The 57,671-nt window shown below is 50.5% G+C and carries 37 protein-coding genes, 1 tRNA gene and 1 pseudogene (2 of these 39 cut by a window edge); 18 read left to right on the forward strand and 21 right to left on the reverse strand.

Translation table 11 applies throughout. The features are described from left to right. Nucleotides 1-3,786, forward strand: partial view of an AAA family ATPase gene (locus NDI45_RS15800; protein ID WP_348247893.1) — the 3' portion only. The gene continues 1,620 nt to the left of window position 1, outside the view; the window shows 3,786 of its 5,406 coding nt (coding positions 1,621-5,406); its start codon lies off the left edge, out of view; it ends in the stop codon at nt 3,784-3,786. Nucleotides 3,787-4,436: 650 nt separating this feature from the next. On the opposite strand, the gene NDI45_RS15805 is transcribed toward NDI45_RS15800, so the two are convergent. Both NDI45_RS15805 and NDI45_RS15810 read right to left on the reverse strand, forming a co-directional pair. Continuing rightward, the gene (locus NDI45_RS15805) at nt 4,437-5,765 is read right to left on the reverse strand and encodes a response regulator (protein WP_348247894.1); all 1,329 of its coding nucleotides are present in this window, start codon (nt 5,763-5,765) and stop codon (nt 4,437-4,439) included. Between the two features lie 31 nt (nt 5,766-5,796). Further along, complete coding sequence (locus tag NDI45_RS15810) at nt 5,797-10,185, reverse strand: PAS domain S-box protein (RefSeq protein ID WP_348247895.1); 4,389 nt, start codon at nt 10,183-10,185, stop codon at nt 5,797-5,799. A 699-nt stretch (nt 10,186-10,884) separates the two neighbouring features. On the opposite strand from NDI45_RS15810, the gene NDI45_RS15815 reads away from it, so the two are divergent. Next, a complete protein-coding gene (locus tag NDI45_RS15815) occupies nt 10,885-11,268 on the forward strand; it encodes a hypothetical protein (protein WP_348247896.1) in 384 nt (127 codons plus the stop codon). Nucleotides 11,269-11,920: 652 nt separating this feature from the next. Here the strand turns inward: NDI45_RS15815 and NDI45_RS15820 are convergent. The 6 genes from NDI45_RS15820 to NDI45_RS15845 all read right to left on the reverse strand — a co-directional run bounded on the left by NDI45_RS15820 (nt 11,921) and on the right by NDI45_RS15845 (nt 22,861). After that, the gene (locus tag NDI45_RS15820; RefSeq protein ID WP_190794491.1) at nt 11,921-12,430 is read right to left on the reverse strand and encodes a hypothetical protein; all 510 of its coding nucleotides are present in this window, start codon (nt 12,428-12,430) and stop codon (nt 11,921-11,923) included. Nucleotides 12,431-12,448: 18 nt separating this feature from the next. Continuing rightward, nucleotides 12,449-16,129 carry a hybrid sensor histidine kinase/response regulator gene (locus NDI45_RS15825; RefSeq protein ID WP_348247897.1) on the reverse strand — a complete coding sequence of 1,227 codons (3,681 nt, stop codon included), beginning with the start codon at nt 16,127-16,129 and terminating at the stop codon, nt 12,449-12,451. 153 nt (nt 16,130-16,282) lie between these two features. After that, on the reverse strand, nt 16,283-20,131 hold the full coding sequence (locus NDI45_RS15830) for a GAF domain-containing protein (RefSeq protein WP_348247898.1): 3,849 nt from the start codon (nt 20,129-20,131) through the stop codon (nt 16,283-16,285). A gap of 104 nt (nt 20,132-20,235) precedes the next feature. After that, nucleotides 20,236-21,246: a chemotaxis protein CheW gene (locus NDI45_RS15835; RefSeq protein WP_190794494.1), complete on the reverse strand. Its 1,011-nt coding sequence runs from the start codon at nt 21,244-21,246 to the stop codon at nt 20,236-20,238. Nucleotides 21,247-21,249: 3 nt separating this feature from the next. Continuing rightward, on the reverse strand, nt 21,250-21,615 hold the full coding sequence (locus NDI45_RS15840; protein ID WP_190794495.1) for a response regulator: 366 nt from the start codon (nt 21,613-21,615) through the stop codon (nt 21,250-21,252). A gap of 28 nt (nt 21,616-21,643) precedes the next feature. Beyond that, the gene (locus tag NDI45_RS15845) at nt 21,644-22,861 is read right to left on the reverse strand and encodes a response regulator (protein WP_190794496.1); all 1,218 of its coding nucleotides are present in this window, start codon (nt 22,859-22,861) and stop codon (nt 21,644-21,646) included. A 517-nt stretch (nt 22,862-23,378) separates the two neighbouring features. On the opposite strand from NDI45_RS15845, the pseudogene gvpA reads away from it, so the two are divergent. After that, nucleotides 23,379-23,597 (forward strand): annotated as a pseudogene (gvpA, locus tag NDI45_RS15850) (gas vesicle structural protein GvpA). A gap of 98 nt (nt 23,598-23,695) precedes the next feature. Here the strand turns inward: gvpA and NDI45_RS15855 are convergent. Beyond that, complete coding sequence (locus tag NDI45_RS15855; protein ID WP_348247899.1) at nt 23,696-24,568, reverse strand: alpha/beta fold hydrolase; 873 nt, start codon at nt 24,566-24,568, stop codon at nt 23,696-23,698. 208 nt (nt 24,569-24,776) lie between these two features. Further along, nucleotides 24,777-25,193, reverse strand: a complete 417-nt coding sequence (locus NDI45_RS15860; RefSeq protein ID WP_348247900.1) for a thioesterase family protein — start codon at nt 25,191-25,193, stop codon at nt 24,777-24,779. A gap of 60 nt (nt 25,194-25,253) precedes the next feature. Between NDI45_RS15860 and NDI45_RS15865 the strand changes: the two genes are divergently transcribed. The 4 genes from NDI45_RS15865 (at nt 25,254) to NDI45_RS15880 (ending at nt 28,829) form a co-directional block, all read left to right on the forward strand. Continuing rightward, nucleotides 25,254-25,439, forward strand: coding sequence for a hypothetical protein (locus NDI45_RS15865; RefSeq protein ID WP_348247901.1), 186 nt, complete (start codon nt 25,254-25,256; stop codon nt 25,437-25,439). Between the two features lie 61 nt (nt 25,440-25,500). Beyond that, nucleotides 25,501-25,932, forward strand: coding sequence for an NUDIX domain-containing protein (locus NDI45_RS15870; RefSeq protein ID WP_190794499.1), 432 nt, complete (start codon nt 25,501-25,503; stop codon nt 25,930-25,932). 76 nt (nt 25,933-26,008) lie between these two features. Continuing rightward, nucleotides 26,009-26,923, forward strand: a complete 915-nt coding sequence (murQ, locus tag NDI45_RS15875) for an N-acetylmuramic acid 6-phosphate etherase (protein ID WP_190794500.1) — start codon at nt 26,009-26,011, stop codon at nt 26,921-26,923. A 166-nt stretch (nt 26,924-27,089) separates the two neighbouring features. Further along, nucleotides 27,090-28,829, forward strand: a complete 1,740-nt coding sequence (locus tag NDI45_RS15880; RefSeq protein WP_190794501.1) for an ABC transporter ATP-binding protein — start codon at nt 27,090-27,092, stop codon at nt 28,827-28,829. Nucleotides 28,830-28,977: 148 nt separating this feature from the next. On the opposite strand, the gene NDI45_RS15885 is transcribed toward NDI45_RS15880, so the two are convergent. The 6 genes from NDI45_RS15885 to NDI45_RS15910 form a co-directional block, all read right to left on the reverse strand. Next, a complete protein-coding gene (locus NDI45_RS15885; protein WP_348247902.1) occupies nt 28,978-29,844 on the reverse strand; it encodes a fructosamine kinase family protein in 867 nt (288 codons plus the stop codon). A 41-nt stretch (nt 29,845-29,885) separates the two neighbouring features. Further along, complete coding sequence (locus tag NDI45_RS15890) at nt 29,886-31,199, reverse strand: pitrilysin family protein (protein ID WP_190794503.1); 1,314 nt, start codon at nt 31,197-31,199, stop codon at nt 29,886-29,888. 45 nt (nt 31,200-31,244) lie between these two features. Beyond that, nucleotides 31,245-32,318 carry a hypothetical protein gene (locus tag NDI45_RS15895; protein WP_348247903.1) on the reverse strand — a complete coding sequence of 358 codons (1,074 nt, stop codon included), beginning with the start codon at nt 32,316-32,318 and terminating at the stop codon, nt 31,245-31,247. Between the two features lie 77 nt (nt 32,319-32,395). After that, a complete protein-coding gene (locus NDI45_RS15900; protein WP_347277932.1) occupies nt 32,396-33,007 on the reverse strand; it encodes a ParA family protein in 612 nt (203 codons plus the stop codon). Nucleotides 33,008-33,350: 343 nt separating this feature from the next. After that, nucleotides 33,351-34,277, reverse strand: coding sequence for an alpha/beta hydrolase (locus tag NDI45_RS15905; RefSeq protein WP_348247904.1), 927 nt, complete (start codon nt 34,275-34,277; stop codon nt 33,351-33,353). Between the two features lie 150 nt (nt 34,278-34,427). Then, on the reverse strand, nt 34,428-34,670 hold the full coding sequence (locus tag NDI45_RS15910; protein ID WP_190794506.1) for a DDE transposase family protein: 243 nt from the start codon (nt 34,668-34,670) through the stop codon (nt 34,428-34,430). A gap of 99 nt (nt 34,671-34,769) precedes the next feature. Here NDI45_RS15910 and lepB point away from each other — a divergent pair, with 99 nt between their 5' ends. From lepB to NDI45_RS15935, 5 genes are all read left to right on the forward strand, one after another. Further along, nucleotides 34,770-35,438 (forward strand): signal peptidase I, encoded by a 669-nt coding sequence (gene lepB / locus NDI45_RS15915; RefSeq protein ID WP_190794507.1) that lies wholly within the window; start codon nt 34,770-34,772, stop codon nt 35,436-35,438. A gap of 491 nt (nt 35,439-35,929) precedes the next feature. Then, nucleotides 35,930-38,464, forward strand: coding sequence for a tetratricopeptide repeat protein (locus NDI45_RS15920; RefSeq protein WP_348247905.1), 2,535 nt, complete (start codon nt 35,930-35,932; stop codon nt 38,462-38,464). 305 nt (nt 38,465-38,769) lie between these two features. Continuing rightward, nucleotides 38,770-40,626 (forward strand): YbaK/EbsC family protein, encoded by a 1,857-nt coding sequence (locus NDI45_RS15925; RefSeq protein WP_190790956.1) that lies wholly within the window; start codon nt 38,770-38,772, stop codon nt 40,624-40,626. A 382-nt stretch (nt 40,627-41,008) separates the two neighbouring features. Further along, a complete protein-coding gene (locus NDI45_RS15930; protein WP_348247906.1) occupies nt 41,009-42,064 on the forward strand; it encodes a glycosyltransferase family 2 protein in 1,056 nt (351 codons plus the stop codon). Between the two features lie 176 nt (nt 42,065-42,240). Then, nucleotides 42,241-45,276, forward strand: a complete 3,036-nt coding sequence (locus NDI45_RS15935; protein WP_348247907.1) for a PAS domain S-box protein — start codon at nt 42,241-42,243, stop codon at nt 45,274-45,276. A 15-nt stretch (nt 45,277-45,291) separates the two neighbouring features. Here the strand turns inward: NDI45_RS15935 and NDI45_RS15940 are convergent, their stop codons facing one another. Beyond that, entirely contained in the window at nt 45,292-46,569 is a 1,278-nt protein-coding gene (locus NDI45_RS15940) for an FIST C-terminal domain-containing protein (protein ID WP_190792736.1), read from the reverse strand. Between the two features lie 435 nt (nt 46,570-47,004). Between NDI45_RS15940 and NDI45_RS15945 the strand changes: the two genes are divergently transcribed. The 4 genes from NDI45_RS15945 to NDI45_RS15960 all read left to right on the forward strand — a co-directional run bounded on the left by NDI45_RS15945 (nt 47,005) and on the right by NDI45_RS15960 (nt 49,392). Continuing rightward, complete coding sequence (locus NDI45_RS15945) at nt 47,005-47,232, forward strand: Calvin cycle protein CP12 (RefSeq protein WP_190792737.1); 228 nt, start codon at nt 47,005-47,007, stop codon at nt 47,230-47,232. A gap of 93 nt (nt 47,233-47,325) precedes the next feature. Further along, nucleotides 47,326-47,847 (forward strand): tRNA (adenosine(37)-N6)-threonylcarbamoyltransferase complex ATPase subunit type 1 TsaE, encoded by a 522-nt coding sequence (gene tsaE / locus NDI45_RS15950; RefSeq protein WP_190792738.1) that lies wholly within the window; start codon nt 47,326-47,328, stop codon nt 47,845-47,847. A 450-nt stretch (nt 47,848-48,297) separates the two neighbouring features. Continuing rightward, a complete protein-coding gene (locus NDI45_RS15955) occupies nt 48,298-49,053 on the forward strand; it encodes an alpha/beta hydrolase (RefSeq protein ID WP_190792739.1) in 756 nt (251 codons plus the stop codon). A 120-nt stretch (nt 49,054-49,173) separates the two neighbouring features. Continuing rightward, entirely contained in the window at nt 49,174-49,392 is a 219-nt protein-coding gene (locus tag NDI45_RS15960) for a hypothetical protein (RefSeq protein ID WP_190792740.1), read from the forward strand. Between the two features lie 14 nt (nt 49,393-49,406). Here NDI45_RS15960 and NDI45_RS15965 read toward each other — a convergent pair. The 3 genes from NDI45_RS15965 to alr form a co-directional block, all read right to left on the reverse strand. Further along, nucleotides 49,407-49,498 (reverse strand) — tRNA-Ser (locus NDI45_RS15965). A 98-nt stretch (nt 49,499-49,596) separates the two neighbouring features. Beyond that, nucleotides 49,597-50,754: a patatin-like phospholipase family protein gene (locus NDI45_RS15970; protein WP_199296642.1), complete on the reverse strand. Its 1,158-nt coding sequence runs from the start codon at nt 50,752-50,754 to the stop codon at nt 49,597-49,599. A 154-nt stretch (nt 50,755-50,908) separates the two neighbouring features. Next, nucleotides 50,909-52,108 (reverse strand): alanine racemase, encoded by a 1,200-nt coding sequence (alr, locus tag NDI45_RS15975; protein WP_190792742.1) that lies wholly within the window; start codon nt 52,106-52,108, stop codon nt 50,909-50,911. 154 nt (nt 52,109-52,262) lie between these two features. Here alr and NDI45_RS15980 point away from each other — a divergent pair, with 154 nt between their 5' ends. Together NDI45_RS15980 and NDI45_RS15985 are read left to right on the forward strand one after the other, a co-directional pair. Beyond that, entirely contained in the window at nt 52,263-52,760 is a 498-nt protein-coding gene (locus NDI45_RS15980) for an HNH endonuclease (protein WP_190792743.1), read from the forward strand. A 370-nt stretch (nt 52,761-53,130) separates the two neighbouring features. After that, on the forward strand, nt 53,131-54,531 hold the full coding sequence (locus NDI45_RS15985) for a bifunctional oligoribonuclease/PAP phosphatase NrnA (RefSeq protein WP_348247908.1): 1,401 nt from the start codon (nt 53,131-53,133) through the stop codon (nt 54,529-54,531). Nucleotides 54,532-54,538: 7 nt separating this feature from the next. Here NDI45_RS15985 and NDI45_RS15990 read toward each other — a convergent pair whose 3' ends face one another. Further along, nucleotides 54,539-57,671, reverse strand: partial view of a hypothetical protein gene (locus NDI45_RS15990; protein ID WP_348247909.1) — the 3' portion only. It continues 314 nt past the right edge of the window; only the last 3,133 of its 3,447 coding nucleotides appear in the window; its start codon lies off the right edge, out of view; the stop codon is at nt 54,539-54,541.

Below are 57,671 nucleotides of genomic sequence, written 5' to 3' on the forward strand. Positions count from 1 at the left end.
GTCAATCAATTGATTGCCGATACGCTGAGCTGTGAGCTAGCAATTGCTGAACCGCTAACAGAATTAGTGGATCAAAAAACGCAAGGAAATCCCTTTTTCACGACCCAGTTTCTCAAGGCGTTACATGCCGAAAAGCTGATTACCTTTGACTTAGAGGCTCGGCATTGGCAGTGTGATATTGCTCAGGTGAGAGCGGCTGCCTTGACGGATGATGTGGTTGAGTTTATGGCGCTTCAGCTACAGAAGCTGCCTCCTGAAACGCAGGAAGTCTTAAAGCTAGCCGCCTGTATTGGTGCCCAGTTTGATCTCAATACATTGGCGATCGTCCTGGAAAAATCCCAGACAGACACTGCAACCGATCTGTGGAAAGCTTTGCAGGAAGGGTTCATTCTTCCCACAACTGAAATCTACAAGTTCTTCACTGCGACCGAACAGGTTTCATTGACTGCATCCGTAAACGAATCTGTTGCCAACCCTCATTACCGATTTCTGCACGATCGCGTGCAACAAGCCGCTTATTCCCTGATTCCTGAATCGCAAAAGCAACAGACTCATTTGAAGGTTGGGCAATTGTTGCTGAATTCGCTCGATGCAGCAGGAATGGAAGAAAAGATTTTTGATATTGTGAATCACTTTAACCTTGCCGTTGATCTGATTGACGATCGAGCCGAACAAGAGCAGCTTGCCCAGTTGAATTTGACAGCCGGACGCAAGGCAAAGGCATCGACTGCCTATGAACCTGCGCTCAAATATTTACGCCAGGGAATCAAGCTACTCGCTCAGGATAGTTGGGCTGTACAGTATTCACTGACGCTGGATTTGTATGTGCAGACGGTTGAATTAGAGTATCTCAATACTAACTTTCCAGAAGCACAAGCCCTGTCTGACGTTGTTTTAGAACATGCTCAAACGCTACTGGATAAAACCCGAGTGTATGAGCTAAAAGTGCAGTTTTACAACGCTCAAAACCAGATGGTGAAGGGAGTTGAACTGGGTTTGGAGGTGGTTAAACAGTTGGGCGTTTCCCTTTACCAACTGCCTGAAAACCCAGACGGATGGACGAAGTTGCCGAGCTTCGCAGATTTAGATCAGATGCCGACGATGAGCGATCCTCACAAATTGGCAGCCTTGCGGTTGTTGATGGTGATCAATCCTGCGGCATTTGTCACTTCGTTTACGACCTATGCTCAGGTGATTCTGACGATGGTCAATTTGTGCCTTGAGCATGGCAACTCTGGGGTGGCGGCGATCGCCTATGGTCACTATGGCTTAATTCTCTGCGGCATGGGCGATATTGATGCAGGCTATCACTCTGGGCAACTTGCCTTGAAACTCCTGGAAAAATTTAGAGCGAATGAATTTAAGAGCAACGTTTACTGTCTGTTTAATGGCTTTACTCGACATTGGAAAGAACATGCCAAATACTGCTTGCTCCCCTTATTAGAAGGAATCCAGAGTGGGCTAGAAACAGGTGATATTGAATTCGCAGGCTACAACACATTTTTGTATTGCGACAAAGCGTTTAGCATTGGCCAATATCTGGAAACGATTGAACAAAAGCAGCGATTACATATCGATCTAATGGTGAAATTCAAACAAGAATTTACCATTTATCACAATAAGGTTTGGCATCAGTTAATTTTGAATTTTCAGGGATTGTCTCCAGAGCCAATTCGGTTAATTGGCGAGAGCTTCGATGAAACCGAAATGTTGGCGCATCTCAAAGCAACAAACAACGGTATGTCCCTATTTACCGCTTATGTTGCCAAAACAATGCTGGCTTACCATTTCGGAGACTATGCTCAGTCCTTACAGCATGCAATCACTGCGGTAGACTACGCGGGCGGTGGTACAGGAACCCTGGCTTTGGCAACTCACAACCTGTATCACTCCCTGGCGCTCCTGGCGTTGTATCCTGATGCTCCATTGTTGGAGCAGGAACAATATTTAGAGAAGGTAGCAGCCCATCAACAGGTGATGCAGAAATGGGCCGAATATGCGCCGATGAATCACTTACACAAATACTATCTGGTTGAAGCCGAGCGTCATCGGGTGTTAGGCAACTATGCAGAAGCGATCGCCCATTACGATCGGGCTATCAGCCTTGCGAATGAAAACGAATACGTGAACGAAGAAGCATTGGCAAACGAACTTGCCGCGAAGTTCTATTTGGCATGGGGCAAAGAAAAAGTTGCCCAGTCCTACATCATCGATGCTTATTATGCCTATGGTCGTTGGGGTGCTAAAGCGAAAGTCGATGATTTAGAACAGCAATACCCCAAATTACTAACCCTGATTCTGCAACAACGGCAGCAAAGCTTCACTTCGACTGAGACGATTGTATTACATACCGTTAGCACCTCTACCTCTGACAGCACCAGTCTCTCAGCAGCACTTGACTTGGGAAGTATCCTCAAAGCCTCTCAAGCTCTCTCTAGTGAAATTGAGTTAGAGAAGCTCCTTTCTGCCCTACTCCAGGTTGTGATGGAAAATGCCGGAGCCGACAGAAGTGTATTACTACTCCCTAAAAACGATCAGTGGGTGATCGAGGCGATCGCTCAAATCGGACAGCCTTCCATCATCCTAAAATCCCTGCCGCTTGACACCAACCAGGCAATTCCAACTTCTGTTATTAATCGGGTTAGGCATACCTTGCAGTCCCTGGTCATCAACCAGGCTGTTACCCATCCCACCTTTGCGGGAGACCCTTATTTCCTGAAACAGTTTCCCCAGAGCGTTTTATGTACTCCGATTCTTAATCAAAGCAGATTAATCGGGATTTTATATCTAGAAAACCATCTAACGGCGGGGGCGTTCACAGGCGATCGCATTGAAGTACTCAATCTCCTTTGTGCCCAAGCCGCTATCTCCCTGGAAAACGCTCGGCTTTACCAGCAAGCCCAACAGGCGTTGACCGATCTGCAACAAGCCCAACTGCAAATTGTGCAAGGTGAGAAGATGTCTGCTTTAGGGAATCTCGTGACAGGGGTGGCTCACGAAATCAATAACCCTGTAGGCTTCCTGAGCGGCAATATTAAGCCCGCTTTGGGATACATTCAAGATCTCTTTGGGTTGATCGATCTCTATCAACAAAAGTTTCCTAATCCAGATCTAGACATTCAGAATAAGATTGAAGCGATCGACCTAAACTACATTCGTAAAGACTTACCCGCCGCCATTGGTTCTATGCGGGAAGGCGTGAAGCGGGTTCAAGACATCAGTACCAGCCTCAGAACCTTTTCTCGTGCTGACAGCGATCGCCCCATTGCCTTTAACATTCACGATGGCTTAGACAGCACCATTCTGATTCTTAAACATCGCCTTAAAGCTAACGAAACTCGCCCTGAAATTGAAGTGATCAAAGAATACGGTCAGTTGCCTTTGGTTCAGTGCTTTGCCGGACAACTGAATCAGGTATTTATGAATCTCCTCAGTAACGCGATCGATGCAATCGAAGATTCCAATCAAGGGCGCAGCTTTACCGAGATCGAAGCCGATCGCAATCAAATTGCCATTCGCACGTCTATAACTGAAGATGGTCAGCAGGCTGTGATTCGGATTCAAGATAATGGTATAGGCATGTCTGATGAAGTCAAACAGAAGATGTTTGACCATTTGTTCACCACCAAGGCAGTGGGGAAAGGAACTGGATTAGGAATGGCGATCGCGCGTTCGATCGTCGTTGAGAAACATGCTGGCACCCTAGAAGTCAACTCAACACTGGGCCAAGGAGCAGAGTTAGTCATTACGCTTCCGGTCCAAGCAGCCGTTGCAACGCACGTATAACCCTACTCACCAGAGTACTCAATCGTGAACAGTTGAATGGGCAGCGTAAGCAACATATTTTGCAATACAGCGTTGTTCAATCCCGTAAGGTACGGGGGGTGTGGGGGCTTTCTCGCCGTACAGGGTTCTGCCCCTGCACCCCATTTTTTGTAATTCAATCGCCTGAACAAAGCTGTATTAGATAAGCTGAAAACCGAGAATTCGTTGAGTTCAACCAGGATATTTGAGCGCGACGTTTCAACGCTTCTGAACCTGACGAGTACAGACCCAGTTCAAGATGGACCTGAGCCAACGGCTATTTTGGGGACAGTGATTGCACTGGGGTTTGGGTCAGTTTTACGTCGGGGTAGCCGGAAGTAGCCGTCGATCGCTTAATGCAGCTACCTGCACCGGACGAATCAGCGATCGCCTAGGTTTTTCCGAAAGAGACTGACCGCCGCTGACTTTCGTCTGGAAAAACGCATTCGGCTCCAGGAGTTATGACCCTCGATACAAACGCGGCTTATCCAGTCGCGGGAAGCTTTCCTTAGCCGAAGCCATCGAGACGTTGAAAGCCGATGTGATAATTGTCCAGGATACTGAATTACGGCAAAGCAAATACTTGAATAACATCATTGAGCAGGAGCATCAGAGCATCAAGCCGCAAGAGGTCAAGCCGCAAGAGAGATTTGTTGTTGCATTGGAATTTCAATGACAAATTCTGTACCCTGTCCTGGTGCTGACTGGCAGTAGAGTTTTCCCCCGTGCTTCTCTACTACAATCTCATAGCTAATTGACAATCCTAATCCAGTCCCTTTACCTACTGGTTTTGTTGTAAAGAAGGGGTCAAATAACTTTGCTTTTACGTCTTCATCAATACCGAAACCATTATCAGCAATCCGAATCGCAATCCAGTTATTGCCGATAACCTCAGTACTAATTTGAATTCTACCGGGTTGTCTAACGCTATCTTCAAAGGTTCGGTGCTGGTTGTATTCCTCTAACGCATCAATCGCATTGGACAGAATGTTCATGAATACTTGATTCAGTTGACCAGCGTAACATTCAATGGGTGGAAGTTGACTATAATCTTTAACAATTTCGATCGCAGCGTGTTCTGGTGCCGACTTCAATCGATGATGCAAAATTGTCAGGGTACTATCAATTCCCTCATGGATGTCTACGACCTTAACGTCAGTTTCGTCGACGCGGGAGAAGATTCGCATCGATTTGACAATTTCATGAATGCGTTGTGCGCCAAGAGTGATTGAATTGAAAAGCTTTTGCAGATCATTCTGGATGAACTCGAGGTCGATCGCTTCCTTTTCTGCCTGAATGCAAGGAGTAGGATTGGGATATTCTGTTTGGTACAGATTCAGAAGTCCCATAACATCCTCAATATAGTCTTTGGCATGGGTGAGGTTGCCATAAATAAAATTCACTGGGTTGTTGATTTCATGGGCAATCCCAGCAGCCAGTTGCCCTAGACCTGACATTTTCTCGCTCTGAATCAGTTGAAGCTGCATCTGTTGCAATTCAGAGTAGGCTTTGCCCACTTCTACAATTTTTTGCTCTAACAGGGCATTTTTCTCTTCCAGTTTCTCAGTCAGGTCATTTAGCTTTAAGTGCAGCTTGATGCGAGCTAACACTTCTTCTTGCTGAAAGGGTTTTGTGATGTAGTCTACGGCTCCAAGTTGAAATCCTTCAACTTTATTTGCGGTGTCAGAGAGGGCTGTCATGAAGATGACGGGAATATCTTTGGTCTTTGGATTTGCCTTAAGTTGGCGGCAGGTTTCAAACCCATCAATTTCCGGCATCATCACATCAAGCAAGATCAGGCTGGGTAAAGCATATTTGACCCGTTCCAGAGCAATTTTGCCTGATTGCGCTACCCAAACTTCTAATCCTGCTTGATCCAGCGTATCAGACAGAACACCCAAGTTCGCAGGAACATCATCAACAATGAGAACGGTGGCATTTTGATCAAAGGTGGAGTTCATAATTTTTACTGCTGGGCTGATTAAAAGGTTCTTACCGGTAGGATTGAATAAGTGCCAGGATTTCCTGGTCTTGAAATCCTTTTGCCAGTTGATGTAGTTTTTTGGCAAAGGGACTGTATTTTTGATCCATCTGTTCAAGCAGTGCTGCCTGCTTCAAAATTCCTTTAAAGCTGCCTTTCATGGTTAATTCATACAGCGTTTCTAATTCTGCTGCGGGGGGGGCAATGAGTTCTGCCTTGTCCATCACTGGGCTAATCGAAGACTGCTGCTCTTCGTAGAGCCATTCCAGTTGCAAATGTTTTTGCAATTTCTGGAGTAATTCTGCTGCCAGTACAGGTTTGGGTAGAAAATCATCGCCACCCGCTTCGATGCTGCGGTACTGATCTGTCTCAAACACGCTGGCGGACGAAACAATAATGATCTTGTCTTTAAGCGTTTCTGATCCTCGAATCTGTTTAATCAACTCAAAGCCATCCATGTGAGGCATCATTAGATCCGTGATCATTAAGTCTGGCTGAAATTCTACCGCTCTCTGCCAGCCCTCCTGCCCAGTGGCAGCTTCAACGACGTCAAAGCCGATCGGACTAAGCAACTTAGAAATGACAGAGCGGTTTTCCCATTTGTCATCGACGACTAAAATTCTGGGCTGGCAGTTCTTAATGCCAATAATTTGCCCATGGCGATCGGCTTGAGCCGTTTTGACCCACTCTGCTGCTTCAGGCAAGTTGACATCGAACCAGAAAATACTGCCAACGCCAATCTCACTTTGAACCTGGATTGTGCTTCCCATCAATTCCACAATCTCCTGGCTAATTGCCAGTCCCAAACCCGTTCCCTCTGATTGTCGTTTGGCATCACTCACCTGCTCAAACGGTTGAAAGATTGCCTGGAGTTTGTCCTGCGGAATACCAATGCCCGTATCGCGGACTTCAAAGCGAATTTTTCCCTCACTGGCAAAGCTGATTGTGAGGGTGACACTGCCTGCATCGGTAAATTTAATGGCATTACTCAACAGGTTGATCAAGACTTGCCGCAGGCGTTTTTCATCAGCCCGGATACCGAGCGGCAGTTCAGGAGCCGATTCATACCGAAATTGAATCCCCTTCAGTTCAGCGCGAATGCGGCACATCTCAGCCACCCCTTGCAGAAATGCCGGGAGGTGAAAATCGGTGGGCAACAATTCCGTCTTCCGCGCTTCAATTTTTGACAGATCCAGAATGTCATTGATTAAGGTCAGCAAATGCGAGCCGCACTGGTGAATCACCTCAACCCGCGATCGATCTTCTTCATTCAGACTTTTGGCACGTTGAAGAATTTGGGCATAGCCGATGACCCCATTAAGCGGAGTCCGCAGCTCGTGGCTCATGTTCGCCAGGAATTCACTTTTTGCCCGATTCGCCGCCTCCGCTGCTTCTTTAGTTTGTTCAAGTGCGATCTCCGCTTGTTTGCGCTCTGTAATGTCAGTTGAAATACCGCAAATCGCATAGGGAGAACCGTCGGGAGCTAGAAGTGGAAATTTGAGAGATAGATAGGTATGCAGCCCGTCATCATGTGGGGCAACTTCCTCCCATTGCATTGCGGTTCCTGCTTCCAACACCTTCTGGTCGTTGGCATCAAAAATATCTGCTAGTTCTGAATCAAACAGATCGCAATTTCGCTTGCCAACGATCTCAGCTTTACTGCGATGAAACAGGGATTCAAATTGACGATTGACGGTAATGAATTGTCCTTGAGGATCTTTCATGTAGAAGACCGCAGGCGAATTATCGAGAATCGCTTGAAGGCGTTCTTCACTTTGGCGTAGAGCAATTTCTGCTTCTTTGCGTTGAGTGATGTCACTATTGATTTCTAATTGGGCAAAGGGTTGCCCAGCAGCATCGCGTTGCAGCGTCCAACGGCTTGCCACAATAATGGGCTGTCCGTCACGAGTGACATGATGTAGTTCGCCTTCCCAGCTTCCCTGCTCTAAAAACTCTGCTAGAACTTCTTCTAACGGCTTTGGAAAAGTGGTTTGTAAGAACGTATGAATATACTCACCAATGATTTCTGCTTTCGTCCAACCGTAGAGGTTCTCCGCGCCCTGATTCCAGTACACGATTCGATCGCTCATATCCCGAATGATGATACTGTCGCTGGCTAGATCCAGCATGTCTAGCGTCTGGCGGAGCTTCTGCTCTGCTTGCTTCCGTTCGGTAATAATCTCGGTAAACATGATGACGCCACCCACGTCTCCTTCTCTATACCAGGGGTGGATCGCCCACCGCACCCAGTCTAATGAGCCATCAGTCCGGGGGAATGGGTCTTCTTCGCGCCGTTCTACTACACCACTTAAACAACGTTGATGAATTTGCCTCCACTCATCGGTAATTTCAGGAAAGATTTCATAGTGAGAGCGTCCGACAATGTCTTCAGCTTGCAGGTTATAGTCTTGCAGCCATTGCTGACTGGCAATCAGGTAGCGCATTTCCTGATCAAACATAACGACTGCAATCGGCGTGTGTTCGATAAATTGCCGTAACTGTTCTTCCCGCTCCTTGAGCGCAGCTTCTGCTTGTTTGCGATCGTGGATATCAGTGCAGGTACCCACCCATTCACGGATGTTGCCATCTTGATTCAGAACCGGAACGCCCCGGATCAAAAAATAGCGGTAGTTTCCATCCGCTGCCCGGATGCGATATTCGGTTTCATACAAACTCTTTGTCTGTACGGACTGCATCCAAACCTGAGCCGTTCGTTCTCGGTCATCCGGATGAATGGCATCTAACCAACCAAAGCCAGCAAACTCAGCTTCAGTCTGTCCGGTAAAAGCTCTCCAGGCGGGATTAGGTGCAATGCGCCCTTCTACATCTGCCATCCAAACAATTTGGGAAGTTGCGCTTATCAGAGAGCGATATCGTTCTTCACTTTGTTTAAGGGCATTCTCTGCTTGTTTGCGATCGCTGACATCACGGCAAACCACTACACCGCCTTTTAACTGACCAGACTCATCTCTCAACGGTCTGGCATTAGCAAGTACCCACCGACCATGGGGTGCCTGGGCATGGCGAACAAAGAATTCAACATCTTTCGGCTCCTCACCCCGGATTGCCCGTACTAGAGGCAGTTCATCTGCCGGAAAGGGCGTTGCCCGATCGGGCAGGAACACACCATATTGCTGCGACCATTCATCCTTGCTGGTGGCAGTTGCTCCATTGCCAAACATTTGCTCGGCCGCTGGGTTGAAGACCAGAAACTGTCCTTGCTCGTTGGCAACAACAATCCCGTCACTCATTGAATCGAGGATGAGCTGCAGCAGGTTGGTTTGCTCTTGCAGTGCCGCTTCGGTTTGTTTGCGATCGTAAATATCAGTACAGGTTCCGATCCACTCATGAATACTGCCATTTTTTGCGGGCACCGGAACTCCGCGTACCCAGAAATATCGATAATGCCCTTCCACTGATCGAAGACGATATTCAGCTTCATATAAGCTCTTTGCTTCAACAGCCTGTGACCATCGTTGAGCAGCCTGTTCTCGATCATGGGGATGAACCGCGTTCAACCAGCCAAAGTTCCGGTACTCTTCAAAGGTTTGTCCGGTATACGCTCTCCAACTGGGAGAATCTTCTAATACCCGCCCATCTGAAGCAGTTGTCCAAACAATTTGAGACGTTGCAGTGGTGAGAGAGCAAAATCGTGCTTCACTCTTGCGCTGTTCTTCTGCCTGCTGCCGTCGAATATCTATTTCGCCTAATGCTCTCGCATTCACCCAGATCACAACCGCAAACACGATGATGGTCAGCACGGCAGAGAGTGATAAACCCACTTCACTGCTATACAGTTGAGCACGATAGCCCACTAGAATGATTCCACTCAAGAGGGGGGGGATTCCAATGGCAGTAAGAAGCAACCGCCTTGCCATGATACCGCCCGCATGCTGACTGGTAATCATGCTCATAATTCCTTGATCTGGATGCAGGCAAAAGATGCCAGCGCATAGAAGGATGAACGCGATCGCCGTATGAACTGCCATCTTGGTGTATGAGCCAAAGCCATAAAACTCTTGGATGCCATAGATGTAGCCAAGCAAACCCAGGAGGGAGAGCAAAAATGCAATGCCAGTAAATGTTTGGATACCGGGTTGAAACGATCGTGGCTTGCTTAATAGCAATAGAGCAGACCCTAGCAACAAAAAGTTTAGGGCAGTGTTAACAGCCATCCGCCCTGGAGCAGAAGTTGCTACAGCTGTTGCTGACTCTTGAAACAGAAATTGGTCAATTCCCAGATTTATTGCAAAGCCATATTGAATTAGAGTCAGGAGCGCAATACCCAAAACGATTGCAGCAAAAATCCGGGCATAACGAGCAGATCGTCGTGTACGTTTACAAAGCTGCCATAGGGCACTGCCACTGAGAATAAAACATAGGGCAGCATTTGCTTTCATCGTCACCCATATTGGCAGGATGCTCTTCAATGTTGGGATATTGAAGAACCAACCCAGAAGAACAACACAACCAATCAGGATTACAAGGACGCTTGCTCTCTTAGCGCAGGATTTGAAGAATAGAGGCAAATTGGTATATCTAGGTGCTCTACCCTTAATAAAAGGACTATTCACTCCGTTCTCCAGGCTGGGTTGGTTCATCTCTTCACACGCAGTTTATCTAGACGCTTCATTTGCTCAAAGCAACCGTGCATCTGCCTAAGAGTTTCAGATTAGAGTTACTCATTTATGTATGTTTGCTCCTCTAGATAGCCTGAGTATGGGAGCATCTATCCCAGCAAATTTTGGATTCAGTGTCCTTGCTATAGCAATTGCTCTATGCGAGAGTTCCCAGCCAGACAGCGAAAGAAACATAGCTTAAGAAACATTTTTAAGTTTTGAAAACATTGGAGTTTTGATAAGAAACGTTTCTCTCCAGGGATCTGGCAGGTCAGGTAGCCCAGCGTTGAAGTATAGGGAAGTACAGGAAAAGATTGCAGCAAAGAATACAGCATGAAGTTAGCGAAATTTGTGAATAAATGTATTAAAGAGCACCTTCGATTATTCAAAGTGCTGCAAAAATGTTCATAAATATAGGTTGACTTTTATTAAAAACACTGACTAGACCAATAATCCATTTCCTGCTTTTGGATTAGCCTTTTGGCAGCATCAGCTTCTTATCGATTAGCCATGCTGCAAATTCCTTTGACTGCCTACTATCACTACAGCAAGGAACAATTGATGCTAGCCCTGACCCCTTCCTCTACCACCACTCTGGAATCTGCTCCTCATGTGATCCCAGAGCAGCAAATCACCTTGTTCAAGTTCTACATGGATCAGGCTATACAAGATGGACTAACGTATGGAAACGAGTTGTATAGGCTGGCAAAAGAGTTCAGAATCGACGATTGGCTAGAAGCTGATCGATTGGGCTGTGAGTTAATTGGGCAAGGGGTTCCAACAGTCATTAGTGTCTCGAAACAGCGGTACAGCGTATGGATTAGCTTACGGAACCCTCTAGCTGCTACATTTGCTGCTTCCTGACCCTTTACCCTTCAACCTAAACAGTTTTTATGGCAGTCTTTTTAATCACTAAAGGACTTACGTTTCATCATGGCTTTTTCTAGGTCGGTTCAAAGGCTGCTTCACCCAGCAGTTGGTCATCATTTCAGGCTCAGCGCAACGAACCATCCCGATGCAGCTCAGTATCAAGGTATGTATTGTACGATTGTTGCCGTAAAAATAATGCGTGGCGGTGAGCCGATGCTAATTGTCCAGTTTCCTGACGGCATCCAGGTGGCAGGGCTGTTTTTCTGTGAATTAGAAGATGAGGCTGGAAGACCTCTGCAACGTAGTAAGTTTGAGAGAACTTCCTTATCCCACGAGATCTGATGAACTAGCGAGAAGCTGAGAGCAAGTTGTAGATGGGTTCCTACCCCAACAGGCGGGGAGAAATGACATGGTACTCCTTACCTGAAGTAAAGGGTTGTGTGGCAAATAATCCATAAGGACAAATGGTTCTCTCTTGCTGCATCCATTGATCGGCACTGGGAGCCTGAACAACGGCAGCAAAATGGAGTGGGCGATCGTCCTTGTGTTCTTTCCCTGTTGCGCTTACGGTCGTTCGTCCTGTGCTTCGTTGATAGCAACGTTGGACATTGATGAAAATACTGATCTCGAATAGGGGCGATTGCTCTTACTGAACCAACCCAGAAGCCTGCTTGAGATTCAGCAGAAGAATTGTTGAAAGTCCACGTTGGTTGGTGAGGACTGAAACATGGCAAGCAAGATTTTGAATGAGCTGGCGATAGGCGATCGGCAGTTGGCGAACGGTGGACAGCGGCAGATCCATCAGCGTCGGCGGTTGATCCACTGGGATTGCCCATTGCGCGTGCCCCTGCAATCCGGTAATCAGCAAAAACTGTCCTGAAGTTCCAGCAGATAAAGCTGATTTGTTAGAAACATTGTTGCCAGAAACAGTAGATAGACAGGGATGTAGATTCAACAGGGTTATCGGTTGATTCTCCAGGTAGATAACAGATTGCACATTAGAATAATCGTTTTGAATAACCGATTGGGAAACCACTTTAAGAACGGCAGTGAGGGGCAATGCCAATAAATGATTGGCGATCGTGAATACAACAGCGCGACAGGTTTCAGACTCTAGTGATCGCTCAGCGTTGGTATGAGTCGGAATGGCAGTCATCGTTAAATTCCGTTAGGGTTAAACCTTATCGTGAACAAGAAAATGATGGATCGTGGATAGCAAATTTTGATCGACATAGGGTTTTGTAATAAAATCTGTTGCTCCGAGATCGATCGCAAACTGGCGATATTTTGCGCTGCTGCGGGAAGTCAGCATCACCACCGGAATTTTTGCTAAAGAGCGATGCTGATGACGCTGGCTCAAAAATTCAAAGCCATTCATGCGCGGCATTTCAATATCACAAAGAACTAGGTCAATCCCGGGATGCTTCTGCAAAAATGCCAATCCTTCCAGCCCATCTTTTGCCTGTGAAACTTGATAACCCTCCTGTTGAAGTAACTGCGAGAGGGTTTGCCTCAGGGTTAGCGAATCTTCGATCAGCAGAATGTGAAAATGCCGAGGAGAACGTTTAGACGCTGGAGCGACAGGAGTGCTGGCAGTCAAAGAGGCAGAGGTGGGCAACGCTTGATCCAAAGTTTGCGGTGATGGGCTTGCGGCGAAAGCAGCATCAGCAGGAGAACGAGTCGGTACAATTCCAGGTTGATGAACGGAAGTGCGAGCAGACTCTGTCGCCTGCTGAGAACCTGTGGCTTGCTGAAGGCTGGTGACTTGCTGAAACAGTGTTCTGACATCAATCACCAGTGCGAGCTGATTATTGCCCACAATACAGCAGCCATAGATGTAGGGCGGAGGCGCGATCGCCTGCCCGAAGGGTCGAATGACCAGTTCCTGTTCGCCCAACACCTGCTCCACTTGAATGCCCATTAATCCAGCGTCCGTTCGTACCAGGACAATTGAGAGCGGAGTGGGGATAGGGGGCTGGGCTGCGGCTAGAGTGTGTGGAATTTCAGAATCATTGACGAGATCAGAAACCAGAGCAGACAGGGGACGGACTACGACCGCCTGCTTCTCATCGCCCTTGCGCCACTGCAACACCTGCTGCCTGCCAACCTGCGAAAGCGCATCAGGCTTAGACACAATTTGTTCAATGGCGTCGATCGGTAAGGCGTAGCTAATTCCCTGATTTTTGCACAGCAGCAGCTTGGCGATCGTGAGCGAAAGCGGAATTTGCAGTGAAAAAGTTGTGCCCTGCCGGGAAACATAACTGACGGCAACCGAACCCTTGAATCCCTCGATCTGGGAGCGCACGACATCCAAGCCGACCCCTCGACCGGATAAACTGCTAACCTGGGTTGCGGTTGAAAAACCTGGCTCAAACAGATACGACAGCAGCGTATTTTCAGAGGTGGTCGCGATCGCCTTTTCAGGAAGCCAACCCATTTCTACCGCCCGCTGTGCAACTCGCTGGAGGTTAATGCCGGGACCATCATCTTTCACTTCAATAATCGTGCGATGTCCCTGATGATAGGCATTAATTTCAATTTGTCCCACAGCAGGCTTCCCCATCGCTTGTCGGGTTTCTGCTAGTTCAATCCCGTGATCGAAGGCGTTGCGAACCAGATGCAAAAGCGGATCGTAGAGTTTTTCAACGATCGTTTTATCCACTAAGACTTGGGTTCCCGTGACAATCACTTCAACAGGCTTATGATGGGACGTTGATAATTGCTGAATGACTTGCGTTAATCGAGCAAATAGGGCGTCGAGCGGCTGCATTCGGAGCGCGGTGAGGTCGTTACCCACGACAAATAACAGCCGTTGCTGTGCTTCTAGCGATCGGCGAGATTGCCGGATGGTTTGATCGAGTGCTTCAGAAATGGATTTCAGCTCCATGACTTCATCCAGCGTGGAGCGAGACAAAATATGAATCTCGCTATATCGATCCATTTCCAGCTCATCAAACTGCTGCACAATGGAAGAAGCGTGTTCTGTATTTTTGCCACTTGTATTTTTGCCACTATGGGGCTGACGCGAGAGCAGGAACCGATCGCTCTGGCTACAGAGCTGATCAATGGTTCGCTGATGTTTTTGCAGCCGATCCAGCAGTTCCTGCACCATCAAACGCAAGGTATCATCCTGGCTAGTTTGCTGATTCTGATTAATTAGCAGTTCACCGGTTAAATAGTTGAGTTTCTCCAGCTTTTCTAAATCCACACGCACCGAGGCGTTAGGAGTCGATAGCGTGGAAGCCGCAGGATTCGCTAATGAGGATTTAAACGAAACCGCAGTTGGGGAAGGGTAGGAACGTTGGGAAGATTCTTTTTCCGGTATGCTCGGAGACTGCGATCGATTCAGCTCAATTGATGAGGTTGAAGATGAAGTAGAAGACGATTCTGCTATCGATTGGATCCCATCCTCGAGTTCAATAGCGACATCAAAAGCTCGATCTGAATTGAATCCTTGATTAAAAGAATAAATATTTTCTGGTGTATTGTCTGGTGCAGTGGTTTCAATTCGCCACGGACTAATGCTTTCCTCAAAATTTTCTAAGCTGTTTGCTGCAAAGGAAACGTTCCACGCCTCGCTGGGTGAATGGGATTCGGTTGCGTTCGAGTCGGCGATCGCGAATCCATTGGCTACACTGGCAGATGGAGAATCAAGATTGCTGAGCAGTGCCTCAAGTGGCAGAGTCGGAGGCAGATCCGAAGATAGATTCTCTGCAAAGGGGGAAACTGCAGGAGTATTCCTAGAAGAAGGAAGAAGGGTTGGACGCAGGAATAAAGGACGGAATCTTCTCGATAATGTTTTCGATGACGTGATCTTGGTTTTGAGACGTTGCAGCCAGGCTTCGAGGGGAATTTCCGTTTGCAGCAGGTTGATCAATGAAGCGAGAGGTGAGTTGATCTGGGCTGAAAATGGCCGTGCGGAGGCGAGCGTGGGGGAAAGCGCAGATTGGGTTGATTCTGGAATCTGATCGTTCGGCTGTTGTGAAATTTTGCCGCTGAGCATCTCTGGGGCAGTGCTGGCATCACGACCTGAATGCCTTGTTGAAGCAGGCTCAACAGACCTGGAGTGAGCAAACTGCTGCAACTGGGGAGACGGTGCGCCACCTTGGCTGCGATCGCCTGCCAATACCTGGGCTCGTCCCTGGGTGAAATCTTGGAGTGCGATCTGAGCGATCGGGTGAGTCGCTTCGGGATGGCGTTCTAGCGCGGCCAGTGTCGTTTGGGCGATCGCCGCAAATCCCGGCAACTCCAGAGATTCTGCCAATCCCAGGAAAATCTCAGCTTGCGATCGCAGTACCTCATCCAAATCGGGTGCGTGGCGAACAACTGCCTGGCTCAGTTCTTCTAATCGCTGCGTCACACCAATCTCAAACATGGACTGCACCATATCAAACCCCAGTTCCGCTGATGAGGGAATCGGGGTATCGCGGTCAAACCGATCGCCTAGCTTTTCCTGTAATCGAGCGATTACATCGGCTGCCCGGTTGAGTGTATCCGACTCATCGACCTGGCTGCCATCTAGCTGAGCCGTTAACAGCAGACGCAGGCATTCGTAGCCCTCAAACAGCAGCCCTTCAATCTCGGTATCAATTTCGACCGCTGGATTGTAGAAGGCGCGGAAGATATCTTCCAGAACGTGGGCGACGTTATTAATCGCACTGAGTCCAACACTGGCAGCGGCTCCTTTCAGCGTGTGAGCTGCCCGCATGAGTTCATGAACGTTGGCTGAAGTACGATTGGAGCGCAGACTCAACACCCCCTGCTCAATGATTTTGAGTAAATCCTGAGCTTCGGTAAGGAAGTAGCTGTTATGGGGTGGGTCGGAATGGGTTGGAGTGCGGAGTATGGGGGTCATGGCAGGGATAGATGCTGAGCGCGTTCTCGAAGCGTGGAATCAGGCAGTCAGCTTGCGTAGGATGGGTTAACGCAGGGTAACGCATGGGTGTCAGGCGGTTTGGGAATTAAGGCGTTACGGCTTTCGCCTAACCTATCCTACGAGACTACAAACCTACGAAACTTTGAACTGATCGACACTGGTTTGCAGAGCTTCCGCCGTTTTCAGCAACTCCTGGAAAGATGCAGAAATCTGAATTGCTTCCTGGGAAGTTTGCTGGACGATCGCCGCCACATCGGTCATGGTTGCCGTCACAGTCTCGGACTGATGGGTTTGGTTTTGAGCTGCCTGGGTAATTGCTTCCACCAGCTGGCTGATTTGAGCCGTGGCAGAAACAATCTCGGTCAGGCTTTGGCGGGTAGTGTTCACCAGGCCTGTCCCGCTGACAACCTGCTCGATTCCGGCGTCCATTGCGGTGGCAACAGCACTGGTTTCAATTTGAATTTCCTGCACCAGCTTTTCAATTTCCGTCGTTGCTTCTGCAGACTGTCGCGCCAAAGCACGGACTTCATCGGCAACGACCGCAAAGCCTCGCCCTGCTTCTCCGGCACGGGTCGCTTCGATCGCCGCATTCAGCGCAAGGAGCTGAGTCTGTGAAGTAAAGGTGCTGATTAGATTCACCACTTTTGAGATTTTTTGGGACGATTCGCTCAATCGTTTGATCTTCTTACTTGTTTCCGATACCGTCTCCCGAATTCCTAAAATTCCATCAACTGTGCGATTCATTGCAATATCTCCCTGCTGCACGATCGCATTGGCTTGCTGTACCGCGACGTTGACTTGCTGGGCGTTTGCGGCAACGGCTTTGGTGGAATCTAGCATCACCTGAATTTGCCGCAGAGCGTGGGCGATATCCTGTGCTTCACGCTGAGCCTGCTGCGATAGTCCGGCGATCGCGCCTCCGCTTTGTTGGGAGGTTTCTCCGACCTGGCTTGCGGCGGTTTGCACCTGTAATACTAATTTCCGCAGGCTCTGCAACGTATTGTTGTAGGCATCTGCTACCGTTCCCACTTCGTCTTCGGTAATCGGTGCGCGCACGGTTAGGTCTCCATCCAGAGCAGGACGAACAGACGTTAGGAGCCGCAACACGCTGCGCTGAAGGGTTTCACGGCTTTCTTTTTCACGGGCGATCGCCATCGCGCCCTGCTGCGCCTGGATTTGGAGCTGCTCCACATACTCAGATTGCTGCAAGGCAAAACCAAGCTGCAAGGCAATTTGGTTCAGCAGACGCACATCCTCTTCTTCCCAGTGGTACGGTGCACTGTGCTGGAAAGCAGACAGCAAACCCCAAAGTTTTTGTCCTTTGAAGATGGCAACTACGGCACAGGCTCTAAAGCCAAAGAATTCCAGGGCTTCGACGTGGCAATCGGTCATGCCTGCTTCATACACATCATCGGCAACCATGAATTCGTTATTGCGGAAGCGTCCGCCCTGATGTTCCTGCAAATAGGGGTCTTCCCAGGCAGCCCCGACTAAACTGGGATAATCACCTAGCTTGGATTCCGCCACAATATCGCCGTAATAGTCATCGCGGAACTTGTAGATCGCCACCCGCTCGACGCTCAGTAGCTTGCGGACTTCCTGAGTTGCCGTCTCAAAAATGGTGTTGATATCCAGCGATTTGCGAATCTTTTCCACGACCTTGGCAAGTGCCCGTTCGACCTCTGCTTCTCTAGCAGCTTTGCGGTTTTGGGCTTGAATCTGGCTCAGATACTCAGCCTGGTTAATTGCAACACTGAGCGGACTGCTGAGCTGCAACATGATTTTTACTTCTTCGTCCTGCCATTGGCGGGAATTCGAGTTTTGGTACGCTGCCAACAGTCCCCACAACCTGGAATCTTGGAAAAGCGGCACAATAATGTAGGCGCGACACTCATACTTTTCCAGTGTGTCCAGGTAGCAGCGGGAAAAATTCATTGTGTAAATATCATCGACCCGCTTGTATGGACAGCCACGAGTGTAGTCGCCCCCTTTGGTCTGCTGAAAGTAGGTGTCTGAATTGAGCGTTCCTGAAGTGGTCAAATCCCGAACAGTGCAACGATCCTCCAGAGCAAGGCTCTGCTTGAGCGTCTGATCCTCGGATTGCGACTGAATCACTGAAACCCAACCTGCCCCTACAGATTCGGCGACAAATTCACCGCCCCAGTCTTCGGTAAATTTGTAAATTCCGACTCGATCGCAATTTAACACCCGCCGCAGTTCTTGAGTGGTGGCTGTAAAAACGCTGTTAATATTCAAACTCTGCCGGATCTTAGCAATTACACGGTTTAGCGTCTGTTCTCGCTCTGCGGTTTTTGCCAGTTGAGCCGCGTATTCAGATTGCTTAATGGCAATTCCCACCTGGTCAGCAATTTTCATCATCAAGCGAATCTCGTCCTCTTCCCACCGTCGCGCACCTCGATTTTGAAAGGCAGACAGCAAGCCCCACAATCGATCGCCCTGAAAGATAGGCACTATGACATAGGCGCGCACCTGATAAAACTCCAACGCCTCAACGTGGCAATCCGTCAGCAGCCGTTTGGGACGAACCAGACTAAATCCGTTATTTTCCCAGATCGTTTCTCCAGTGTGAATGTCATCGACAATTAGCGGAACGTTATCACGCAACCGCCCGCCCTTTTGTTCACTCAAATAGGGGTCTTCCCATCCACTGCCCACCAGCTTGGGATAGTCTCCGGTCACAGACTCCGCAATAAAATCGCCAGAGTAATCGTCGCGGAACTTGTAGATCGTCAGTCGCTCCACGTTCAGGAGCTTTCGCATTTCCTGCGTTACGGTATTGTAAATGGTCGTCAGATCATTGGCCTGGCGCAGTCTGCCCACAACACGAGAAATTGCCCGCTCCCGCTCGAGCAGGTTTAAAGTTTGTGCCTGGGATTGGGCTATCTGAAGCTGGAGACATAGTTCAGAGCCAACTTGCAGCAGCAAACTGGTTTCGACCTCTTGCCAGCGTTTCGCCTCGCCGCCGTGCAGCACTGCCATCAGTCCCCAAACGGTTCCATCAACGACGATCGGGAAGACCAGACTGGCGCGCAGCTGCAAGCGTTCTAGAAAATGCCGCTGGTAGGTAGACAACTGGGTTTCATGGATATCTTCCATTATGAACAGGGAAGCACTCAGGTAATCCTCCTGCTGGTTCCGACCAAAATAGCCCGCAGGCAGCGTTCTTTCTTTCAGGCTGGGCGCATCATAGTCTGCTGTTTCGCTGAGTACCGTGACCTGGGTTTGACTCACAAAGCGCAGAAGCATCACCCGATCGCCGTTCAACGCCATCTGTAGACTCGTTACCGCAATTTGAAAGGCAGCGTCCTGCTTTGCCGCCTGCCGCATTTCCTGGATGATTGCTGTCCCTTGGTGTTTCAGCGTCTCAAGCTGTTTCTGCACCCTTAACTCGACCAGCTTTTCGACATCGTGATGGGCACTTTTGTAGAGTCTGACGAGCTGTTGCAGGTTATCGCGTAATTCGGGCTTGCTGAGCAATTCCGCTTTTTCCAGCTCCTTTTTAATCGTCAACACCGACTCACAAAACTGCTGCACACTGGCGGAGTTTTGAGCCTGATTCAGCTTAGCGGCTATGGGGCGATCGTTGCTCAGCGTCACTGCAACCGCAGGCGGAGAAGTAAATCCCATTAATTGATCCAGCACTGCAGTTTGGGCAATGTTTTGAGAATTATTTTGAGAACTATGCTCGTGTTCAGTTACCATCATCGGCAGCTTGCCGCTTCTACCGTTTTTGCCATTACTCTGTCCGTTACCGTTCGCGTTACTGCTGCTTTTACCGTTGTCGTGACTTTCCCGGTTATCGTTTCTGTCAAAACTTTCTCCGTTGCCGTTCGTCTGCTTGCCTTGTTCCGACCGGGGAGGCATTTCCTCAGACATAGGCTGGCTCCAAGCAACAGGCTGGTCATCAAACCCAGCAAAAAGGTCATCGCTTGCATCGTCGGATAGGTAGGAGCTGTTCATAGTGCAGTCTTTTGCAGAAGGTAGACGAGTGGATAAGAGAAACTTGAAGCAGGGAAACGGGTCGATCGCCTTTGGATTGTCGCGCTTGGGCGGTCGCAATTGGGCTATTGATAAATTTGCAGTCTGGGATCGTTTATCAGGGCCTTCAGGCTGAGCACAGGGCTACTCGAACTGCTCAGGTAGCCTTGAATAAAGGGCTGGAGCTGAGGTGAGAATAGGTCTGCGAGGGCAGGCTGTATTTGCTGAAGCGGATAGGGCTCAATCTCTAGTACCTCAGAAACGACTAGTCCCAGCGTTTGATGCTCTACTTCAATGACGATCACGGTTAACCCCTGCCCAGCAGTCCACCCAATAGGAAATCCAGGAACCTGCTGCCCGGAAGACGAACTTGCAGAACTCAGCCGTTTAGAGGAGGATTTGGAGCGCGAGGATGAGGAATTTTCCAAACCAACCTGGATTCCCAAATCAACCAGCCAAAGGATATTACCCCGACAGTTGTAGACGCCCAGAACCCCGGCTGGCATTTGCGGGACGGGCAGAATTGCCGATGGTGGAACTTTGAGAATTTCCTTAACTCCCTCCAACGGTAAAAGTGCCGTTTCTTCAGCGGCGAAATAGAACCGAAGAAACGGAGTCAGGACAACCGATTCCGTGGATAGAGGCGGATTGGCTGACTGCAATTTAAGCCGATCGGAAATGACTCCCTGCTGTAACCACTCAGCGAGAGAGACAGTACCCAAAGCAACCGCATCGAGAGAGGCAATATCACTTCCTGGGGTGGCGATGCTACGCTTCAGGTTGATGACTGCCTGCCATTCTGTCTGGTGCTGTCCCTTGATTCGTCCATACACTTCAATCTGAGCAATTCCTTTTGGATTGAGAGTACTCAACTCTTGATGAACCCACGTCAGCAACGGCTGGTGCGGTAGCGGGGTGGTAGATTCCAGCAAAATGCCCACTCGATTCTCTCTGCGATTGCCCTGAACCTGAATGCCTCTGGAATTGAGTTTCTGATTCAGCAGCACGGCGATCGCCTGAATGTCTCCCTGCTGCGCCTGCTTTTGCCGGATCTGGTCTGGCGGAAGCCCCAGATTCCGTTGATGTAGCTGCTGCATCACTCAACTCCGAAGTAATTTCTGCACGGTTTGCACGAGTGCCTGATAGCTTTCGGATTTGGGCACATAGGCATCTGCACCCAACATTTTTCCCCAGAGCTGGTCGGCTTCGGTGCTTTTCGATGAGCGAATCACGACTGGAATCGAGCTGGTTTGGGCAGTGCTTTTTAACTCCCGGCACCATTCAAACCCACTCTGTCCGGGCAGAATCACGTCTAGCACAATCAGGTCTGGCTTGTGCTGTTGCAGGCGGGTGCGCGCTTCATCGGTACTTGTTGCACTAACCACATAAAGTCCAGCTTGCTGTAAGCAACGACCCACGAAATCTGCTTCTGTTTGAGAATCTTCGACGAGGAGTACAGTATTCATAGCGGTGAATTCCAGAGAGAATAAAGGGTTAAACGATAAAAGAATCAGTCGAAAATTCTGGAGAGACGATCGATCGGTTCTCTAAAGAACGATTCGCAGAACCCGCAGTGCGATTTCTCAAATGACGGTTGATCACAGCAATGACTTTATCAGACTCAATCGGTTTCGAGAGAAAGTCAGAAGCACCCACCACCCTGGCGCGAACGCGATCGATAATGCCATCATTCCCCGTCAGAATCACAATTGGGATATCTTTGAAGGATGAAACGCGACGAATTTGAGTACAGATCTCATAACCGCTTGCGATCGGCATTACGAGATCGAGAAAGATAAAGCTGGGTTTCTGAGCCAGAAGCGTGGGCAATGCCTGGAAAGAGTCGTGAATTGCAATGAAGCGGTATCCTGCCTGGGTAATGATTTCACTCATCGTTTCACAGACTTTCACGCTATCGTCAATACAAACGATCAGAGGTTGATGCTCTGCCACTTTGACCTTTAGCTCGGTGAGCTGGTAAGGGGGAGCGGGTAAGTCGGCGATCGTTTGCAAGCCCATTAAGCCCTGCTGAAAATAGGGGCTAAAAGAACGCGCAACTGCCAGTACATCCTGCTTAATTTGAAAGGCGAGATCTCGCAAGGATGAGTTGCCGTTGACCAGTGATTTGAGCGAACTGTAAGAGTTGCCGGAGAGCTGCTTTTCAAGAGCATTGGCATTCTTTAAAACGGGTGCGAGATTAGGCGAAATGCTGGTTAATCCAGCGTTAAACCAATTGCCCCAGAGGTACTGCGATCGGGCAACTGCCTGTTCTGAATCTAATAAAACTGGTGGTTCACCGACATCGGCCTGCGGCTCAAAATGTCCCATTAGACTGCTATTGACTTCAAAGCTTTGCACCAGGTCAAACAAAACTTCGATGACGACTTGCTGAATCATTGCAATTCCCTGATCGCGTGAAATTTGCTGCCGCATCATTAAAAGGGCGATCGCCGTATATTCCCAATCGCTCACGATGTCCTGTTGACGAAGCCGAATTCCTCCAGGATCAAGCTCAGGGCAATAATGCTTTATGCAGCGATACCACCGACGAAAGCGATGCTCACCCCCGCCACCCCAGGCAATTCGCCCCAAGCGAAACACAAGCTTCCAAGACTGATTGGCATTAGATTGGAGGGTATAAGTGCCCGTCAGCTGTGAGTTCTTGATTGATTTAACATGAACTAGAAACTGCCCTAGCGATAACTTTTCCACAATGGTACCTGCCTCCCTCGCCCCAATTCTCTAAGTGAGCCAACTTAGAAGTTTGAATAGCATCATTTATTTCTTATGAAGCCCAAAACTGGGTAAAAAATAACAATTACGCGATCAAACGAGTCAAGAGAGCTAATGCTTTCATTCACAAAATCGTTTGCACCGGTTTAGGCTGGGTTTGAATCCTATACTTGCCAATCTCTTACAAGCGGCAAGCCAAGTTCTCGTCCAAACCATGACGTGTCAAATTCTTTTCTTTATTAAATCCTAAACATCATAAACGTGTTATTGCTGAAAATACGATCTGGGCGGTTCACTTTTTCAGCAATTTATCAAAAAGATAAATAATTAGTGATTCTACGGAAATTTTTTCTCGTGATTTTACCGAGATTCCGTTTATTCAAACTTCTGTTCTTCCAGTATTTATCTCGTGATCGCTAAGGCATCAAATTCTTATTCTGTTGAACGTACGCTCACTGACAATTCTACAACTCGATAACTTATTCAAGCGTATTGGATGGCAGTTGAAAAAGTGAATTCCTCGTCTAGCCTGGCTGAAGTTGTCGATCGCATTCTCGACAAAGGGATTGTTGTCGATACCTGAGTGCGGGTTTCGCTGGTCGGCATTGAACTGCTGGCAATTGAGGCACGGGTCGTCATTGCTTCGGTAGAAACCTATTTGAAGTATGCAGAAGCCGTGGGTCTCACCGCTCAGGCTGCGGTTCCTTCTGCCTAACCACTGTCTTACCAACAGGCGGATCATCAAACTGGACTGAGTGAGACAGCAGTCGCTCTGCTTACTCAGTCCTACCCCGGCATCCCGCATTCCTGCTTCTACTTTGGCTGTGCCAAAAACTCGCGAATGTACTGATTTACAAGCTGCGGCTGTTCCTGCTGTACCCAATGGCTACAGTTGGGAATATAGCGAATAGTCAAATCCTCGACGTATTCCTCAGTACCATAGGTCAGTTCAGTGCCGAGGGCAGTGTCTTTCTCGCCCCAAATCATCAGCGTTGGCACGTCCAGCATTCCCCAGTCGCGACTGAGCAGTTCCGACTGCAAGAAATTCGCCCGATAGTAGTTGAGCATTGCGGTGAGTGCGCCCCGTTTTGCAGCCGCGTCTTTGTATGCCTCTAAATCTGCGGATGCGAAGGTTTGCTTATTGACTGCCATCCCGGTCAATGCAGTTGCCAACAACTGATAGTCATTTGCCTGAATCAGCATTTCCGGCAGACCTGGAATCTGAAACAGAAAGATATAGGAACTGCGAAGCAACTGTTGCGGCATTCGTAGTCCTTGAGCAAACTTAGCAGGGTGAGGAAGATTGAGCACGATCAGCCGATCGACCAGATGCGGATAGTCATAGGCAAACGTCCAGGCGATCATCCCGCCCCAGTCATGCCCCACCACCACGGCAGAATCATAGCCTAGCCCGTGAATGACTCCTTCAACATCCAGCAGCAGTTCTGGCATTCGGTACGCACTGACCTCCTGTGGCTTGTCACTCTCGTTATAGCCGCGCAGATCGACCGCCACCACCTTGTAATCTTTAGCAAACTCAGGAATTTGATGCCGCCACGAATACCAGAACTCTGGGAATCCGTGCATCATCAGCATGAGTGGACCCTCGCCTTGGGTCACGTAGTGCAGCTTCACGCCATTGCTGATAATCGATTGGTGTAACCATGAGCCTTGGAGTGTGGTCATTGTGTGCCTCCATTGAGTTGGTAGGGGGGATCAGGGAAGGGGGAGATCAAGAAGGAGAAAGGGATAGATTGGTTGTTTGCAATCGGGGGTTCTAGGGTCAAGTGTGCTGCTGGTTGATCGCTCAAGCCGATTGATAAGTGTTGTGATAATTAATCAACTGCATCCCGACTCGCTCCTCACCCCTTATCCCCTCATCTCCTTATCTCTTCTACCGCTTAACCAACTCCCCAAACGCCTCCTGAATCACCTCTGGGATCGGTTTTGGGCGCATTGTTGCTTCATCGACCCAGACCCAGAGAGCCTCCGCAGAAACAATCAAATCGGGTTCTCCCTGGCGGCGAATCTCATAGCAACGCAGGGTACGGACTCCGCGCATTTCCTGGAGCCAGGTGGTGATTTTCAGCATGTCGCCTGCCACTGCCGGACGCAGATACTCGATCGCCACTCGCCGCATGACAAACAATCCTCCCAATGCCCGGTAGCGATCGGGGGTGAAGCCAAGGGATTCGGAATGCTCGATCGCTGCCTGCTCCAGATAGTGCTGATAGACAGCATTGTTAACGTGACCCAGAGCATCCATCTCGTAGTGGCGAACACGCAGTTGTGTAACAAAGCGTTGAGTCATAGAACGTTAAGGGAGTTAGATTGAATGTGGCACGTTTAGGGCGATCGGCTCATCTTTCACATGGAGGAGTTCGGCTCGTTCAAGCGTCGGGATTGGTGTTTTGTAGGAGCGATCGGGGTCGGGCAAGCTCCTGCTCAGCGGCTTCTGCCCGTTGTCATTCCTGCTCTGCCCGTTGCCGATCCAGCCGCAGCGGAGGGGATCGATTGCGTCATCTCGCAGTCCTCCAGAAAACTTCTCTCATTTTAGAGCGGGTTCTGGTTCGGCAAGGATTTATTCTGATTGTTAGCCATTTTTCAGGGAACGCCCCGTGACTCACCACAATCCTACCCCCACCGTTGACATTATCATCGAGCTAATCGATCGCCCCAATCGCCCGATCGTCCTGATTGAGCGCAGAAACGAGCCGTTGGGCTGGGCAATTCCGGGCGGCTTTATCGACTACGGCGAATCGGCAGAATCGGCAGCCATGCGCGAAGCCTTCGAGGAAACCTGCCTTCAGGTCGAACTGGTGAAGCTGCTGGGGGTTTATTCTGACCCGAAGCGCGATCCGCGTCAGCATACGATGAGTGCTGTTTATGTTGCAACTGCCATTGGTGATCCGATCGCCGAAGATGATGCTCAAGGGATCGGCGTGTTTGAACTCTGGGAAATTCCCCAGCTGCTTTGCTTTGACCACGATCGAATTCTGCGGGACTACAGATATTTGCGCGATTATGGGCTATATCCGAAGGTGAAGTAGGAGAAGTTCCCCTGCTAGATCCCATGTCCGACAAACGGTACACTTTAGCTCGGACATCCTCTCGCACTCGCTACCCATGCAGAATATGACGGAACGGGGACATTTGCTGACCGAGCAGACCAACCCCAACAGCCAGAACCTCGATCAGATGACCGCCGTGGAGATCGTTGAGCTATTCAACCAGGAAGATGCTCAGGCAGTGGCAGCCGTAGCAGCCGCAAAAGCAGACCTGGCAAAGGCGATCGATCTCATTGCAGAATCTCTCCGGCGGGGCGGCAGGCTGTTTTATGTGGGTGCGGGAACGAGCGGACGCTTAGGCGTTCTCGACGCTGCCGAATGTCCTCCCACTTTCTGTACGCCGCCTGAACTGGTGCAGGGCATTATCGCAGGCGGAGCTGGGGCACTGGTTCGCAGCTCCGAAGATCTCGAAGATCGGGCAGAAGACGGCATGGAAGCGATCGCTCATCGCCAGATCACAAATCACGATGTTGTCGTCGGGATCACCGCAGGCGGCACAACCCCTTATGTGCATGGAGCCATTCACGCAGCTCAGCAGCGTGGCGCAAACACGATTTTTATTGCCTGTGTGCCGATCGAGCAGGTCAGCCTCTCCGTTGATGTTGATATTCGCCTCCTGGTCGGGGCAGAAATTCTCGCAGGCTCTACTCGCCTCAAAGCCGGAACCGCCACTAAACTCGCCCTGAATATCCTCTCGACCGGAACAATGGTGAAACTGGGCAAAGTCTACGGCAACCGGATGGTCGATGTCTCCGTCACTAATCGCAAGCTGTACGATCGCGCCCTTCGCATTTTGCAAGACCTGACCCAACTCCCCCGCTCGGAGGCCGCCGAACTTTTAGAAAAAAGCGATCGTCAAGTCAAACTTGCCCTCCTGATGCACTGGAGCGGACTGGATGCGATCGCCGCCAAGCAGCGTCTTGCTGAACAGGGAGGGGACTTGCGTCGAGCACTTCAGGGGATAAGGGGATGAGGTGAAAACACTAGCAAACTTGAATCTGAAAAGGAAGTTACTTCTCTAGTCCCTCACCCTCTTTGCCCTTTACTCCCCATTTTCCTAATACCCATCTCCCTCTCTTCATCTCCCTATCCCCCCATCTTTCCACCTCCTCATATCTTTTCACCTCCCCATCCACCCCATGCCCCGATCGACCTACTGGCAACTCCTCCCCTACCTCCGTCCTCAAACAGGCACGATCGTTCAGGCATTGCTCTGTACGCTGGTTTTCACGGTTTGCTGGCCCCTTTTAGCAGCATTGGGTGGGCAACTGCTCAGTTTTTTGGTGAAGGGGGATGTGCTGAATCTGGCGAAAACAGCGGCGATCGTGGCACTCGTCTTCCTAGTGCAGAAGACGGCACAGTACGGACAGGATGCGCTGATGGCAAAGGCTTCTCTGGCGATCGCGCTGAATTTAAGAAAGCGAACCTACGCACACCTGCAAACCTTGAGCCTCAGCTATTTTGAACGAGCACAGACGGGCGATCTCACTTATCGATTAACAGAAGATATCGATCGCATTGGTGAAGCCATCAACAAAGTCTTTCACGATTTCATCCCCTGCGTGTTGCAGTTGATTCTCGTGTTTGGTTACATGGTGTATCTCAATTGGCAGCTCACGCTGGCGAGTTTAATTGCCGTTCCGTTATTGGGTGGGTTGATTAGCTGGTTTGGCGAACGTATCTTAAAACAATCTCGCCGCAGTCAATCTTTAATTTCTGATTTATCTTCCTTGGTGACAGAAGTTTTTAGCGGCATTCGATTAGTGCGGGCATTTGCGGCAGAAGCGTATGAAGTCGATCGCTTTAGTGTAGAAGCCGAGCGCAATCGGCGGGCAAAGTACAAGGCAGCATGGCTGAAGGCAGTGCAGTTTCCCGTGGTGGGTTTTCTATATGCGGTGAGTATTTTGCTGCTACTGCTGCTGGGGGGCTGGCAAATCGCGCAGGGCAACCTCACCGGAACGGAGTTTGGTAGCTATGCGGTTGCAGTAGCATGGCTGATTGACCCGATCGCCCACCTTCCAGAAAACTACAACGAATTCAAGCAGGCAGAAGCCTCGGTCGATCGCATTTTTGAGCTGCTGCACATCGAGCCTGCCGTCGTCGAGCAACCCAACGCCCAACCCCTACCCTGGGTAAGCGGCAAGGTCGAATTGCGTGATGTTTGCTTTAGCTATAAACCCAATCAGCCCGTTTTGCAAAGCCTCAGCCTGCTGGCGTTTCCCGGTGAAGCGATCGCATTAGTCGGGGCATCGGGAGCAGGCAAAACAACGCTGGTGAATCTGCTGCCGCGCTTTTACGATCCGCAAGCCGGACAAATCCTGATCGATGGGGTGGATATTCGTCAGGTGACGCTCAGCAGCCTCCGTCGCCAGATCGGAATTGTGCCGCAGGAAACGGTGCTATTTTCTGGGACGATCGCCCAAAATATTGCCTTTGGTCAGCACAATTATGATATCGGCGCGGTGATTGCTGCTGCAAAAGTTGCAAATGCTCATCAGTTTATTTCCCAGTTTCCAGACGGCTATGATTCCTGGGTGGGGGAACGGGGCGTGAATCTCTCCGGCGGACAGCGACAGCGCATTGCGATCGCCCGTGCCGTCCTGCTCAATCCCCGCATTCTGATTCTGGATGAAGCCACGTCTGCTCTTGACTCTGAATCCGAAGCCCTGGTGCAGGAAGCTCTCGAACGACTAATGCAAAACCGCACCGTGTTTATCATTGCCCACCGCCTCGCTACCATCCGTCGCGCCGATCGCATTCTGGTAATAGAGCAGGGTCGCGTGGTGGAATCGGGAACGCATCAGGAACTTCTGGCGCACAGTGGACGCTATGCTCGCTTTTACGCGAAGCAGTTTGAGACGATCGACGCCGGAAATTAGATGTTTCAGAAATAGGAAGAATCATCCTAATTTCGATCGTTACAGTCTGCCTGCTTCTGTCCCCAAAGATGAGTTCGATCGAGCTAGATGCCCATATTGTACTGCTTTAGAATCGAGAGATCTTCCGGCTGAAACCGATCGCTTCCATTTACGACAACAGCGATGCAATCATTTGATTTGCCTGGGATTCATAGCTGCCGCCGAACTGATTGAAGTGATTGAGAATGTGATACAGGTTATAGAAAATTTTGCGAGTTTTATACCCTGAATCGAGCGGAAAAGCCGCCTGGTAAGCACTGTAAAACCCGGTCGGGAAACTGCCAAAAAGCTGGCTCATGGCTAGATCCACTTCGCGATCGCCGTAATAGGTTGCCGGGTCAAGAATCACAGGCTCTCCCTCAAGCGTCACAGCGGCATTGCCTGTCCAGAGGTCGCCATGCACAAGAGAAGGCTGCGGATTATGTCCCGCCAGAATGTGGGGAACGGCAGCCAGCAGGCGATCTTGCTGGGGAAAACGTCCTCCTTTGCGGCGGGCAAGCTGAAACTGATAGCCCAACCGATGCTCGATCCAAAACTCGATCCAGCTTTGCGTCCACGAATTCATTTGGGGAACAAAGCCAATCGTATTATTTTGATGCCAGCCAAAGCCTTGAGCACTGGTGATGCGGTGCATTGCCGCCAGATTGCGCCCCATTGCCTCCCAGGTCGGCGGTTCACCGTAGCCTAAGTCTAGCCATTCCAGCACCAGATAGGCAGCGTTGCCACTCACTCCCCAGCAGAGTGGCTGCGGCACTCGAATCGTTCCCGTTTTGCCGATTTCCCGCAGTCCCAACGCCTCCGACTCAAACATGGCAAGCCGACTCGCCTGGTTTAGCTTGACGAAATAGGACTGTTCGCCGCCAGAAATCGCGTATGCCTGATTGACACTGCCGCCCCCGACCGATCGCTGGTGTGCCATCTGAAAGGGCTGATCAGTCACCTGAGAAATGTGGGCGGCAATTTCGTTCCACTGCATTGGAGTTCTAGCGGCACTGCTGACGGGATTGCTGACGGCACTTACGAAACGGTCGGCTTCATCACTACGGCACGATAGACATCCGGGTCGAGATAGCGTTGCGCTGCCCGCTGCAGATCGATCGCCTCTAGCGCCTGAATTTGTGCCGGATAGTCGAGTGCAGGAGCCAGATCGCCCAGAATTGCCTGGTAATAGCCGTAGAGACTGCCGCGATCGCTTGGCGTTTCGTTGGCGAAAATAAAGCGATTAGCAACCAGAGTGCGAATGCGCTCGATCTCAGATTCCTGGATCGGCTCGGTTTGAAGCTGGCGAATGTGCTGCTGCACAGCGGCTTCTACGGCTGGAATATTTTCAGTAGGAAGCTGGGCAGCGAGGTAGAACAAGCCCTGCTGCGTATAAGTCATATTGCTGACCGAGATGCTCGATACCAAGCCTCGCTCTTCGCGCAAATCCCGAATCAGGCGAGAAGTCCGTCCGCGTGCCAACACTGAAGCCAGCACATCCAGCGCATAGGTTTCAGCTAAATCCTCCATACCGGGAACGCGCCACATCATCACCAGACGCGCCTGCTGCAAGCCGTCGTCTTCAAATTCCTGACGGCTGACTTCGGTAAAGGGGGCTTCGGGGGAGTGGGAGAGGAGATGGGGGCTGGGAACTGTGGGCGTGGGAGAATTGCTGGATTGAGCTGCTTCAAAGCCTTCGGCAACAATTTCGATCAGGCGATCGACGGGCAGGTTCCCTACAACAACGGCGGTCATCGACTGAGGACGATACCAGGTTGCGTGGAAGTCGCGCATTTGCTGCGGTTTCAAGTTTTCGATGACACTGGCAGGTCCAAGAACGGGACGGCGATAGGGCAGGCGATCGAATCCTGCCTCGATCGATCGGGCGTAGGTGCGGCGACGAGGATTGTCTTCAGAGCGGCGAATTTCTTCCAGAACGACCATTCGCTCCCGCTCAAAGGCATCATCTGGGATGGCAGCATTCAGCACAACTTCAATCTGGAGTGGAGCCAGGGCAGCAAAGTCTTGAGGGGCACAGGTAATGTAGTAGTAGGTGTAGTCCTGGCTGGTTGCTGCATTGGTGGCTGCGCCGCGCTGCTCGACTTCTCGTTCAAACACACCGCTCTGCAACCGCTGCGTGCCTTTAAAGATCATGTGCTCCAAGAAGTGAGCCATGCCATTGATTTCGTCAGTTTCGATCGCAGAACCAATCCCCACCCAGAGACTCAGATTCACCGCATCGACGGGCATTTGCTCGGCAACGATTGTCAGTCCACTGGACAATTGATGAACGGTAGGCGCATTCAGGGGTGCGTTAAGACCGGAGGAGGAACTGATGAGGGTTGAGGTCATGAAGCTTCACGTTCGCTAATACTGGCTCTATCTATCTTAACGATCTCAATCCACCCAGCCCATGTCCGTTTCGCTCAGCTTCTTGTCTTCCTTTTGCGGCGTTGACATCGGTGGCAGGGAGGCGGGTCGGATCGGGTGGTCGAGAATGCGGCGAAGTTCCTGCTGGTGTCGGCTGGGCGGCGCGAGTTTGCCTGCATCTTCGTTGGAAGCGGGCATCTTGAACTGGACTGGCTTGGACTCTAGCTCGGGTTCAGCCGCGTTAGAAGGCGCTGGAACGATCGGCGCACCGGATTTACTGATAGCAGACTGAGGCGGGATTGGTTGTGATTCTCCCGCTTTAACATAGTGAAGATGGGCAGTCGGAGCCACACCATTCGTTGCTGTGCCAGCGGTTTCCTTACGGGTGTCCTGTTGCTTACGGGTGTCCTGTTCCTTGCTGGCGTACTTCGCGTCAACGGGTTTGACGTTGATTTCCGAAAGCTTGAGAATGACTTGTCGGGCTTCTTCCAGTTCAGCTCTGAGCGATTTAGACTGCTGCATCTCCGCTTGAAGCTGGTCGATTACAGACTGCTGCCGCTTCACTTCTGCCTGAAGGTGATCGATCTGCTGGTCAAAGCTTTCTTTCTGTTGCTGAGCCGTTTCGAGCTGAGTTTTGAGTTCGGCGATCGTGGTTTCGAGTTCTGCTTTGGTGGGGCTATTGCGTCGAGCAGACTGGGCAGCAGCTACCTCAGCGGTTGCATCTTGCTGATTCTGCTGGCTGGGATGAACGCCGAGGCGAAGTGGTTCTCCCTGGGGGGCGGTTGTTTTGGCTTCAGCAGGGGTTTCGGGACTTGCCTTACTTATGGCTGAATCGGCTGAGTCGATCGTCGGCTGACTCGAAGCAGGCAATTTTTCAGGTGGCTTGGCTGGCTTCGCCCCGGTTGATTTTGCTGACTGATCTGCTGACTGATTTGCCGACTCGTTCGATGGCTCGTTTGCCGACTCATTGGATGACTGATTTGCCGGCTCGTTCGACGGCTCGTTTGATGGTTCAGAAGAAGGCTCAGCCGCTTGCCCTGCCTTATCTGCCGATTTATTGACTTCGTCCCGCAGTAAATCCGAAAGCCGCTTCTTTACCATAGTTGCCTCCAATCCCTTCAAATTCTAGCCTTTGCCGCCTACTCCAGATGCAAATTTTATCAATAATCATGCTCACATCATGCCCAATCCCGCTGCACTTCCTCCGCAACGCGCCGATAGTCTGCCTCTGCTTCTCGCCCGTTTTTGCCGCGCCACTGAATGACAGACTGCGCCTCTAATGCCGCTCGTTCGTGTGCTTTGTACGCTCGAATAAACGCATGACAGGCAGGAATGCCCATTTCGAGCAGCGTATTTTGTGCCTCCAGAGCTTCCCCCAGACTGCGGGGATCAACGCGAGTAAGCAGCACCCGATGGGGAACTTGAGCCGGAATCACCGTGCGCTTCACCGTTTCGATCAGGGCAGACAGATCCATTGGGGCAGGCGGGGTCGGTAAAAGCAAATAATCGGCTGCCGGAATCACTGCCATCAGAGATTCGGAGTCCAGCGCGGGTCGGGTATCCACGACAATCAGCTCGTAATCCTTGACGCGCCGCAGTCCTGTTAGCAGAGTAGGGTCGGCTTCCTGCGACAAATCAAATCCCAAACTGCGCTGACTGCGCTCCACCCACCAGCTTGCTGATCCCTGCGGATCGGCATCTACTAGCAGCACCCGAAACCTTTCTGCAAATACTGCCGCCAGGTTAATTGCTGTTGTTGTTTTACCCACGCCGCCCTTACCATTCAGGATGACCAATACTTTCGGAGCAAATGGCGGAGCAGACGACTTCACAGCAGCATTCCTCGATCGCTCAGACAGGGGGAGCTTTAACAATATCACGACACAGGGCAGGAACATTCGCCCGTTAAGAGGATGTTTGAAGCTGCGAGGAAGCGACCTGAACCGCCCCCCAAATTCCCATCCGTGGGGAACTTTGAGCCGGAAGAGAGCATGAAATCCCTCGAAATTTTCGAGATTGAGGAACTTTGAACCGAATTCTGAACCGCATCCTGAAGCGGAAGTGTCTCATGGGTCGGGGATTGGGGGCAAACGCAGGACTATGGGGACTCCTGAACCATTCACCCTGAAACATTTACTCAGGCTCCAGGAATTTCAAAATATGGGCGGCGGTTAACTGTGGCTGCTCTAGATGCGGCACATGACCACAGCGATCGATCCAGACCAGACGACTTTGGGGAATTGCCTGGTGCAAGCGAGTTGCATCTTTGATGCCCAAAATGCGATCGTTCTTGCCCCACAGAATCAGCGTTGGCGGCTGAAGCTGGGCAAGCTGCCTGCGAAACGAACGGTAGCCCCCGCTCTGCGTAAAGGCAATCAAAGCATTTTGCCAGTGGGGATGCTCCAGGTGCAGTGCCGCACAGGATAGGGCATCGTCGGTGACAAACTGGGGATCAGCGTAAGCCTTCAGGCTGACATCGCGACGCACCTTCGGACTTCGCAAAAAATTAGTCGCCCACCTGCCTATTGGCTCAATTAGGAATTTGCCGATCGGCGGACCTGCCGAATAGCCTGCACTATCAATCAGCACCAGCCGCGACACTGCTTCTGGATAAGTCAGGGCAAAATCGATCGCAGCCGCGCCCCCCATCGAAGCCCCCACCAGCACCATCGGCTGACCGATCAGCGTTTTCCAGGTGTAATAAAAATGAGTCTTGATTGCCGCTGCGCTAAAGGGAATTCCCGCCGGACGATCGGTAAATCCAAACCCCAGCAAATCGATCGCCCAGGTGTCTTCGTGTTCTGCAAGCAGCGGCAGCAACCGCCGGAACTCAAACACAGAGCTGTCAAATCCGTGGAGTAACACGATCGGCTGATTTCTGGTCTGTTTGCCTTTTCGATAAACAAACGCTGTCTCGATTACCCCTACAGGGAGCTGCGGAGCAGACGGCTCTGGCTGAAGCGGGGTTTCGATGTCTTGAACGTAGATGGATTGGGCAAGGGCGATCGAAGTGGGTTCGGTGAGTTGGGCAATGGGGAGGTTGAGCGATCGAAAGGACATAGGGGCAGCAAAAATGGCGAGTAAACCAATAACGGGTGAATGAGCGGGTGAATCATCCGGTGAATCGTCCGGTGAATCGTCCGGTGAATGATTAGCAAAGCGGCAATCAGTTCTTTACTAGGGCTGACACTTTACTGGGACTGACACTTTTTACTGAGGTTGACACTTTCCAGCCCGGATCAGCCCCACCCGACGGGCGATCGCTTCGCCCTGGGACTGAAACGGTCCCCATTTCTCGTGATCAGACCAATTCGCAAACTCAGAAGCTTCGGCAACAGAGAGAATTTGGCAGACTCCGCTCGGCTGTTTGACAATGTACCACTGTTCTAAATTTTGTTTTGAGTTTGCCTGCTCCGAGGGAGCTGTTGAATCGCCCGACGCTGAACTTGCCATAATTTACGGCTCTCCTGGGAATACGGTTAAAAAAATTGTAAGGTTGGATGGTCTCTCGATCGAGAGAAATTCGCTCTATCTATTGGCTTCTGAATCCCGATGGCTTCTGAATCGCAAAACGTTCCCCCCAATGCTCAATCCGCCAACACTGAAGCTTCTGTTAAGAAGCAGTCTGGCTCGTGGTGGTCGCGCCTCTCGAAAGGACAGCGAGACAACGTGCAAATTTTAGGCATCGCGCTGGTGCTGGCGATCGTGATTCGGCTATTTGTAGCAGAGCCGCGCTACATTCCCTCGGATTCGATGCTGCCTACCCTGCAAATTGGCGATCGGCTCGTGGTAGAGAAAATTGCTTATCGGTTTCGATCGCCCCAGCACGGAGAGATTGTCGTTTTTGACCCGCCGCTCCAGCTTCAGCAGTTTGGTTATGCGCCTGATAAGGCATTTATCAAGCGGGTGATTGGCACACCGGGAGACATCGTGCAAGTGACGCAGGGCAATGTTTTAATCAACGGTCAATCCCTGACCGAAGCCTACCTTGCCGAGCCGCCTGCCTACGAAATGCCATCAGTACGCGTTCCTGCAGACCAGTTTTTTGTGATGGGTGACAACCGCAACAACAGTAATGATTCTCACGTCTGGGGCTTTTTGCCGCGTCAGAATATTATCGGTCGTGCAATCTTCTGCTTTTTCCCGTTCGATCGTCTCGGCTTTTTGCAAGTCCCCGCTACGGAAAGCACTCCTCCCTTGCAGGAGGGGCAGACCGGCTGATCCAAAAAGTAGGTTTGATTTCTGGATTTTCAACAGCCATTGTTGTAGGGAATAAGCATCCCGGATCACTCGTAGAGCTGATTTTGTATTCCGCTTATTTTGATTTATTTCGATCGCTAATCAGTCTTTCGATCGAGATGTTCCTCCAGGGACGTTTCACAAAATGTTCCTCAAAGTTCGTAGACTCATGCTTGGCAATGGGATTACCTATGTCCCAAGGCTTGCTTTTCTGTAACTTTTTAGTGTCCGAGCACGATTCACGCTTTAATTCACGCACAATTCAATTTACAGTGTTCATCTGAATTCATCGTTTGATTTCACCCTCCCCTCAGAAATGCTCGACTCGGAGACAACCCTAAAGATTTTCCCCGGAAACGCCGCCTGTCTACGCGATCACCCGCGAGAATAAAAGAAGCCAAACAGTAAGCAAATGTCTTTGCTCTTGCGATCGCTTTTCCAGCATTGCCGCCTGAATCAGGGAGTTAATCAAAATGCAGTTTGATCTAGCAAACGGGTTAGAACCCGATCGATTCGACAAATCAACGGCTGATGAACAAGGAGAACCCTGGCAGGGACAGGCGATCGTTGAACGTGAAATTCAGCCGCGTCGAACCGGACAAGTTTACTTCAATAGTGCCTGGTGGCTAGCTCGCTGTCCTCAAAATCTCAGCATTGCCGCAGGCGAAATTGTGGATGTGATTCGTAGAAACGGCACAACGCTCATTGTCGAACCCGCCTTTTTGCTGAAGCCTTCGCGATCGGGGCTAGAAAAGATCCTTCAGGTCAGCGAACAGCTCTATATGCAGCAGGATGACGCGCTCGATAGTCCCACCGATTGCCCCACCGTGATTCGATCGGCACTGGGCAACACTGCCCTCGACACCTGGCAGCGGCTGATGCAGCGCAAACCGCTCTACATTGAAACGTTTAAGCAGTGCTGCCAACTGCTTCAGCTCGACTGGCGCAAAGTCGCGGGTTATGGCAGCCATCTCACTCTGCCCCAGCGTCCTGCCTCGATCGCGGTGGCAAGCATTAGCTTTGTTGGACGTGCCCGCGCCATGAGCGACCTGGAAGAACTGCGGCAAAAAGGCGCAAAGGCAATCTTAATTCTGGGAGAAGGGGGGCTGGGAAAAACCACACTGGCATCGGAATTTTTGCGGCAGCATCACTTCACGCTGAAGCTAGAAGGCTGGATGGCAAAGGAAAGCCAGAACTTAATCCCGGCAGAAATGCTGGTGCAGGAATGGCTGCAACGCTACTTCCAAGAAGACCCAACGGCCGATTTTCGCCTGGCACTCGAGCGGCTGCGGCAAAAGCTGCGCCAACAATCGGTGGGAATTTTGATCGACAACTTTGAGACGGCACTCGATCGCAGCGGTCATTTACTTAAGCCTCACCGCAATTACGTTGCTCTGCTGGAAGTGCTGACCGATCCGGCCGCACAGTCAATCACACTGATTACCAGCCGCGAACCTGTCCATGAAGCAACGGTGAACCTGCATCCTTATGTTTTGCCGCAGCTTGATCTCTCTGCCTGGGCACAGTTTTTTGAGCATCAGCACATCCCGCCCGACCTCACTTCGCTGGAGCAAATGCACGGGGCATATCGCGGCAATGCCAAAGCAATGACCATCCTCAGCAGCGCGGTACGGCTTGACTATGAAGGCGACCTCACCGCCTACTGGCAGGCACACCAGGACGATTTGCTGTGCGAAACTGATTTGCAGGATCTCATTGCCAGCCACTTCGATCGCCTTCAGCAGCTTTACCCGGAAGCCTATCGCCTGCTTTGTCGCCTGGGCTGCTACCGCTTTCAAGATATCGCCACCCTGCCTCCCGAAGGCATGATTGGTCTCTTATGGGACGCACCCGAAGAGCAGCATGGGCGAATTCTGCGCTGTTTGCGCGACTGGTTTTTGGTGGAATCGCATCACGGCGAGTATCGGCTGCATCCGGCAATTCAGGCAGAGTCGATCGCCCGACTCAAAGCAAGTCCAGACTGGCAACTGGCAAATCAGCAGGCGGCTCTGTTTTGGACGGCACGGGTGAGAGCCATTCGGACGATCGAGGACGCACTAACTGCCCTAGAAGCTTACTATCACTGCTTGCAAATCAACGACGATGAAGCAGCAGCCAGAGTGATTTTGCATCGGCGACATAGCCCCTGGGAACCGGAAGAATCTTTGGGCGTGGCTGCCTATCGAATTGGCATTTTGCAGCGCATGACCAGCGCAATCGAGCAAATTATCGATCGGGTTCAGCCAGGCTACGTCCTCAGCCAACTCTACAACCATCTGGGCGATTTGTACTGGTTTACCGGACGAATTCAGCAGGCGATGCAGTGTCACGAAAAATCCAGAGCGATCGCCGTAGAGTATGACCTTAGAAGTTTGGAAATCCTGGCTTTATTTAATACTGGACTGTGCCAGATCGAGCTGTGGGAACTGAAAGAGGCAGCGCATTTGTTTGAGCAGGTGCAGGAACTCGCGTTCCATACCGAGTGTCATCTGTACGCAGTGGGTTCCTGGTTTTGTCTCGCGTATCTGCATTCCTGCTTTCATCAACCGCAAATCGCCCGTCAATATATGCAAAAGGTGCTGAGCGAGTTTGAAATTTTTCACGGCACAAGCTGGGGATACGGCTACAGCCTCATCTTCCTGGGACTCACGTATCAAAATCTGGGCGAACCCGATCGCGCCCTCAAAATGTATCGACTCGCACAAGAATTCGCCGAGCAAAGCCGCTACGTTCTCGTGCAGGCAAAAGCATTGAACGGCATGGCAGTGATCGAACGATCGAAGGGACAGTTTCAAACCGGGATCGCCCATCTGCGCAACGCCCGCAGCTTGCTCGACCAGATTGGCGCAAAAGCAGATCTGGCAGAAGTTTACTATCAGCTTGGACTGACCTATCAAAAAATGCGGCTCGTGGAGGAAAGCCAGGCAAGTTTTACAATGGCGATCGAGCTTTACCAGAAGATGCACGCGCCGAGGCAAATCGAAAAGGTACGAAAGATGCTGAGTTAGAAGGCTTGCAATTCATGAATAGATTTGAGATCGAGAGGATGCTTGAAAAGTCACGATCGTTATTCGAACTAGCTTGTAGTAGGCTTTCAACCCTGGAGATTTCCCTAGCCCTTCTTAAAAGCCAATCTTTCCTGCCTCTCCTTCAAGATTCAAAGTTTTCCAAAATTAGGGAGTTGAGGAGATACAACGCAGCACCTTAATTACTTCTCAAGAATTGCTCCTCAAGCAGCCTCTAAAAAGACCTTACCCAATCAAATTTTAGAAAAACACTGTTCCCTTTCCATCCAAGACTGATATTAAACATAATGCTCTCTCAAAGTCCACTTGAAATACAGGTCAATGTTGCTCATATTGTCTCAACCATTCGGGCAAAATTTGAAGAAGAAGGATTAACCAATCGATTCTTTGAAGTCAAGCCTTACCATTCCTCAGTCAAAGACAATTCCGGCACAAATGGGCTCTTAGGGCTAGACGCAAGCAACTGCATTCTGCTGGAATTTGCTCAGCCGTATGATGAGTTTTCGGAAATTTATCGGTCTAGAGTTTATCGACTGCTGATTATTTTTAGCTTGTATCAGGAAACGCAGTTTGAATTTGCGCTGCGCCGATCGATCAAAGGACTACAATACCGGGACAATATCGATCGAGTTACGCTGTGGTCAATGGTATCAGTTGACTCAGAAATCGTGCAAATTCTGAAGCAGGACAACACAGATTTAATTTTTATTGATATTCCCGAAGTCGATGAAATTAGGCATACACGATCATTTAATTATTTTGTGCCGCTACCCGGAAACAATCAGCAGTATTCGCTTATTGTCAATGTGGTTGCAGAACGGCTCATTAAACGCTTAAAGAAAATGTTTCATCTGGTGCTGTCAGAAGTGGCTGCCCCAATTTATGACAAACACTACTACAACACCAAGATTGCCACCCGCGAGACGATGAGCTATGAGGAAGATTTGCTCAATGAGCTAATCCGAAAGCTGAGAGCAGAAAATCGAGGCGAAGTGGCGATCGATGTGGGATGCGGCACGGGGCGGCACAGCTTCACGCTCTACAGACATTTTGAATCGGTCTACAGCTACGATTTTTCGCCGAATATGATCGCGCAGGCAAACTCGATCAAGCGCGAAAAAGACATTCGCAATATCTTCTTTTCGGTCAACGATTTTGAGTACGAGCGGCTGAATGACGAAGCGCAATTTTACGGCAGATGTGATCTTGTGATTGCCAGCTTTGGCATGGGCAGTTTTATTGAAGATACGGCTTCGATGCTGCGTCGCTTTTACGAGTGGCTAAAACCGGGAGGCTACATTTTCCTGTCGTTCTACAATGCCAATGCCATTACGCTCAAAGTCACACCAAACTGGCGCGATACAGCTCTTGTCGCTCAAATTGATAAAGAAAACAATTCGCTCGAAGTACAGCTCACCGAAAAAACCCGATTTAACATTTTCTGCAAGCTGTTTGACGAAGGCGTTGAAGGCGAAATTAACAAAATTTTTGATATCAAATCGATCGTCACCTACCCGATGATCATGGCACTGCTACCAAACAATATGCTGGAAGATGCCGAAGCCAGCAATGCTTTTATTCATGCCGATCGCGTTCTGTCAGAAAATCCCAAAAGTCAGAACGGCTACTATGCATTTGTCACGGCTCAGAAAGCATATCGAGAAGTCAACGGCTATATCAATGTTGAACGCATTCTAAAACAATATCAGGCAGAATATAGTGTTGAAGAACACGAGCCTGTGCTGTCAATGGAAGAAGTGAAACAGCAAATTGGCTACTTTCCAAACTGCATGATTAAAACGATCGTCTTTAACAACCGCAAAACTGGAGAATTTATTGTTATTCTGCTTCAGTCTGAAAAACGAATCAACAAAAGCCAGGTTGCGGCTCAGCTTCGCGTCAGTCCCCACCACCTGAAATTTGCCACCGAAAAAGAAGTGCTGGAGCTGGGATTTCCGATCGGCGGCATTGCGCCCTTTGGCTTTCAAGCAACCACTCCGCTGCTCACTTTTGTAGATGCGGCGATCGTTGGGCATTCCTGCGAGTGGTTTTACACAGGGATTGGTGACAATCGTAAAACGTTAAAAATTCGCAAAGCAGATTTCTTGAGAATTATTGAACAATATCGGGCGATCGAGCTTTAGGTTTACACAAACATAATTCATATCCGTGTCTTATTGGCTGTGTCTTAGTGACTAAGGACAGGGTGCAGAAGCAAGAGCGAACCTAGTTCTACAGAGCAACGCTATACAAAATCAACTTTAAAATTAAGTAATGCCGGAAGCAGATTCCTCGAACTTCTTAAATTGGAGTTTGAGTTGTAATGGTTTGATAAAGTAGCTGCAAGCTGCCGCTGTTCAAGCTAAGGGCTCAAGCTAGAATCGCGGTGCTTACAGGGTTCGCTATACATAAGAGCTTTCCATCCTAATCTCATCTAGGAAAAAAACAAGTCAGAGACAGTTTATCTAGGGAAGATTCATCTAGATAAACCGACACATCTAACTTTTGCTTCTGGCTCGACTATTCTTGATTACACTCCTGACCGGCTTCAAAGCTTCAGTAAATTGCAATGTCACCAGTAATCTATTTCTATCAGGTTCTATCATGAGTATCTTGTTGTCAGTTTGCATTCCAACGTTTAATCGAGCAGGCGAATTAGACCGTCAACTTGCCTGGCTAGAAGAGGAAATCAAAGGGTTTGAGTCCGAATGTGAAGTGATTGTTTCTGATAACTGCTCTGAAGATCAAACCCCAGCAATATTTGAAAAGTGGCGTCCTCGTTTCAATAAAGTCGTTTTTAAGACCAATCGAAACGCTGAAAATCTTGGATGGATGCGAAACTTCCAATACTTGCTAAATCAAGCTTCTGGAAAATATGTATGGATTGTTGGGGATGATGATCCAATTCAACCTGGAACGCTTGCTTATGTGTTGAATTCTCTTAAGTCTAAGCCAGGCTTATCCCTAATTTTCCTCAATTTCTTCGGTCGGCTTAAGCAAACTGGCGAAGTACACCTCCAGCATTATTTGCCAACGAACCTGGAGGAAAATTGGAGAGATGGCAAAGCAGTTTTTGAGAAATGCCTTGAGGAAGATATTGGAGCAGTCATTTTTATCACTTCAACAATTTTTCAAACCGAATACGTCCGAGCTGCGCTTGAAATGTGGCCCGGTAGCCTGGAAAACTGGGCTGGATTAGCCTACTGGGCTGGAAATTGTGCAGTTCACGGCGGCGTTCTGGTCACTAAAGAAAACTTCGTAGAATGTACGTTGGGAGCAAGCAATTGGGGAAAAGAGCCCCAACAGTGGTTTTACACAATTTATCGGGATATCCCTGCTGTTTACAACAAGCTCAAGGAACTAGGACTCTCTCGAAAAGTCTGCAATCGCAAAATCTTGCAGTTAACGAGTGAAAGACTATTACCCAACTATGTATTGAGCAATCTAAAATATTTGCTCTGGTGTTTCAAGTCGTTTTTCAGGCAATCTTTCCCAATCTTTTTCTCGTACTTGTTGATTTCAGCCGTAGCCCTAGTAGAGGTTTCTTTGAGGACTGAGCAAAAGCGTACAAAAGCCACTTAAAAAGAAGTTGCACGAGACCTACCGCACGAGACCTGATTGCTATCGAGCCGGAGTTTTAGAACTGTTAGAAAACTTGCTTAAGGGGCATTCTAAGCAGTAACTCAATCTACTCCAACCTGGTCAGGGCAGGAGGCGATCGATCATCTGCCTATCAGCTTCTCAGCTCTAAAATTCCTATGCCGGACAACACTCGTTCTCCATACGAAACGGCTGACCCTACCCCCTGTAGCAATAACCCGATCGGGAGTGTGGCAGCCAATCTAGTCGCTGCTACAACGGGACGAAAACTGTCTGATACCCTGTTCCGGCAACTGTTCGATGAATCTGCAGATGCGATGCTGCTTCTAGAAGATGGGGAGGTCATTGACTGTAACCAAGCGGCAGTCAAGATGATGCGGTGCAGCAGCAAAGAGGAGCTGCTATCTCTTCAGTTTTCCCAAATGTCCCCCGAATGTCAGCCTGACGGGCAGTCGTCTCAGGCAAAAGCAAGAGAGATGTTCGCCGCAATGGCGGATCAGCGCAGTCAATGGTTCGAGTGGATGCATCGTCGAGTCGATGGCGAGGATTTCTGGGTAGAGGTGCTGCTGACCAAAATTGAGATCGATGGGCGAGAAATTTTCCATACGACCTGGCGTGAAATTAAGGATCGCAAACGGGCTGAAGCCGAACTGCGGGAACAAGCGCGATTGCTTCGCAGTATGTATGAAGCGGTCGAGCACAGCATCACGATGGTAAACGTGCTGGAAGATGGCGAGTTCCGCTTTGTCGGCTGGAATCCTGCAACTGAGAGAAGCGCCGGAATTCCCAGCGAAGCGATCGTCGGCAAGACCCCGGAAGAGCTGATGGGTCAGGAGCATGGGGCAGTCGTGCGGCACGATTACCAGCGATGCCTGGAGGCAGGAACTCCAATCACTTACGAGGAGTATCTTCCGCTTGGCGGGCGCGACTTTTGGTGGCTTACGACGCTCAATCCTCTGAAAGACGATCGCGGCAGAATTCACCGCATTGTTGTCACCGCGTTTGACATCACCGATCGCAAAATCGCTGAAGCCGCCCTTCAGCAAGCAGAATCCCACTACCGCAGTATTTTTGAAACCATCAACGATGGTATTGTTATCACGGATCTGGAAACCGGCAAAGTGGTTTCGGTCAATCCCGCAGCCTGTAGGATGCACGGCTACACCGCCGAGGAGTTTGTCGAGCTTCGTCCCTCTGAGTTGGTGCATCAGGACACTTTGCCAGAGTTTTTTCAGTTTGTTGAAACCATCAGGGCAGGAAAGCCGTTCTTCTGCACAGGAATTGACCTGCACAAAGATGGCAGCTCTATCGATGTTGAAGTGACAAGTGTTCCTTTTCGATACAGGGATAAGCCGCACGCTCTGTCAATCATCAGGGATATTGGCGATCGCAAAGCGGCTGAACAGGCGCAGGCAAGACTCACTGCGATTCTAGAAGCTACCTCTGACCTGATTGGTATTGCCGATATGCAGGGACGAGTCCTTTATATAAACCGTGCCGGACAGCGTTTGCTGGAGATTCCGCCAGCAGAAGCCCCAATGGGACTGCCGATCTCAACGATTCTTACCGAGGATTCCAAGCAGATTGTGCTGGAGCAGGGCATCCCGATCGCGATTCAGCAGGGCATTTGGCAGGGGGAATCCACTCACTTAAGCCGCAGTGGACGAGAAATTCCTGTCTCGCAGGTGATTATTGCCCACAAAGCCGCCGATGGAACTCCCGAATATCTTTCAACGATCGTGCGCGACATCACCGAGCAAAAACAGGCAGAAGTCGCCCTACAGCAAAGGGCACAGCGCGAACAACTCCTTAATTGCATCACCAGTCAGGTTCGCTGTTCGCTCAACTTTGACATTATTTTGACGACTGCGGTTGAGGAAATTCGTAGCTTTATGCAGGTCGATTCCTGCTCGTTTGCCTGGTACTGCCCCGATGCAGAAGAGCCTTACTGGGAAGTGGTCAAACAGGCTACCGCAGAAGCCCAGCCCAGCCTGCTAGGCCGCTATCCGGTTGCGGCGCTCGGTTCCCTGGCAGAACAGCTATTTGTTTTAGATACGGTTTGTATTGAAGATGTACACCAAGTTGGAGACCCAGTAGTTCGGCAACTCTTTAATGATTTGGGCTACGCAGCATCGCTAAACTTGCCAATGCAGATCCCTTCAGGATTAATTGGGGTGATGAACTGTCAAAACCGATCGCCCCGCTGCTGGACGGATGACGAGGTAAAGCTGTTGCAGGCAGTCATGGAGCAGTTGACGATCGCCCTGAACCAGGCAGAACTCTATGACCAGAGCCAGACCAAAGCACAAGAGCTAGAGCTAGCCCTACAAAAACTCCAGCATACCCAACTGCAAATGATCCAGAGCGAAAAAATGTCTTCTCTGGGCCAACTGGTCGCCGGAATTGCCCACGAAATCAACAACCCGGTGAACTTTATCTATGGCAATCTGTTTCCGGCTGAACAGTATATGCAGGACTTGCTTGAGCTGATTCACACCTACCAAGCCCACTATCCCAACCCGTTGCCGGCAATTCAAAACACGGTTGAGGCGATCGATTTGGCGTTTGTGGAGAGCGACCTACCCCGGCTCCTGTCTTCGATCAGAATGGGAGCCGAGCGCATTCGCCAGATCGTCAGCTCTCTCCGAACTTTTTCCCGTTTGGATGAAGCCGAATGCAAAGCAGTAGACATCCATGAAGGCATTGACAGCACACTGGTCATCCTCGAAAACCGCCTCAAAGCCACCTCAGAGCATCCCGGCATTCGGGTGATTAAGCAATATGGCGATTTACCGCTGGTTGAATGCTACGCTGGACAGCTCAATCAGGTCTTCATGAATATTCTTGTGAATGCTTTAGATGCTTTAGAAGAACACGATCAGCACCGATCGCACCAGGAGATCGATCAAGCTTCCAGCAGCATCGTGATCCGCACTCAGAAAATTGACCCCGATCGAGTGGCAGTTCATATTGCAGATAACGGTCCAGGAATGCCCGAAGCGGTAAAACAGCGCATCTTCGATCCCTTTTTCACCACAAAACCGATCGGTAAAGGCACAGGCATCGGAATGTCGATCAGCTACCAGATCATCACCGAAAATCACGGCGGCACAATCCACTGCTTTTCAACTCCTCAACAAGGCACAGAACTCATCATCGAAATCCCCCTAAAACAAACCACCCTCCTTTCCTGACCTCCCATCTACTCCCTACACCCTACTCGACGGACGACAAATTCCAAACACCGACGTATAACCGTGTAAAAACGTTGTGCCCCCTACGGGACCAATCTCCCCATTACAAAAGAATCCGCTCAGGGGAATGTGCTGCATATAGCGGCTAAAAAGCTGAGAGTCAAAATTAGGCTGATTGTAAAGCCCCTCACCCCGCCCGACACAGGAGAACATCAGCGCACCCATTGGTGAAGGCTGCTGAGTTCGCTGGGTTTGCATTTGATAGCGTTCGAGCAGCAGCTGCAAATCATCGCCTGATGTTTTGGCATCGCGCAGGTGAAACTGAATTCGCTGCCCCGGACGCACTCGATCGCCTACCGCAATTGCCCCCGTCCGAGGATCAACGCCCAGCAGATTCCGAATTAAAAAGTCGCCCTGCTCTGGGTTTTGCTTAAACGCGCTTTGCGCCACGCCGATATAAAGCGAATGCTGTGCCAGCTCTCGATCGTCTTCACTCAAGGTTTGCAGCAAGTCCTGAAGCACTTCGAGCGGTGCCCGGGGTTGTCCTGCTCGACTTCCTCCTAGAAGGAGCGGCTCCACGTCATCCATTTGCGCTTCGACCTTCAGCACGATATTGCGCTCTGCTTCAACAATTCGGTGCAGTTGACCGATTGGACGACAGCCCTGAGCCACGATCGTTTCCAGCACAATGTCTCCACTCAACGCCACGCCCACAATGCCTTCCTGATGGCGGCGATAGTTGCAAAACAGCCCGCTTGCCCCTGCGAACGCTGTCACGCTTGCCAGCCCGCCCACTTTGACTGCGCCCGGATAGGCAAAATCCAGCCCTTGCAGCAGCTCATTTACCCCAGAAGCCATCGGCGAGGCAAGCAGCAAAAATTGCGGCTGCTCCTGAGGCGGCACGCCAATTAGATTAATCCAGGTATCGGGCGGACTATCCAGGTCAGGCAAATCTTCAACCGATAAATGAAACGCCTTGACCTTGACTCCCGGAAGGTGTGCCAGCGTCAAATTCAGAGCAGCATCCCCTTCGACTTCCTGAATCTGCCCGGACGGATTTACACCAATCACACCGCCACCGCTACAGCCAATCAGAGCTGGCACGTTCAAATGCTCCTGCAACAGCGGCATCAGACGCGAGTATTCGCTGGCAAACGCCGAAGAAATGAAGACGATCGCCAGATCTGCGGTTGCCTGAAGCTGCTGGGTTGCTTGCTCGATGACATCATGTACCGCTTGCTCTAGAGACGGTCGGGTGGATAAAGCACTCGCCCACTTCATCGATTGCATCATGGGATGACTCAGTATAAGCGATAGAAATCTTTGACTTAATTAATAATGATGAATCACACGAAAGCGTTGAAAACCTGCTCTCAGTCTAGCGGCAAAGCGGAACGGTAAAGCAGTTCGCTCGAATTTCGTATCTAAGCGAACCAGAATCTCATTTGCGTCAAGGTATGATGACAGGGATGTGCTTATCCGTACTGGCACTTTGCCCGTCTACGCACACCACAAGCCGAACCTTTTGTCGGTTTGTCTTGAAACCTGTCCACAAACCTTAAGAAATAACGTGATCCTTTTGGGAAAAGCAGATCTCATGCGTAAGTAGGAGTAGGCGCTTACCTAAAAGACACTCGAAAGGATGATCTGGTGCAGCAGAGGATCAGGTTAAGCTAAATGTATAAAGCTCTGCACACGAAATAGAACCCAGTTTAGCTGAGTAGAATTATGAGCAATATCCAAGACGAAATTCAAAAAGAGCGTGATGAAGCTCGCACAGTTTGCGAGGTAAAAGGAGATGGTTCTGCCGAGTGTGCCGCTGCCTGGGATGCAGTTGAGGAACTGCAAGCAGAGGCATCTCACCAACGTCAAAAAGAAGCTCCCCAACAAACCTCTTTCCAGCAATACTGCGACGCTAACCCTGAAGCGGATGAATGCCGGGTTTACGACAACTAGCTTGCTTGCTAATTTGCTTTAGCGGCAATTAACTTCATCTCTATTTTGAGGGGCATCCACCTGGGTGCCCTTAATTATTTTCTCTGGTTTTTTATGATCGAATCCCTCACCCTCCTGCTGCCAGACGCAGCCGCAACTTATCAGCTCGGTCATCTTCTGGGACGATCGCTGCCTGCGGGAACGATTCTGCTGCTTCAGGGCAATCTTGGCAGCGGCAAAACAACCCTGGTTCAGGGTTTAGGTGAGAGTCTGGGTATTGCTGAAGCGATCGTCAGCCCCACCTTTACACTAATTAGCGAATATTCAGAGGGGCGCATCCCGCTCTACCATCTTGATCTTTATCGCCTTGACCCGACCGAAGTCGAAGTCCTGCATGTAGAAAGCTATTGGGATGGGCTGGAGTTTCCGCTGGGCATTGTGGCGATCGAATGGGCAGAGCGGTTGCCCGAACTCCCGTTAGAGTATTTGCGAATTGAACTTGCCCCAACTGAGCAGGGCAGCAGAACGGCTCACCTTAACGCGATCAGCCCAGCAGGAAAGTTCCAGAACGGATTTTCCCTGGGTTTACTTCAGCCTGCCCTTCAGCCATTTTTGGCACGTTCACAGAATGGATAAAGCTCGTGAGCGGAAGCACCATTATTGAAAATTGAAATGAGCTGCTGATAGGTTGCCTGAGCAAGCCTCAGAACTCCTAGCAGCAAATGATGCCCCGATAAGCACCTGATAATGCAAACCAAGTTCCCGTATTGAACAGGCTTCGCATGCCTGCCAGCCCTTTCCCTTCTTTTGAAAGGGGCGGGGGAAAATCTGACCGGAACGCTCATTCCTCGCCTTTTAGACATCCTCCTGGCATTAGATTCCTGTTAATTTTTTAGATCCTCCACGATCGCTTTCCAAATCCAGCAACTGAGGTCATTTTTGGATTTGCTTAATAATACTTAATATCATCTTATTGCGAATGATTCTAAACTAGCTCTCGTCAAAGCTTGTTGAGAAAGATACTCAATAAGCGAACACCGTCCTCTCTTCTATTCATTCTCTCTTCTATTCATAAGGAAGCCCTCCATGTCTCTCTTTCCTGATGCCCTTTGGTTAAATGTCAGTCCTGCCTTCCAAGGCTTCAATCGCCCTCTTCTAAATCATTTATCTCAACACGCCGCGATTGGACACTGGGAATATGCTCAGGATCTAGATGAACCCACTTCTTTAGACACTGCGCTAGTGCTGCTGCATGATTATTTGAAACATCACAATCGCCCAATTCACCTGCTGGGACACAGCACAGGCGGACTGCTGGGATTACTCTATGCGCGTCAACATCCAGAGCGAGTGCGATCGCTCACATTGCTCTCGGTTGGCGTTAATCCTACGATCGATTGGCAGATGCATTACTATACTCAGCGTCGTCTGCTTCCCTGCGATCAGCAAAGAATTCTCAGACAAATGGTGCATGGGTTGCTGGGCTGTCCATCAAAGGACGTGACGGAGACTTTTGTAAAACTCCTAGAGCAAGACTTATATCAATCCCTTTCGCCGCATAGCTTGTTTCGGTCAACGCACCTGTTACCCATTTCTGTATCTGTACCGCTTCTAGTCTGCGGCAGCGTGGATGATATGGTTATTGATCCCAATCAGCTTCGAGACTGGCAGCAGTATTTTGATCAATCCATTTCTCGTCTCTGGATTTGTCCGGGTGGGCGTTATTTCTTTCATTACTTTTATGCTCAACTTGTTAGTGAACAGATTGCCAATTTTTGGGGAGCGGCAGCCTTACACCAGCGTTCAGTGATATCCGAGGAACTGCTTGATCTGGGCGTATAAATTCGGCGTATAAACTCAATGCCAACAAGTTCAAGGTCAACAAGCCAAGTATCAACAAGCTGTTTCTGATTGAACAACCGAGGTTTATCCAGATCTTTGCCCAGATCTTTGTCTAAATTTTTGTCCAGAGCAGTCTATGTAAATTACATTTACAGTCTCGATCGCTTCTTTTTGTCCTCTGTTGATTTGAATGACTTTAATCTGGATGACTTAAGTAAAACAGAAGACCGCACCCCTGCGCAGGGCAGCACTTCAACAGTCAAGAATCCCAGTCAGGCTTCGATCGCTTTCGCCAAGCCAACGACGAGCGCATCCAGCGAAACTGGGGTTAGAAACTGACTCTAGAAACTGGACGGAGAGGGAGGGATTCGAACCCTCGGTACGGAGTTACCTGCCGTACAACAGATTAGCAATCTGCCGCTTTCGACCACTCAGCCACCTCTCCAGGCTGACGAAACCTTAGTATATCAGATTCTACTGCAATCGATCGGTTTCTAGCCCTTAAATCAATCTATGATTCAACCAAGATTCATGGATAATGATCTATGATCGTGCTGCGTATTCCTGGCGGCACTCAACCGGATCGAACCCTCGGCGGCGCAGATGTTCATCCCAGTTCCAGGGCGGTTGTCCGGTGGAGGCGTTGCCCAGCAAAAAGTCCTTCATCGCCAGGTAGCCTATGCGGTAAAGAACACGCTTTTTGTCGTCGCCTAAATTAAACTCGGTTGCCGTAACCTGTGCATCGGTGACATCGATATCAATGACGCGGTCTTGCTTGCCCTGACCCAGGTGGTACTGATCCCTGGCAACCATCATTGTGCTGAACATGGCACGCAGCACATCAAACGGTCCCGTAATCGGTTTGCCCTGCTGATTGTTGCGATGCACGAGCCGTAAGCCAAACGTGGGCCAGCGCGGGCAGATTTGCTGAGTTTTGCCGGGCTTAAAGTCGTAGATCCACAGGGGAAAATTGCTGAGAATGCCGCCGTCCACGATTTTGGAGCCGCCCAGTTTGCCCGCTTCAAAAAAGAGTGGAATGCTCATTGAAAGCCGCACTGCTTCGGCAATTTCAAACTCGCCCGGATCGCGATAGCCCCGTTGCTCTTCCACGTTCGGCAAATCGTCTGGCAAAACTAGCATCTCGCCTCTCGAAATATCCGAGGTTACGACTTTAAGCTCACGCATGACGCCGTCGCTCGATTGCTCCTTTAAGCTAGAAAAGCTGGTCAATCCCTGTTTTCGCAGCATTCCTGCCATCCAGCGGCGAAATGGCTCTCCCGAATACTGCCCCGATTTGCCTGCAAGCTGAAGCCACAGAATCAGCCAGAGCGGATGGCTCAAATCGTCTGCTGGGTTGCCGTTAAGGATCAGCGAACTGGTTTTCTCAGTCAGAAATTCCATAAAGTTCATGCTGCCAATGATTTTTTCTAGATGATCGATCTGGAAATTAGCAGCCACGAGAGCAGCCGTAATGGCTCCAGCCGAGGTTCCGGCAACTTTGCGCCAAGATAGCCCCACATCTGCACAACAACGCAGTGCGCCCAGAAATGCAATCCCTCGAACCCCGCCACCCTCAAACACGCCATCGATGTAAATTTGCCCATTTGGGGCGGGAGGTGGCATCCGCTCCAGGATCGAAGCCTTTTCGGCTGCGGTAATTCGGAGTCCCGGTTCCTGCAAAATCTGATTAGTATCCAGCATTGCCATCGCTCTCCTTGTTGAAAAACACCCAGCTTAGAAGTACCGCAAAATGAGCCGATTCTCACGCTTGCGACTAGCATAGGTGCTGATACAGAGCGATCGACCACCGTTCCGGTGACTTTCGATGTGGAGTTTATAGAGCGGGTGTGAAGTTTTATTCCAGAACTGAAATCTCAGATTGGCATTCAGACGAAGACCCGATTGAAATGCGAGGCAGGCGGTGCTTAAAGCTGCACAGAATCTCCCAAGAAATTGTGTTTAGGCGGTTTGCCCAGTCGTCGGCAGTAATGCGATCGTCTCCGTCTTGTCCCAGCAGCGTCACGACTTCCCCTTCGCGCAGGTTAGGAATGGCACTCACATCGAGCATGAGCTGATCCATTGTAATTGCGCCGATTTGAGGGACTCGCTTGCCGCGGATCAGCACTTCAATCCGGTTCGACAAATTGCGCGGCACTCCGTCTGCATAGCCGATTCCTACAACCGCCAGCAGCATATCGCGATCGGCAATGTACTGATAGCCATAGCTGACTCCAGTTCCGGCGGTAATTGGTTTGACCTGCGTAACACGTGCCTTGACCTGCATCACCGGCTGAAGGTCGATCGTCTTTTGTAAATGGGGCGCAGGATAGAGTCCGTAGATTGCCAGCCCGACTCGCACCAGATCGTAGTGCAAGCCAGGGTCAACCAAGGTCGCAGCTGAGTTAGCAAAATGCAGACGAGGCGGTTGAATCTGGATCGATCGAAGCTGGGCGATCGCTTTCCGGTATCGCTGATGCTGAAGCTGCATGATGGTCGGATCAGGACTGTCTGCCGTCGCCAAGTGGGAATAAACGCTGGCAGTTTCAAGCTGGGGCAAACGTGCGACAAGCTGCCCAAACTCTGCTGCCTGCTGCCAGGGCATTCCCAAACGAGACATCCCAGTATCGATCTTGAGATGCACCGGAATCGGGCGATGACCTTCCTCGGCAAGCGTTTCGGCAAACACCAATGCCTGCTTCGAAGTACAAAGGGTAGGCTGAAGTCGCCACTGTGCCACGGCGCGAATTTCTTCCGGAGTATTAGTCGCGCCCAGCAGCAGAATTGGAGCTTTGATCCCAGCCTGCCGCAGCTCAATACCTTCCGGGATCGTGGCAACTCCCAGCCAGCTCGCCCCATGCCCAAGCACCGATCGCGCCACAGTGACGGCTCCATGCCCGTAGGCGTCAGCTTTCACGACAGCCATAAGTGCTGTTTGGGGCGACAGTTTTCGCTGAATTTGCCGGACGTTGTGCCCCAGTGCGTTCAGATCAATCTCAACCCAGGCCCGATCGCGCCGCAGGGTTGCCAGATCGGGAGAAAGTTCCCAGCTCAGCATGATGATTCACTCCTCTTGCTCACACCTCAGTCATCACTTAGTTCACGCCACCACCAACAATCCCAGGATTCCCTCTTGACAAAACATCACTATCTACCTTCCATCTGTGCCAATATGTTACTATCTGTGAAACCTTCTGAATCAGATTCTGTCAATGGGCAAGGTTCTTGTATTGAACGCCTCTTACGAACCGCTCAACATCACGAGCTGGAGACGGGCAGTGGTCTTACTGATTAAAGGGAAAGCAGAGCAGGTCGAACACAATGGTAAAGTTGTGTACTCCGAAATGCCTCTGCCGACGGTAATTCGGCTGCGCCACTATGTCCGAGTTCCCTATAAAGAAATTCCCCTAACTCGTCGCAATATCCTGCATCGGGACAGCCATTCCTGTCAATACTGCGGCTATACGGGCGATGAGCTAACATTAGATCATGTGATCCCTCGATCGCGGGGCGGCGGTGATTCCTGGGAAAACATTGTGACTGCCTGTGTGCGATGCAATGTGAAAAAAGGCAATCGCACTCCGAAGGAAGCCAGTATGCCGCTGAGAAACGAGCCGCACAAGCCTTACAGCGGGCTGTATTTTGAAGTGACGAAACACATAAAAAGTGGTCTTCACAAAGAATGGCAAAAATATGTTATTGGCACTTAAACCCCTGGCTGTGAGGAAGCACCGGGGGTTTTTGGCAAGAAGCTGAGCAGCCGAAAAACTAATTCCAGAGAAACTAATCCCAGGAAGTAGGACTAAAAGGAGGACTGCAAGGACAATAGACTGCAAGCGGATTTCGATCGCCTTCTCTCATCATCTACCTGGGATTCTCTACCGAGGCATTGCCCTAAGCCCGACACAAGCCTGACAGACCACCAGTCTATTTCCACGGATTTCTCACGCTCCATCAAAAGATGGAATCTTAGAAGGCACGATGCCGTAGCTACGTTTTTTTGCAAAGATCTAAACTAAGGTTCCAACCTTAACCGCTTTTTAAGCTGACCTGCTTTCGCTGAGGGATAGACAAACGGCAGTGTCAGTATATTTTTCACCCTCGCCCAATATGCAGCAATTGAATTCGCCTAAACCCTACGACGGTTCGCTGTTGATGACTGAAAGTGCCACTGTTGATTCTGAGCGAGAACTGCCAAAAGCAGAATCGCCTAAACCTGCCGACCACGTAGCGATGCCGTCACGATCGTCGGTGCAAAGCAGCTCCAATTCTGGGGTAATTTCCATGTCCCCAGCCCATTCAGGCTCAGGTAACTCTGGACGGGAAGCAAGAGCGGCTCAAAATGGTCTAACCCCTCAGGGATGGCGCGTTACCGAACAGCGCACCGAGGCGCTACGGCGACTGCTCGACCAGCACCGGGGCGAACGCCATTTGGTTCTTCTGCAAGACTTTCCCGACCCAGATGCCCTTTCAGGAGCCTGGGCTTATCGCCTGATCTCAGAGCAGTTTGATATCACCTGTGAGATTGTGTACGCGGGAACGCTGAGCCACCAGGAAAACATTGCCTTGGTGCGCCTGACCGGATTGCCTGCCCAACGTTGCTCTGGTCAAGCTCTAAAGGAAAAAAACCTCTCTCATTACCACGGCTGCGTCCTGATTGACAACCAGGGCACAACCACGCAGTTTATGCCGCTAGTGCAGCAGGCAAACTTGCCCATCATTGCCGTAATTGACCACCACACAAGCCAGGGTGAGCTAAAGGCAGAATTTATCGATCTGCGTCCTCAAACCCGCGCCACTGCCACAATCTTTACCCAATACTTGCAAGCCGGACTGCTGAAGCTCGACAGCAGCAACAGCGACCATATTAAGTGTGCTACTGCCTTAATGCACGGCATTCGATCGGACACGAATCGGCTAATGCAGGCGCAAGAAGAAGACTTCCTGGCAGCCGGATACCTGAGCCGCTATTACGATTCGCAGCTTTTGAACTCGGTGCTGCAAGCCTCGCGATCGAAGCGGGTGATGGACGTCATCGAACGATCACTGCGTAACCGCGTTCTGCAAAACAACTTCTCGATCGCGGGTGTGGGCTATTTACGGTATGACGATCGTGACGCAATCCCTCAAGCGGCGGATTTTCTGGTAACTGAGGAAAACGTGCATACCGCCGTTGTCTATGGGATTGTCCACGACGAAGACGAAGATCTAGAGGTGGTGATTGGTTCGCTCCGCACCAATAAAATCACCCTTGATCCCGACGAGTTCATCAAAGAAGCCTTCGGGCAAGATACCCACGGACGGTTCTTTGGCGGCGGGCGATCGATGGCAGGCGGATTCGAGATCCCGATGGGCTTCCTCTCTGGGTTTAACGAAAACGCCGAATACACTCGTATGAAGTGGGAAGTTTACGACGCGCAAATCAAGCAAAAGCTTTATCGCCTAGTGAATCCTGAGAACGGCATGATTCGCACGGTTTAACCTAAGCCTAGCGCGATCGGGTCGCATTCCAAGGAATGAGGGCATCTTGCGCGATCGTCCCCGCCACCGCATAAGCTCCATGCCGATTCAGGTGGCTGGGGTCCGAAAAATAGCGCAGTTCGGATGTCCATTTTTCACCCAAGTCGACAAAGACCAGTCCTGAATTGCTCATTCGCTGCTGCACCATGTACTGGCGGAAGCTGCGCTCATGGCGCATTCGTGCCGGATCGAGATAGTCTCCGGTTAAAGGCAGATTGACAAACACGACGGGGATCTGGCGAGCCTGGGTGAATTCCAGCAGCGATTTGAGGGCATTGTCCTGTTCGCCTTGAATGCGGAAATTTTCGTAGTCGCTGTCATACTGCCCGATCACCCTAGCATATTTTTGATAGTAAGTTGCCGGATTAAACTGCATTCCCAGCGACAAAAAGCCCTGAAGATCTATCACTGGCTGTCCAGGCTGTAATAAGTTGGCAGTCTGGTCAGGAGATTGGGCAGTCATTGCAGGCACAGGGGATTCAGACCCATCAGGCATCAAGGCAGTCAGCTGCTGCTGGATCAAATGCTTGATCCGATCGCGCCCTTGATGAACCGGAGCCACATTTGCAAGCTGACTGCTAAACCAGCGATCGAGCTGCTGGTAAGACTCGGTAAGCGAAGCATTAAACGAGAAGCGGAATCCTGACTTTTGGGTAGGTTGGGTGGCACTCGTTCCGGGCAGGTTGGGAAGGGGAAAGGTTCCAGCAAGCAACTGACGATAGGCAGCCGAAGCCACGATGCCGTTGTAGGTAACATCCGTTGTGCCACTATTAAAGGCGCGTGCCCCATCTGCCCAGATAATCAGGCGCGGCAACTGATCGGGGGTCAGAATGCGCTGCACCAAAAGATCCACTACCTGCACCGTCGCACCATTAATCCCCAGGTTGAAAATCTTCAGGTCAGGGTAGCCGAGTCTAGCAAGCTCCTGCTGAAGGGCGATCGGATCAATACCGCGCAGTGCCCTAGAACTTCCCACAATCAAAACATCGGGCGTTCCCTGTTCCCGCAGGAAGTTGTAGTAAAGCTGAAGTTTCTGATCGAGCTGACGACTGTTAAACGTGGGCAGATTGGTCGCCTGTGCCTGAATTTCAAACGCGGCTTGATTTAAGCGATTGTTAATGGGCGTGTAACGTAGGGGTTGCGAGGCAGTAGTTTGACGAGGTGCAGCCGTTTGCCGAGGGGCAGCATTCTGTCCAGGCACAGCCAGAGAACGGGTTGCAGCCGATGGGTTTCCCTGCGGAGTAGGACGGGTAAATCCTTCACGATTAAATGTATTGGAGTCGGTGTTGGGAGCCTGCCTAAGGCGAATCGGCGGCGAAGCCTGCCCGTTTGGAGAAGCAGACAGCGGAGCAGGAGAAACCGAAACTCGGGGCGATACCTGGGGTGATGCTTGAGGGGGTTCCTGGTTAGGGGTAACGGGTTCGGTCGGAGCAATGAGCGTTGATCGATTCTCTGCCTCTGCCGGAGTGGGCTGACCGCGAAGCCAGCTTAGCAACAGCAGATTTCCCTGCACCATCAGCAGCAAGCCGATCGCACTCCAGACTAGACCAACAGCAGTTCCTTGATAGCTGACCTTTCCAGGCAGGGCGGCTTTTGGGTGTTGTTCAGCTGCAGGCACAAAAATCTGCGATCGGGTCAAAAGCTGGCGGATCTGATAGCCGCATCGCTGCCGCAACTCTCGCCAGGTGCTCTGAAGATCGGCAGGAGTCAGCTCAGGACGCAAAATCGATGTTTCCGAAGCGGGAAGTAGCTCATCCACATAGGCAGATGTGGCAGCAAATTCGGGTATGACTTCGGGAACCAATCGCTGACGCGGCAAAAAGTCTACGCCATTGCTCCAGAGCGGTTTTTTCTGTCCGGCTCTGCGCCCGTAGATGCGAACGCCCGACAAATTGGGCAGTTTGAGCTGCTGAAGGAATCGCGAGGCTGCCAGGCTAACCTGTCGCTGATCGGGGCAAATGACCCCCTCGCACATCAGATGCAGCAGAAGCTTGGGGTCATCTCCTGGCTCTCCTTTGGCATTCGGGTCAGGCTTCGGCAACAGCAGCAGGCGAATTCCGCCGATCGTCAAATAGCGATCGAGATTTGGATTTAGCAATCGATGCAGCAAAAAGGCAACGGCTTCCCAGTCTCCGCGCTGTGCCAGAGTCAGAGGCGGATCGGCAAAGGCAGCATGAATCGCAGCAGGCAGCGACATCCACTCGACCCAGCCCGGCGAATCCGCAGCCGTTTCAGGACCATAGAGCGTCACCGCATGAATTCCTTGAGGTCCCAGGGCTTCGAGTGCCAGGGCAACTTCGGCTTTGAGTCGCTTTTGCTCTGGTTCTGCCAGGCTGCGCTGCAACGCCATCTTTCCTCCGGCAGAAGCAATCGGTTCCGGTAGCAGGTCAGCTCTCGATCCTGATGGCTCAATCGTTTGCCATTCTGTGCAGAGGTGCAGCGTCGTATCCGTCAGCGTCGCTTTCGTAATCTCTAGTGCCCAGGCAGCCAGATCCTGGTTCAGCAGCCGTTGGAGCGCCTCCACATCACCCCAGCGTGCCCACTCGCGCAGCATTTCCGTTGCCGGAGTCAGGTCAACCCGCAGCAGCCAGTCGGGTTCGGTTTCCCCCTGCACTTGAAACAGGACGATCGCATCCCGATAGCCTTCGATCTCGAGTTCGCGCAGCTTTTGGGTAATCGGTTCCCCCAACGAAGCCGGATCGAGGCTATAAGCTGCTTCACAGGCAACCCAGAGACGTTTTGCCGTCCAGGTGTCTTGAAGGGGCGTATCGCTGGAATAAACCGCAGCTGGCGGAGAATAGGAAACTGATTTCGCACTAACCCGCACCCCAACCCCCCAATGACTAAGGGTTTCGCTCAGGTAGCTGGCGATCGCCATTTCCTCCCCGCGCTTTGCCAGACTAAGATTCGACAAAGCCAGAGCCGCTGTATCGGGGGAACGATGACTCGCTGGGGAGGCGGGACGAGGATTGCTCTGGGAAGCGGGGGGACGATCGAAAGCCATTCTCTGAGGCGGAAAACTCGCAGGCTGCTCGGGAGCAGCAACCGAAACGATCACTTCGGGCACGGCTTCACCCACTGTAAGCTGATTGAGATGACGA

This window comes from Leptolyngbya sp. GB1-A1, assembly GCF_039962475.1.
GTDB lineage: Bacteria > Cyanobacteriota > Cyanobacteriia > Elainellales > Elainellaceae > Leptolyngbya_A.

What these genes read in the sequence shown, in the direction of transcription:
- NDI45_RS15980 (WP_190792743.1), top strand. Translation starts at nt 52,263, where the DNA reads ATGGGCAAGGTTCTTGTATTGAACGCCTCTTACGAACCGCTCAACATC.
- NDI45_RS15825 (WP_348247897.1), bottom strand. Translation starts at nt 16,129, where the DNA reads ATGACCCCCATACTCCGCACTCCAACCCATTCCGACCCACCCCATAAC.
- NDI45_RS15880 (WP_190794501.1), top strand. Translation starts at nt 27,090, where the DNA reads ATGCCCCGATCGACCTACTGGCAACTCCTCCCCTACCTCCGTCCTCAA.
- NDI45_RS15810 (WP_348247895.1), bottom strand. Translation starts at nt 10,185, where the DNA reads ATGAAAGCAAATGCTGCCCTATGTTTTATTCTCAGTGGCAGTGCCCTA.
- NDI45_RS15895 (WP_348247903.1), bottom strand. Translation starts at nt 32,318, where the DNA reads ATGGTAAAGAAGCGGCTTTCGGATTTACTGCGGGACGAAGTCAATAAA.
- NDI45_RS15890 (WP_190794503.1), bottom strand. Translation starts at nt 31,199, where the DNA reads ATGACCTCAACCCTCATCAGTTCCTCCTCCGGTCTTAACGCACCCCTG.
- NDI45_RS15910 (WP_190794506.1), bottom strand. Translation starts at nt 34,670, where the DNA reads ATGGCAAGTTCAGCGTCGGGCGATTCAACAGCTCCCTCGGAGCAGGCA.
- NDI45_RS15920 (WP_348247905.1), top strand. Translation starts at nt 35,930, where the DNA reads ATGCAGTTTGATCTAGCAAACGGGTTAGAACCCGATCGATTCGACAAA.
- NDI45_RS15865 (WP_348247901.1), top strand. Translation starts at nt 25,254, where the DNA reads ATGGAGGAGTTCGGCTCGTTCAAGCGTCGGGATTGGTGTTTTGTAGGA.
- tsaE (WP_190792738.1), top strand. Translation starts at nt 47,326, where the DNA reads ATGATCGAATCCCTCACCCTCCTGCTGCCAGACGCAGCCGCAACTTAT.
- NDI45_RS15940 (WP_190792736.1), bottom strand. Translation starts at nt 46,569, where the DNA reads ATGATGCAATCGATGAAGTGGGCGAGTGCTTTATCCACCCGACCGTCT.
- NDI45_RS15855 (WP_348247899.1), bottom strand. Translation starts at nt 24,568, where the DNA reads ATGACCACACTCCAAGGCTCATGGTTACACCAATCGATTATCAGCAAT.
- NDI45_RS15805 (WP_348247894.1), bottom strand. Translation starts at nt 5,765, where the DNA reads ATGAACTCCACCTTTGATCAAAATGCCACCGTTCTCATTGTTGATGAT.
- NDI45_RS15840 (WP_190794495.1), bottom strand. Translation starts at nt 21,615, where the DNA reads ATGAATACTGTACTCCTCGTCGAAGATTCTCAAACAGAAGCAGATTTC.
- NDI45_RS15955 (WP_190792739.1), top strand. Translation starts at nt 48,298, where the DNA reads ATGTCTCTCTTTCCTGATGCCCTTTGGTTAAATGTCAGTCCTGCCTTC.
- alr (WP_190792742.1), bottom strand. Translation starts at nt 52,108, where the DNA reads ATGCTGAGCTGGGAACTTTCTCCCGATCTGGCAACCCTGCGGCGCGAT.
- NDI45_RS15830 (WP_348247898.1), bottom strand. Translation starts at nt 20,131, where the DNA reads ATGAACAGCTCCTACCTATCCGACGATGCAAGCGATGACCTTTTTGCT.
- NDI45_RS15885 (WP_348247902.1), bottom strand. Translation starts at nt 29,844, where the DNA reads ATGCAGTGGAACGAAATTGCCGCCCACATTTCTCAGGTGACTGATCAG.
- lepB (WP_190794507.1), top strand. Translation starts at nt 34,770, where the DNA reads ATGGCTTCTGAATCGCAAAACGTTCCCCCCAATGCTCAATCCGCCAAC.
- NDI45_RS15970 (WP_199296642.1), bottom strand. Translation starts at nt 50,754, where the DNA reads ATGCTGGATACTAATCAGATTTTGCAGGAACCGGGACTCCGAATTACC.
- NDI45_RS15820 (WP_190794491.1), bottom strand. Translation starts at nt 12,430, where the DNA reads ATGACTGCCATTCCGACTCATACCAACGCTGAGCGATCACTAGAGTCT.
- murQ (WP_190794500.1), top strand. Translation starts at nt 26,009, where the DNA reads ATGCAGAATATGACGGAACGGGGACATTTGCTGACCGAGCAGACCAAC.
- NDI45_RS15860 (WP_348247900.1), bottom strand. Translation starts at nt 25,193, where the DNA reads ATGACTCAACGCTTTGTTACACAACTGCGTGTTCGCCACTACGAGATG.
- NDI45_RS15925 (WP_190790956.1), top strand. Translation starts at nt 38,770, where the DNA reads ATGCTCTCTCAAAGTCCACTTGAAATACAGGTCAATGTTGCTCATATT.
- NDI45_RS15935 (WP_348247907.1), top strand. Translation starts at nt 42,241, where the DNA reads ATGCCGGACAACACTCGTTCTCCATACGAAACGGCTGACCCTACCCCC.
- NDI45_RS15945 (WP_190792737.1), top strand. Translation starts at nt 47,005, where the DNA reads ATGAGCAATATCCAAGACGAAATTCAAAAAGAGCGTGATGAAGCTCGC.
- NDI45_RS15835 (WP_190794494.1), bottom strand. Translation starts at nt 21,246, where the DNA reads ATGCAGCAGCTACATCAACGGAATCTGGGGCTTCCGCCAGACCAGATC.
- NDI45_RS15905 (WP_348247904.1), bottom strand. Translation starts at nt 34,277, where the DNA reads ATGTCCTTTCGATCGCTCAACCTCCCCATTGCCCAACTCACCGAACCC.